The sequence below is a fragment of the Thermus sediminis genome, from assembly GCF_003426945.1.
Taxonomy (GTDB): domain Bacteria; phylum Deinococcota; class Deinococci; order Deinococcales; family Thermaceae; genus Thermus; species Thermus sediminis.
In genome coordinates, this window is sequence record NZ_QURO01000004.1 from 1,473,969 (window position 1) to 1,527,981 (window position 54,013).

The 54,013-nt window shown below is 68.0% G+C and carries 56 protein-coding genes, 2 tRNA genes and 1 pseudogene (2 of these 59 only partly in view); 42 read left to right on the forward strand and 17 right to left on the reverse strand.

Going from position 1 to position 54,013, the window contains the following annotated elements; genetic code table 11:
- Positions 1-277, forward strand: partial view of a hypothetical protein gene (locus ATI37_RS08570; protein ID WP_117237983.1) — the 3' portion only. The gene continues 218 nt to the left of window position 1, outside the view; 277 of the gene's 495 nt are visible here — the last part of the coding sequence; its start codon lies off the left edge, out of view; the stop codon is at positions 275-277.
- Positions 278-360: 83 nt separating this feature from the next.
- Here the strand turns inward: ATI37_RS08570 and ruvA are convergent, their stop codons facing one another.
- Together ruvA and ATI37_RS08580 are read right to left on the reverse strand one after the other, a co-directional pair.
- Positions 361-936 (reverse strand): Holliday junction branch migration protein RuvA, encoded by a 576-nt coding sequence (ruvA, locus tag ATI37_RS08575; RefSeq protein WP_117237984.1) that lies wholly within the window; start codon positions 934-936, stop codon positions 361-363.
- The gene (locus ATI37_RS08580; RefSeq protein ID WP_117238573.1) at positions 933-1,697 is read right to left on the reverse strand and encodes an enoyl-CoA hydratase/isomerase family protein; all 765 of its coding nucleotides are present in this window, start codon (positions 1,695-1,697) and stop codon (positions 933-935) included. The genes ruvA and ATI37_RS08580 overlap by 4 nt, the downstream gene beginning before the upstream one ends.
- Before the next feature lie 78 nt (positions 1,698-1,775).
- On the opposite strand from ATI37_RS08580, the gene ATI37_RS08585 reads away from it, so the two are divergent.
- From ATI37_RS08585 to lpdA, 3 genes are read left to right on the forward strand one after another with little or no spacing between them, the layout of a single operon-like run.
- Positions 1,776-4,454, forward strand: a complete 2,679-nt coding sequence (locus ATI37_RS08585) for a 2-oxoglutarate dehydrogenase E1 component (RefSeq protein ID WP_117237985.1) — start codon at positions 1,776-1,778, stop codon at positions 4,452-4,454.
- An 11-nt stretch (positions 4,455-4,465) separates the two neighbouring features.
- Positions 4,466-5,662 carry a 2-oxoglutarate dehydrogenase complex dihydrolipoyllysine-residue succinyltransferase gene (gene odhB / locus ATI37_RS08590; protein WP_117237986.1) on the forward strand — a complete coding sequence of 399 codons (1,197 nt, stop codon included), beginning with the start codon at positions 4,466-4,468 and terminating at the stop codon, positions 5,660-5,662.
- A 1-nt stretch (position 5,663) separates the two neighbouring features.
- Positions 5,664-7,031: a dihydrolipoyl dehydrogenase gene (gene lpdA, locus ATI37_RS08595; RefSeq protein WP_117237987.1), complete on the forward strand. Its 1,368-nt coding sequence runs from the start codon at positions 5,664-5,666 to the stop codon at positions 7,029-7,031.
- Between the two features lie 137 nt (positions 7,032-7,168).
- Here lpdA and ATI37_RS08600 read toward each other — a convergent pair whose 3' ends face one another.
- Both ATI37_RS08600 and ATI37_RS08605 read right to left on the reverse strand, forming a co-directional pair.
- Positions 7,169-8,824 (reverse strand): S8 family serine peptidase, encoded by a 1,656-nt coding sequence (locus ATI37_RS08600; RefSeq protein ID WP_117237988.1) that lies wholly within the window; start codon positions 8,822-8,824, stop codon positions 7,169-7,171.
- A 1-nt stretch (position 8,825) separates the two neighbouring features.
- A complete protein-coding gene (locus ATI37_RS08605; RefSeq protein WP_117237989.1) occupies positions 8,826-10,853 on the reverse strand; it encodes a carboxypeptidase-like regulatory domain-containing protein in 2,028 nt (675 codons plus the stop codon).
- A gap of 200 nt (positions 10,854-11,053) precedes the next feature.
- Between ATI37_RS08605 and ATI37_RS08610 the strand changes: the two genes are divergently transcribed.
- From ATI37_RS08610 to carA, 4 genes are read left to right on the forward strand one after another with little or no spacing between them, the layout of a single operon-like run.
- Positions 11,054-12,244 carry an argininosuccinate synthase gene (locus tag ATI37_RS08610; protein ID WP_117237990.1) on the forward strand — a complete coding sequence of 397 codons (1,191 nt, stop codon included), beginning with the start codon at positions 11,054-11,056 and terminating at the stop codon, positions 12,242-12,244.
- The gene (argH, locus tag ATI37_RS08615) at positions 12,241-13,629 is read left to right on the forward strand and encodes an argininosuccinate lyase (protein WP_117237991.1); all 1,389 of its coding nucleotides are present in this window, start codon (positions 12,241-12,243) and stop codon (positions 13,627-13,629) included. The genes ATI37_RS08610 and argH overlap by 4 nt, the downstream gene beginning before the upstream one ends.
- Positions 13,622-14,164, forward strand: coding sequence for an N-acetyltransferase (locus tag ATI37_RS08620; RefSeq protein WP_198665533.1), 543 nt, complete (start codon positions 13,622-13,624; stop codon positions 14,162-14,164). Before argH ends, ATI37_RS08620 begins: the two co-directional genes overlap by 8 nt.
- A 46-nt stretch (positions 14,165-14,210) precedes the next feature.
- Positions 14,211-15,386, forward strand: a complete 1,176-nt coding sequence (gene carA, locus ATI37_RS08625) for a glutamine-hydrolyzing carbamoyl-phosphate synthase small subunit (protein ID WP_117237993.1) — start codon at positions 14,211-14,213, stop codon at positions 15,384-15,386.
- 36 nt (positions 15,387-15,422) lie between these two features.
- On the opposite strand, the gene ATI37_RS08630 is transcribed toward carA, so the two are convergent.
- On the reverse strand, positions 15,423-17,054 hold the full coding sequence (locus tag ATI37_RS08630) for a formate--tetrahydrofolate ligase (protein WP_117237994.1): 1,632 nt from the start codon (positions 17,052-17,054) through the stop codon (positions 15,423-15,425).
- Positions 17,055-17,075: 21 nt separating this feature from the next.
- A complete protein-coding gene (locus ATI37_RS08635; RefSeq protein WP_117237995.1) occupies positions 17,076-18,008 on the reverse strand; it encodes a threonine/serine dehydratase in 933 nt (310 codons plus the stop codon).
- A 51-nt stretch (positions 18,009-18,059) separates the two neighbouring features.
- Here ATI37_RS08635 and secG point away from each other — a divergent pair, with 51 nt between their 5' ends.
- The 9 genes from secG to rsfS all read left to right on the forward strand — a co-directional run bounded on the left by secG (position 18,060) and on the right by rsfS (position 22,853).
- A complete protein-coding gene (gene secG / locus ATI37_RS08640; protein WP_117237996.1) occupies positions 18,060-18,287 on the forward strand; it encodes a preprotein translocase subunit SecG in 228 nt (75 codons plus the stop codon).
- Between the two features lie 36 nt (positions 18,288-18,323).
- Positions 18,324-18,399: transfer RNA gene (locus ATI37_RS08645), tRNA-Ala, on the forward strand.
- A gap of 97 nt (positions 18,400-18,496) precedes the next feature.
- Positions 18,497-18,802, forward strand: a complete 306-nt coding sequence (rplU, locus tag ATI37_RS08650) for a 50S ribosomal protein L21 (RefSeq protein ID WP_117237997.1) — start codon at positions 18,497-18,499, stop codon at positions 18,800-18,802.
- A gap of 3 nt (positions 18,803-18,805) precedes the next feature.
- Positions 18,806-19,063: a 50S ribosomal protein L27 gene (rpmA, locus tag ATI37_RS08655; protein ID WP_117237998.1), complete on the forward strand. Its 258-nt coding sequence runs from the start codon at positions 18,806-18,808 to the stop codon at positions 19,061-19,063.
- Between the two features lie 7 nt (positions 19,064-19,070).
- Positions 19,071-20,324 carry a GTPase ObgE gene (obgE, locus tag ATI37_RS08660; RefSeq protein ID WP_117237999.1) on the forward strand — a complete coding sequence of 418 codons (1,254 nt, stop codon included), beginning with the start codon at positions 19,071-19,073 and terminating at the stop codon, positions 20,322-20,324.
- Positions 20,325-20,885, forward strand: coding sequence for a nicotinate-nucleotide adenylyltransferase (nadD, locus tag ATI37_RS08665; protein ID WP_117238000.1), 561 nt, complete (start codon positions 20,325-20,327; stop codon positions 20,883-20,885). It abuts the gene before it with no gap.
- Complete coding sequence (gene yqeK / locus ATI37_RS08670) at positions 20,860-21,417, forward strand: bis(5'-nucleosyl)-tetraphosphatase (symmetrical) YqeK (RefSeq protein ID WP_117238001.1); 558 nt, start codon at positions 20,860-20,862, stop codon at positions 21,415-21,417. Before nadD ends, yqeK begins: the two co-directional genes overlap by 26 nt.
- The gene (locus tag ATI37_RS08675; RefSeq protein WP_117238002.1) at positions 21,407-22,504 is read left to right on the forward strand and encodes an LCP family protein; all 1,098 of its coding nucleotides are present in this window, start codon (positions 21,407-21,409) and stop codon (positions 22,502-22,504) included. Before yqeK ends, ATI37_RS08675 begins: the two co-directional genes overlap by 11 nt.
- Positions 22,505-22,511: 7 nt before the next feature.
- Complete coding sequence (rsfS, locus tag ATI37_RS08680) at positions 22,512-22,853, forward strand: ribosome silencing factor (protein ID WP_117238003.1); 342 nt, start codon at positions 22,512-22,514, stop codon at positions 22,851-22,853.
- 144 nt (positions 22,854-22,997) lie between these two features.
- Here rsfS and ATI37_RS08685 read toward each other — a convergent pair whose 3' ends face one another.
- Positions 22,998-23,279: a hypothetical protein gene (locus ATI37_RS08685; protein ID WP_117238004.1), complete on the reverse strand. Its 282-nt coding sequence runs from the start codon at positions 23,277-23,279 to the stop codon at positions 22,998-23,000.
- A gap of 21 nt (positions 23,280-23,300) precedes the next feature.
- Between ATI37_RS08685 and panC the strand changes: the two genes are divergently transcribed.
- From panC to fba, 3 genes are all read left to right on the forward strand, one after another.
- Positions 23,301-24,131: a pantoate--beta-alanine ligase gene (panC, locus tag ATI37_RS08690; RefSeq protein WP_117238005.1), complete on the forward strand. Its 831-nt coding sequence runs from the start codon at positions 23,301-23,303 to the stop codon at positions 24,129-24,131.
- Positions 24,128-25,237 carry a type IV pilus twitching motility protein PilT gene (locus ATI37_RS08695; protein WP_117238006.1) on the forward strand — a complete coding sequence of 370 codons (1,110 nt, stop codon included), beginning with the start codon at positions 24,128-24,130 and terminating at the stop codon, positions 25,235-25,237. Before panC ends, ATI37_RS08695 begins: the two co-directional genes overlap by 4 nt.
- A gap of 162 nt (positions 25,238-25,399) precedes the next feature.
- The gene (gene fba, locus ATI37_RS08700) at positions 25,400-26,317 is read left to right on the forward strand and encodes a class II fructose-1,6-bisphosphate aldolase (protein ID WP_117238007.1); all 918 of its coding nucleotides are present in this window, start codon (positions 25,400-25,402) and stop codon (positions 26,315-26,317) included.
- 52 nt (positions 26,318-26,369) lie between these two features.
- Here fba and ATI37_RS12650 read toward each other — a convergent pair.
- Positions 26,370-26,861 (reverse strand): annotated as a pseudogene (locus ATI37_RS12650) (Uma2 family endonuclease).
- Between the two features lie 22 nt (positions 26,862-26,883).
- On the opposite strand from ATI37_RS12650, the gene ATI37_RS08710 reads away from it, so the two are divergent.
- From ATI37_RS08710 to ATI37_RS08735, 6 genes are all read left to right on the forward strand, one after another.
- Entirely contained in the window at positions 26,884-28,155 is a 1,272-nt protein-coding gene (locus ATI37_RS08710; RefSeq protein ID WP_117238008.1) for a thymidine phosphorylase, read from the forward strand.
- Positions 28,156-28,177: 22 nt separating this feature from the next.
- Complete coding sequence (locus tag ATI37_RS08715) at positions 28,178-29,074, forward strand: M23 family metallopeptidase (protein WP_117238009.1); 897 nt, start codon at positions 28,178-28,180, stop codon at positions 29,072-29,074.
- 1 nt (position 29,075) lies between these two features.
- A complete protein-coding gene (locus tag ATI37_RS08720; RefSeq protein ID WP_117238010.1) occupies positions 29,076-29,447 on the forward strand; it encodes a bactofilin family protein in 372 nt (123 codons plus the stop codon).
- Positions 29,448-30,305, forward strand: coding sequence for an acetyl-CoA carboxylase, carboxyltransferase subunit beta (accD, locus tag ATI37_RS08725; protein ID WP_117238011.1), 858 nt, complete (start codon positions 29,448-29,450; stop codon positions 30,303-30,305).
- Positions 30,289-31,239, forward strand: coding sequence for an acetyl-CoA carboxylase carboxyltransferase subunit alpha (locus ATI37_RS08730; RefSeq protein ID WP_117238012.1), 951 nt, complete (start codon positions 30,289-30,291; stop codon positions 31,237-31,239). The genes accD and ATI37_RS08730 overlap by 17 nt, the downstream gene beginning before the upstream one ends.
- Before the next feature lie 68 nt (positions 31,240-31,307).
- Entirely contained in the window at positions 31,308-32,924 is a 1,617-nt protein-coding gene (locus tag ATI37_RS08735) for a PEGA domain-containing protein (protein ID WP_117238013.1), read from the forward strand.
- A gap of 95 nt (positions 32,925-33,019) precedes the next feature.
- Here the strand turns inward: ATI37_RS08735 and ATI37_RS11695 are convergent, their stop codons facing one another.
- Entirely contained in the window at positions 33,020-36,040 is a 3,021-nt protein-coding gene (locus ATI37_RS11695) for a choice-of-anchor U domain-containing protein (RefSeq protein WP_198665535.1), read from the reverse strand.
- Positions 36,041-36,264: 224 nt separating this feature from the next.
- On the opposite strand from ATI37_RS11695, the gene ATI37_RS08745 reads away from it, so the two are divergent.
- The 3 genes from ATI37_RS08745 to ATI37_RS08755 all read left to right on the forward strand — a co-directional run bounded on the left by ATI37_RS08745 (position 36,265) and on the right by ATI37_RS08755 (position 37,802).
- Positions 36,265-36,957 (forward strand): NTP transferase domain-containing protein, encoded by a 693-nt coding sequence (locus ATI37_RS08745; protein WP_117238014.1) that lies wholly within the window; start codon positions 36,265-36,267, stop codon positions 36,955-36,957.
- Between the two features lie 4 nt (positions 36,958-36,961).
- Positions 36,962-37,501 carry a hypothetical protein gene (locus tag ATI37_RS08750; RefSeq protein WP_117238015.1) on the forward strand — a complete coding sequence of 180 codons (540 nt, stop codon included), beginning with the start codon at positions 36,962-36,964 and terminating at the stop codon, positions 37,499-37,501.
- Between the two features lie 61 nt (positions 37,502-37,562).
- A complete protein-coding gene (locus ATI37_RS08755) occupies positions 37,563-37,802 on the forward strand; it encodes a ferredoxin (RefSeq protein WP_117238016.1) in 240 nt (79 codons plus the stop codon).
- Positions 37,803-37,805: 3 nt separating this feature from the next.
- Here ATI37_RS08755 and ATI37_RS08760 read toward each other — a convergent pair whose 3' ends face one another.
- From ATI37_RS08760 to ATI37_RS08770, 3 genes are all read right to left on the reverse strand, one after another.
- The gene (locus ATI37_RS08760; RefSeq protein WP_117238017.1) at positions 37,806-38,294 is read right to left on the reverse strand and encodes a GNAT family N-acetyltransferase; all 489 of its coding nucleotides are present in this window, start codon (positions 38,292-38,294) and stop codon (positions 37,806-37,808) included.
- Between the two features lie 74 nt (positions 38,295-38,368).
- Positions 38,369-38,590 (reverse strand): cold-shock protein, encoded by a 222-nt coding sequence (locus tag ATI37_RS08765; protein ID WP_014516375.1) that lies wholly within the window; start codon positions 38,588-38,590, stop codon positions 38,369-38,371.
- Between the two features lie 112 nt (positions 38,591-38,702).
- Positions 38,703-39,746 carry a DnaJ C-terminal domain-containing protein gene (locus tag ATI37_RS08770; RefSeq protein ID WP_117238018.1) on the reverse strand — a complete coding sequence of 348 codons (1,044 nt, stop codon included), beginning with the start codon at positions 39,744-39,746 and terminating at the stop codon, positions 38,703-38,705.
- Between the two features lie 145 nt (positions 39,747-39,891).
- Here ATI37_RS08770 and ATI37_RS08775 point away from each other — a divergent pair, with 145 nt between their 5' ends.
- Complete coding sequence (locus tag ATI37_RS08775; RefSeq protein ID WP_117238019.1) at positions 39,892-40,953, forward strand: aminotransferase class V-fold PLP-dependent enzyme; 1,062 nt, start codon at positions 39,892-39,894, stop codon at positions 40,951-40,953.
- On the opposite strand, the gene ATI37_RS08780 is transcribed toward ATI37_RS08775, so the two are convergent.
- The gene (locus ATI37_RS08780; protein ID WP_117238020.1) at positions 40,945-41,730 is read right to left on the reverse strand and encodes an undecaprenyl-diphosphate phosphatase; all 786 of its coding nucleotides are present in this window, start codon (positions 41,728-41,730) and stop codon (positions 40,945-40,947) included. The genes ATI37_RS08775 and ATI37_RS08780 overlap by 9 nt on opposite strands.
- 6 nt (positions 41,731-41,736) lie before the next feature.
- On the opposite strand from ATI37_RS08780, the gene ispD reads away from it, so the two are divergent.
- The 3 genes from ispD to ATI37_RS08795 are packed head-to-tail and all read left to right on the forward strand — an operon-like array spanning position 41,737 to position 43,749.
- Entirely contained in the window at positions 41,737-42,402 is a 666-nt protein-coding gene (gene ispD / locus ATI37_RS08785) for a 2-C-methyl-D-erythritol 4-phosphate cytidylyltransferase (protein ID WP_198665536.1), read from the forward strand.
- Positions 42,375-43,235: a 4-(cytidine 5'-diphospho)-2-C-methyl-D-erythritol kinase gene (gene ispE / locus ATI37_RS08790; RefSeq protein WP_117238021.1), complete on the forward strand. Its 861-nt coding sequence runs from the start codon at positions 42,375-42,377 to the stop codon at positions 43,233-43,235. Before ispD ends, ispE begins: the two co-directional genes overlap by 28 nt.
- Positions 43,180-43,749 (forward strand): hypothetical protein, encoded by a 570-nt coding sequence (locus ATI37_RS08795; RefSeq protein ID WP_117238022.1) that lies wholly within the window; start codon positions 43,180-43,182, stop codon positions 43,747-43,749. Before ispE ends, ATI37_RS08795 begins: the two co-directional genes overlap by 56 nt.
- Positions 43,750-43,884: 135 nt before the next feature.
- Here ATI37_RS08795 and ATI37_RS08800 read toward each other — a convergent pair whose 3' ends face one another.
- Positions 43,885-44,379 (reverse strand): CarD family transcriptional regulator, encoded by a 495-nt coding sequence (locus ATI37_RS08800; RefSeq protein ID WP_117238023.1) that lies wholly within the window; start codon positions 44,377-44,379, stop codon positions 43,885-43,887.
- Complete coding sequence (locus tag ATI37_RS08805) at positions 44,376-44,936, reverse strand: TetR/AcrR family transcriptional regulator (RefSeq protein ID WP_117238024.1); 561 nt, start codon at positions 44,934-44,936, stop codon at positions 44,376-44,378. The genes ATI37_RS08800 and ATI37_RS08805 overlap by 4 nt, the downstream gene beginning before the upstream one ends.
- An 81-nt stretch (positions 44,937-45,017) precedes the next feature.
- Between ATI37_RS08805 and ATI37_RS08810 the strand changes: the two genes are divergently transcribed.
- The 3 genes from ATI37_RS08810 to ATI37_RS08820 are packed head-to-tail and all read left to right on the forward strand — an operon-like array spanning position 45,018 to position 46,771.
- Positions 45,018-45,731, forward strand: coding sequence for a type 1 glutamine amidotransferase family protein (locus tag ATI37_RS08810; protein ID WP_117238025.1), 714 nt, complete (start codon positions 45,018-45,020; stop codon positions 45,729-45,731).
- A gap of 9 nt (positions 45,732-45,740) precedes the next feature.
- Entirely contained in the window at positions 45,741-46,241 is a 501-nt protein-coding gene (locus ATI37_RS08815) for a metal-binding protein (RefSeq protein WP_117238026.1), read from the forward strand.
- A gap of 44 nt (positions 46,242-46,285) precedes the next feature.
- Positions 46,286-46,771 (forward strand): TlpA family protein disulfide reductase, encoded by a 486-nt coding sequence (locus ATI37_RS08820; RefSeq protein WP_117238027.1) that lies wholly within the window; start codon positions 46,286-46,288, stop codon positions 46,769-46,771.
- Here the strand turns inward: ATI37_RS08820 and tsaE are convergent.
- Positions 46,733-47,170, reverse strand: coding sequence for a tRNA (adenosine(37)-N6)-threonylcarbamoyltransferase complex ATPase subunit type 1 TsaE (tsaE, locus tag ATI37_RS08825; RefSeq protein WP_117238028.1), 438 nt, complete (start codon positions 47,168-47,170; stop codon positions 46,733-46,735). The two genes, ATI37_RS08820 and tsaE, sit on opposite strands and share 39 nt — an antisense overlap.
- Positions 47,171-47,196: 26 nt before the next feature.
- Positions 47,197-47,283: transfer RNA gene (locus tag ATI37_RS08830), tRNA-Leu, on the reverse strand.
- Between the two features lie 226 nt (positions 47,284-47,509).
- On the opposite strand from ATI37_RS08830, the gene ATI37_RS08835 reads away from it, so the two are divergent.
- The 6 genes in view from ATI37_RS08835 to ATI37_RS08860 are tightly spaced (at most 9 nt apart) and all read left to right on the forward strand, a layout consistent with a single transcriptional unit that may run on beyond the window.
- Positions 47,510-48,145 carry a cytochrome c3 family protein gene (locus tag ATI37_RS08835; protein ID WP_117238029.1) on the forward strand — a complete coding sequence of 212 codons (636 nt, stop codon included), beginning with the start codon at positions 47,510-47,512 and terminating at the stop codon, positions 48,143-48,145.
- Between the two features lie 8 nt (positions 48,146-48,153).
- A complete protein-coding gene (locus tag ATI37_RS08840; protein ID WP_117238030.1) occupies positions 48,154-50,787 on the forward strand; it encodes a 4Fe-4S dicluster domain-containing protein in 2,634 nt (877 codons plus the stop codon).
- Complete coding sequence (gene nrfD, locus ATI37_RS08845; RefSeq protein ID WP_117238031.1) at positions 50,777-52,126, forward strand: NrfD/PsrC family molybdoenzyme membrane anchor subunit; 1,350 nt, start codon at positions 50,777-50,779, stop codon at positions 52,124-52,126. The genes ATI37_RS08840 and nrfD overlap by 11 nt, the downstream gene beginning before the upstream one ends.
- Before the next feature lie 9 nt (positions 52,127-52,135).
- Entirely contained in the window at positions 52,136-52,654 is a 519-nt protein-coding gene (locus tag ATI37_RS08850) for a DUF3341 domain-containing protein (RefSeq protein WP_117238032.1), read from the forward strand.
- Positions 52,647-53,153, forward strand: coding sequence for a c-type cytochrome (locus ATI37_RS08855; RefSeq protein WP_117238033.1), 507 nt, complete (start codon positions 52,647-52,649; stop codon positions 53,151-53,153). Before ATI37_RS08850 ends, ATI37_RS08855 begins: the two co-directional genes overlap by 8 nt.
- Positions 53,137-54,013, forward strand: partial view of a hypothetical protein gene (locus ATI37_RS08860; protein ID WP_117238034.1) — the 5' portion only. Its footprint extends 125 nt past the window's final position; 877 of the gene's 1,002 nt are visible here — the first part of the coding sequence; its start codon is at positions 53,137-53,139; its stop codon lies beyond the right edge, outside the window. Before ATI37_RS08855 ends, ATI37_RS08860 begins: the two co-directional genes overlap by 17 nt.

The window sequence follows — 54,013 nt, forward strand, 5'->3', positions numbered from 1 at the left end:
CCTGAGGCGGGAGGCCCACCGCACCCGGCTCATGGGCTACCTGGTCCCCGTGGCCCTCTTCCTGGACCGGGGGATGGGGGAGCCGGAGGCGGGGGCCTTGGCCCTCTTTCCCTTTGGCCTCGAGGCCCCGCCTCCCCAGGGGGTGAGGCTCCTCAAGGGGCGGCAGGTGGTCCTCCTGGAAGGGCCTCTGGAGGCCCTCTTCCCCCTGGCCCTGGCCGAGGGGGGGTATTTGGCCCTTCCCCGGGGCTTCCGGGAGGCCCTGGACGACCTGGGCTAATACCACCCCATGCTGGCTTGCGCCAGCATGGGGGCCCCAGGGCTTTGGCCTGGGCCCCGTGGCGAAACCCGGGCGCAAGGCCCCTAGCGCAGGCGCCTCAGGGCCTCCTTGATGAGCTCCTGGGCCTTGGCCCCCGGGTTTTGGGCCAGGAGGTCCAGGACCACCCCCCGGGCCTGCCCCTCCTTGAAGCCCAAAGCGGCCAGGGCCTGGATGGCCGCCTCGGCCTCCTGGCTTTCTACCCTCTCCCCGGCAAGGAGGTCCTTAGGCACCTTGTCCCTGAGCTCCAGGGCCAGGCGCTCGGCGAGCCTTCTGCCCACCCCGCTCGCCGAGGTGAGGAGCCTCATGTCCCCCTCGGCCAGGGCCTGGGCCAGGAGGCCGGGGCCCAGGGCGGAGAGGAGGGCCAGGGCCACCTTGGGCCCCACCCCGTTCACGGAGAGGAGCAGCTCAAAGAGCCTTAGGCTTGCCTCCTCGGGGAAGCCGTAGAGGGCGAGCCCCTCCTCCTTGAGGAGGAGGTGGGTGTGGACCCCCACCTCCTCCCCCTCCTTCAAGGCCTTTAGGAAGGGCGCGGGGGCCTGGAGGAAGAAGCCCACCCCGCCCACCAGGAGGAGGAAACCCTCCCCCTCCTTCCTCAGGACCACGCCCTGGAGGTAGCGGATCATCGCCCTTGGAAGCGGGGCGGACGCTTCTCCCGGAAGGCCCTCACCCCCTCCTCGTGGTCCAGGGTGCGCCCCGCCTCCCCCTGGAGGATGGCCTCGAGGGCCAAGGCCTCGGTGAGGGAGAGGCGGTAGGTCTCCAGGAGGAGCTTCCTGGTGAGGGCGTGGGCCCGGGTGGGGCCTTGGGCCAGCTCCTGGGCCTGCCTTAGGGCCTCCTCCACGAGCCTTTCCCCGGGCACCACCCGGTGCACCAGGCCCAGGGCCAGGGCCTCCTCTGCCGAGAGGCGGGGGGATAGGTGGAGGAGCTCTTGGGCCTTGGCCAGGCCCACCAGCCGAGGCAGGAGGAAGCTCATCCCCGAATCCGGCACCAGGCCGATGCGGAGAAAGGCGGTGGTGAAGCTGGCCTCCGTGGCGGCCAGGCGGTAGTCCCCCCAGAGGGCCAGGCTCATCCCCGCCCCCGCCGCCGCCCCGTTCACGGCCACCACCAGGGGCTTCTCCAGGGCGCTCAAGGCCTCCACCACCCGGTTGTAGCGGCGGAGGTGGGCCTCGTAGTCGGGCTTGGCCTCGCCGAACTCCATGAGGTCCTGGCCCGCGGAGAAGGCCTTCCCCGCCCCGGTGAGGAGGAGAGCCCGCACCCCCTGGTCCCGGTTCGCCTCCTCTAGGGCGGCGAAGAGGGCTTCCAGGAGCTCTCCCGTGAGGGCGTTGAGCCTTTCGGGCCGGTTGAGCGTGAGGACCAGCACGCCTTCTTGACGCTCCTTGAGGACCATGGCCCCATTGTAAGGCTTGGGCACTACACCGCTTTTTGGTGTAGCGTAGTGAAGGGGGTATGCCCCCTAGGAGGCAGGATGGAGCTCACGCTGGAAAGCCAAGGCTACCTGGAAGCCCTGTACCAGGCCTACCTGGAGGACCCCTTTTCCCTTCCCGAGGAGTGGCGGCGCTACTTCTCCGCCCTGGCCTTGGAGGGCGGCCGACGAGAACCCCTGGCCCCCCCGGTGGGGGAGGCTTTGGACCCGGCCTTCTTCCTCAGGGTGGAAAGGCTGGTCCAGGCCTATCGGGAGCTGGGCCACCTGGCGGCCCGGATCGACCCCCTGGGCCGGGAAAGGCCCTGGCCCAAGGGGCTTGCCCTCGAGGCCCACGGCCTCTCCTCGGGGGACCTCAGTAGACCCTTACCCCCCCTCTTCGGGGCCCCCACCCTGGAGGCCCTTTTGGAGAGGCTGAAGGCCACCTACCTGGGCCCCGTGGGCTTTGAGCTCGCCCACGTGGACCCCGAGGAACGGGCCTGGCTCCTGGCCCAAATCGAAGCCCCCTGGCCCAAGCCCCCCCGGGAGGTGCGGAGGCGGCTTTTCAAGGGGCTTCTGGAGGCAGGCCTCTTTGAGGCCTTCCTGCAGCGGAAGTACCTGGGGGCCAAGACCTTCAGCGTGGAGGGCCTGGAAAGCCTCATTCCCCTCCTAGGGGAGACCCTGGAGGAGGCGGCCCGGCACGGGGTGCGGGAGGTGGTCATCGGCATGGCCCACCGGGGGCGCCTGAACGTCCTGGCCCACGTGGCGGACAAGCCCTTTGAGCGCATCTTCCGCGAGTTTGAGGAGATCTTCCCCGAGGGCTATTCCGGGGACGTCAAGTACCACCTGGGCTTCTCCACGGACCGCATGACCGCCTTCGGCCCTGTCCACGTCTCCTTGAACTTCAACCCCAGCCACCTGGAGTTCGTGAACCCCGTGACCTTGGGAAGGCTTCGCGCCAAGCAGGACCGCTTCGGGGACCGGGAGAGGCGGCGGGGCCTGGCGGTTTTGGTCCACGGGGACGCCGCCTTCATCGGGGAGGGGATTGTCCAGGAGACCTTGAACCTCTCCGGGCTTCCGGGCTACCGGGTGGGGGGAACCCTCCACGTGGTGGCCAACAACCAGCTGGGCTTCACCACCCTGCCCTCGGAGTACACCTCCTGCCGCTACCCCACGGACATCGCCAAGATGGTGGGGGCCCCCATCTTCCACGTGAACGCCGAGGCCTTGGACGAGCTCTGGTTCGTCCTGAGGTTGGCCCTGGACTACCGCGGGCGCTATGGCAAGGACGTGGTCATAGACCTTGTGGGCTACCGCCGCCGGGGGCACAACGAGACCGACGAGCCCACCTTCACCCAGCCGGGGATGTACGCCCAGATCGCCAGGCGCCCCGAGCCCTGGAAGGTCTACGCCGAGCGCCTCCTGGCCGAAGGGGTCCTCTCCGGGGAGGAGGTCCAGGCCTGGCAGGAGGCCTACCTGGAGCGCCTGGAGAGCGAGTTCGCCCGGGTCAAGGCCGAGCCCGGCCCCGTGGTGCCCCACGGGCTTTCCGGCATCTGGCAGGGGTACGTGGGGGGGGAGGACCGCCTGGTGCCGGAGGTGGACACCGGGGTGCCCAAGGAGACCCTAAGGAACCTCCTCCTCCGCCTGACCTCGGTCCCCGAGGGCTTCCAGGTCCACCCCAAGCTCAAGCGCTTTCTGGAGGCCCGCCGGGAGATGGCCGAGGGGAAGCGCCCCCTAGACTGGGCCACGGCCGAGGCCCTGGCCTTCGCCTCCTTGGCGGTGGAGGGCCACCGGGTCCGCCTTACGGGCCAGGACGCCTTGAGGGGCACCTTCACCCAGCGCCACGCTGCCCTCTACGACTACGAGACGGGCGAGCCCTACATCCCCCTCCAGCACCTGGCCGAGGGCCAGGCGGAGGTGGAGATATGGAACTCCCCCCTCTCCGAGGCCGGGGTCCTGGGGTTTGAGTACGGCTACAGCCTGGACTACCCCGAGGGCCTCGTCCTCTGGGAGGCCCAGTTCGGGGACTTCGTCAACGTGGCCCAGGTCTACATCGACCAGTTCCTGGCCAGCGCCGAGGACAAGTGGAACCGGCTTTCGGGGCTGGTGCTCCTCCTCCCCCACGGCCTCGAGGGCCAGGGCCCCGAGCACTCCTCCGCCAGGCTGGAGCGCTTCCTGCAGCTTGGGGCCCGGGACAACCTCCAGGTGGCCTACCCCACCACCCCGGCCCAGTTCTTCCACCTGCTCCGCCGCCAGGTGAAGCGCCCTATCCGCAAGCCCCTCGTCGTCATGACCCCGAAAAGCCTCCTCCGCCACCCCGAGGTGGTCTCCGCCCTGGAGGAGGTGGCTCAAGGGCGCTTCCAAAAGGTCCTCCCCGAGCGGGTCAAGGGGGCGAGGAAGGTCCTCCTCACCTCGGGCAAGGTCTACTACGACCTCCTGGCCAAAAGGCGGGAGCTTGGGGCGGAGGACGTGGCCTTGATCCGGCTGGAACTCCTCTACCCCTTCCCCGAGGAGGAGCTAAGGGAGGCCCTAGGCCTTTACCCCAAGGAGACCCCGGTGGTCTACGTCCAGGAGGAGCCCGTGAACCAGGGGGCCTGGTGGTACCTCTCGGCCCGCTTCTGCGGGGAGATCTACGGCCACCCCTTCAGCGTGGTGGCCCGGCCCGAGTCCCCGAGCCCCGCCGTGGGCTCCTCCAAGGTGCACAGGCTGGAGCAGGAAAGGCTTCTTGAGGAAGCCTTCCAGTGAGGAGGTAAACGGTGCAGGAGCTTAAGGTCCCCTCCGTGGGCGAGTCCATCGTGGAAGTGGAGATCGGCGCTTGGCTGAAGGGGGAGGGCGAGCCCTTCCAGGCCGACGAGCCCCTGGTGGAGCTCATCACCGACAAGGCCACCCTGGAGCTCCCCGCCCCCTTCGCCGGGACCCTGAAGCAGATCCTCAAGGCCCAAGGGGAGACGGCCCGGGTGGGGGAGGCCATCGCCCTCCTGGAAGAGGGGGTGGCCCAAGCCGAGGCCCGGCCAGAGCCCCGGGCCCCCGCCCAGGAGCCCCCCCTGGCCATGCCCGCGGCGGAAAGGGTCATGCGGGAGGCCGGAGTCGCCCCCGGGGAGGTGAGGGGTACCGGCCTAGGGGGGCGGATCCTCAAGGAGGACGTGGAGCGCTACCTGGAGGAGCGGCCTGCCGCCCCCCCGCCTGCCCCTGAGCCCATCCCCGCCCCCCGTCCTCCTGCGCCTCCCGTCCAGGCCCCTACGGATAGGCCCTGGCGGGTGGACGAGGTGGTGCCCATGACCCCCCTGCGCCGCCGCATCGCCGAGAGGCTCCTCCTGGCCCGGCAGACCACGGCCATGCTCACCACCTTCAACGAGGCGGACATGTCCCAGGTCATCGCCCTGAGGCGGGAGCTAGGGGAGGCCTTCCAGAAGAAATATGGGGTCAAGCTGGGCTTCATGAGCTTCTTCGTCAAGGCGGTGGTCCAGGCCCTGAAGGAGATCCCCGAGCTCAACGCCGAGATCCGGGACCAAGCCATCGTCTACCACCGCTACTACGACATCGGCATCGCCGTGGGGGGAGGGGAGGGGCTGGTGGTGCCCGTCCTCCGGGATGCGGACCGCCTCTCCTTCGCCGAGATTGAGAAGCAGATCGCCGACTTCGCCGAAAGGGCCCGCACCAAGAGGCTCAGGCCCGAGGAGCTCATGGGGGGCACCTTCACCATCACCAACGGGGGGATCTACGGCTCCTTGAACTCCACCCCCCTCCTCAACCCGCCCCAGGTGGGGATCCTGGGCATGCACGCCATCCAGGAGAGGCCCGTGGCCCGGGAGGGGCAGGTGGTGGTCCGGCCCATGATGTACCTGGCCCTCTCCTACGACCACCGCATCGTGGACGGTCGCGAGGCGGTCACCTTCCTCCGCCGGGTGAAGGAGCTCATAGAGAACCCCGTGAGGCTCCTCCTGGAGGTGTGAGGTGTACGACCTCCTCGTTGTTGGAGCGGGCCCAGGGGGGTACGTGGCCGCCATAAGGGCGGCCCAGCTGGGGATGCGGGTGGGGGTGGTGGAGAAGGAGCGGGCCCTGGGGGGGACCTGCCTCAGGGTGGGGTGCATCCCCTCCAAGGCCCTCCTGGAGACCAGCGAGCGCATCTACGAGGTGAGGAAGGGCCTCCTTGGGGCCAGGGTCCAGGGGCTGGAGGTGGACCTTCCTGCCCTCCTCGCCCACAAGGACAAGGTGGTCCAGGCCAACACCCAGGGGATTGAGTTCCTCTTCAAGAAAAACGGCATCGCCCGCCACCTGGGCAGGGCCCGCTTCCTCTCGGAGAGGAAGGTCCTGGTGGAGGAAACGGGGGAGGAGCTTTCCGCCCGCTACATCCTCATCGCCACCGGCTCCGCCCCCCTCCTCCCCCCCTGGGCCCAGGTGGACGGGGAAAGGGTGGTGACCTCCACCGAGGCCCTAAGCTTCCCCGAGGTGCCGGAAAGGCTCCTCGTGGTGGGGGGCGGGGTCATCGGCCTCGAGCTCGGCGTGGTCTGGCACCGCCTGGGGGCGGAGGTCATCGTCCTGGAGTACACGGACCGCATCCTGCCCACCATGGACGCAGAGCTTTCCCGGGCGGCGGCGAAGGTCTTCGGGAAGGAGGGCCTGAAGATCCGGACCGGGGTGCGGGTGAAGGCGGTCTTTCCGGAGGCCAAGGGGGCCCGGGTGGAGCTCGAGGGGGGGGAGGTCTTGGAGGCAGACCGGGTCCTCCTAGCTGTGGGAAGGAGACCCTACACCGAGGGGCTCGGGCTAGAGAATGCGGGGCTCGCCGCCGACGAGGGGGGCCGGATCCCCGTGGACGGGCACCTGAGGACCCGCATCCCCCACATCTACGCCGTGGGGGACGTGGTCCGGGGCCCCATGCTGGCCCACAAGGCCAGCGAGGAAGGCATCGCCGCGGTGGAGCACATGGCGAAGGGCTTCGGCCACGTGGACTACCAGGCCATCCCCAGCGTGGTCTACACCCACCCGGAGGTGGCCGGCGTAGGGTATACGGAGGAGGAGCTCAAAGCCCAGGGCATCCCCTACAAGGTGGGGAGGTTCCCCTACTCGGCCAGTGGCCGCGCCCGGGCCATGGGGGAGACGGAAGGGTTTATTAAGGTCCTGGCCCACTCCAAGACCGACCGCATCCTGGGGGTCCACGGGATCGGGGCCCGGGTGGGGGACGTCCTAGCGGAGGCTGCTTTGGCCATCTTCTTCAAGGCAAGCGCCGAGGACGTGGCCCGCGCTCCCCACCACCACCCCTCCCTCTCGGAGATCCTCAAGGAGGCCGCCCTGGCGGCGTGGGAGAGGCCCATCCACCTCTAGGCGCCGCGAGGGGTTTCCCCAGGTAATACCTGGCCTCTAGCCCTGGGCGGACTTGCCCTAGGGCCGCTGCCGCGGGGTACCTGTCCCAAAGCTTCCCCCCCGGGGGTGGCCCGGGGGGATGGATGGGGAGGGGTGGCCTAGGGTTGGGTGGCCAGGAGGCGCACCCACTTAAAGTCTGGTTGGGCTAGGCTGGAACCAGGCCTGGCCACCAGGGTGCCCACGAAGGTGCCCCGCTCCTCGGGAAGGCCACCGGTTACGGCGAGGTCCGCCCCGGCCACGTAGATGTCGTAGGTGCCCGGGGCGATCTCGTAGAACCAGGCCTCCCCGTTCCCATCCGTCTTGGCCCAGTAGATGGGGGTGGGGTCGGTGGGGTCTCCGGGGCGAAGGCCCCTGCCCCGAAGGATCACGTCCGCCAGGAGGCCGGGGAAGATGCCATCGGGGTTCTGGTACTCCACCTTGATCCTCACCACCGAGCCCTTGTCGGGCAGGGCAGAGCACCCTCGAGCCAGGATCTCCACGGCCAGGTTGCCGGCGTTCAGGTGGCCCCAGCCCTTCTCCCGGGTAAAGGTCCTCTCCCAGGTGGTGGTTTCCAGCGCTCGGCGCACCTGGAAGGGGGTGGCATCGGGGCAGGCTCCCTTCACCAAGGCGGCAGCGGCAGCGGTGTAGGGGCCGGAGAAGGAGGTGCCGGAGATGAGGCCGTACCCGCCCCCAAGCCAGGTGGGGTTGGCCAGGAGAACGTCAAGGCCAGGGGCGGCGCTGGACACGTGGCGGCCGTAGGTGGAGAAGTTCGTCTTGTTGCGGTTGCCGTCGGCGGCCACGGAGGCGATGATGCCTGGATAGCCCGCGGGGGTGCGCACCTCGTCCTTGTAGGAGTTGCCGGCGCTGGCCACCACCACCACCCCGTTGGCCAGGGCGTAGTCAAAGGCCTCTTTGACCAGGTTCCCGTAGCCCAGCCCGCCCCAGGAGTTGTTGAGGATCTGGGCCCCGTGGTTCACTGCCCAAACGACACCCCGTGCGGTGAAGAAATCCCCCACGTAGTTGGGTTGGAAGATGGCCACCGGGAGGAACTTGGCCCTGGGGGCGAGGCCCACGATGCCCTGGCCGTCCTTGGCAGCGCTCACCGCGGAGGCCACGAAAGTGCCGTGGTAGATGCTAGCGGCGCCGAGCTCCTGGATGAAGGCCGTCCAGTCGGAGGCCCGGGTGTAGGTGGTGCCCGTGACCGGATCGTAGGCCAGGCCTGCCCAGTTGGCGGCCAGGTCGGGGTGGGTGACGTCAGCGGGGTCGTCAATGATGGCCACAATCACCCCTTCCCCGAAGAAGCCCAAGTCCCAAGCAGGCCTGGCGTTGAGGTGGCGGGGGTCTAGGGCGTACTGGGGCAGTTGGTCAAAGATCTGGTCGGGAGGGTTGCCCAGAGGGGCTAGCCCCTCTCCGGAAGCCCGCCTCTGCACCACGGGATCGTCCTTGGGCGCCAGGACCATGGCCAGGTGGGGCTCGGCGTAGCGGACTCCAGGGATCCCTCTCAGGGCCCGGCTGGCCTCGAGGGCATCCCCGGGCACCCGAAGGAGGGCAGCGCGAAGCTCGGGGATGCGGGCGATCTCCCTGGCCGCCAGCCTGCGGATGGCCTCCTGCAGGGCGGACTCGTCCTGGTAGGCCACCACCACCTCGTTCTGGATGTAGGTGAGGTTCTCGCTCGAGGCCAGCGTGGGGTTAGGGGTTTGGGGAGGCCGGAGGGCGTTTTGGTTGCACGCCCCCAAAAGGCCTAGAAGGGCCAGGGTCCAGAGATACCTCCTCATTTCACTCCTCCGTGGTGAAGTCAAAGACCTGGGTTCCAGGGCGGGATATGCGAATGAAGGAGGTGGAGCTGGGCCAGGTCTGGACACTGTAAGCCGAAACCCGATAGCCCTCGTCGGGGTTGTACCTGTAGGCGTAGCTCACAAAGAGTTGCCAAGCGTAGGTGCGAAGGCTCTGGAGCTGAGGAAGCTGGGCGTAGCCATCAAAGTTGTAGGGCAGGGTGAAGGTGCCCTGGGCAAGGTCCACGGGCACCGTGTTGGGCCCATTGGGATCTGTGGTGTCCGTGAAGACCGTAAAGCTCCCTCCCGGGAAGCCATATACCAGGGCCTCTCCTTGAGGCACCTCGTTTCCTTCGTCTCCGGTGCCGAACTCCACGAAGAGGAGGGAGCCCGCTAGGGTTTGCCAGGTCACGCCATCCCCGGTCAGGGTGTCCCAGAGGACCAGGTTGTAGGCGGCGCCGTCGGCCCCCACGCTCAGCTGGGGGTGGCCGATGGTGAAGTCCGGCGTTTTGGAAACGCCCTTGGCCTCGTCGGCGGGGCTGAGGAGAGGGGCGAAGAAGGGAGGCAGGGGCGTGGTGGAGCTGGGCGCGCTTTCCTCTCGGTTGGCGCCCCGGGCCACCACCCGGTAGTAGTAGGTCTCGCCGGGGGTGAGGTCGGGGGAGACATCCCGGAAGAAGAAGGGCCGGTTGAAGGGGTTGGCGGGGCAGCTTGCGCTCTGAGCGCCGCCCACAAGGCCCACCCGGGTCCAGTTCTGGCCATCTTGGGAGCGCTCAATCTCAAAGGCGAAGGGAACGGCTGTGGCCGTGTAGCACCAGCGCACCTCCACATAGAGGTTGCTGCCCTCGGGCACGGCGTTGGGGTCCAGGCGCATCTCCCCCACCTGCCCCCTGGCCAGGGGCACGGTCAGGCTGAGTGGAGCCCCCACCTGGAAAAAGCCCACGGCCTCGGTGAGGGTAATGGCTGTGGCCGCCACGTCCGTGGGGGCGGAAACCGTGTTGTTTTGGGCGACAGAGGTGTTCACAAAGGTGAGGGGCAGAATGTAGTGGCGACGGTTCCTGTTGAAATCGTAGGCCACTACCTCTAGGAACACCTCCTCGCCGCTAGCGCTTCCCAGACCGGCCACGGCCGTACCCGAAAGGCTCTGATTACCTGTGTCCTCCAATTCGGCAAAGATCGCACGGGAGGAGGTGGGCGTGTTGCTGATGAAGGCCGCGCCCGGGGTGCGGCCCAAGGCCACGTAGATGAGGCGCATGGGCCTAACCAAGCCTTTGGTGGTGTCCACCTGGACGCGGAAGGGGATGGTGTTGGTGTAGGTGCCCCCTTCCAAGGGCTGGTTACCGTCCCGGGTGATGATGAGGGTAGGTGGGGTGGTGCTAGCGCTGGCGTCAAAGGCGGGCATCTGGATGATGCGCACAAAGCTCATCCCCGGCACCCTTACCCCCTCCACGGCACTGCCGGCCATGCCGGGTTTGCGGACCTCCAACCGGTAGGTGCCGGGCACGATGTTGGCAAAGGTGAAGGCGCCCTGGGCGTCCGTGGTGGTGGAGGCCACCAGGGTAGTTCCCCGGAAGAGCTGGACCCGGCTGCCGGCCACTGGGCCACCGGCGTTCTCACTGACCACCATCCCGGAGAGGGTTTCCGTGCCTATAGGACCGGTGACCGTAAGGGTGAGGCCCGCTGTCCTGGCGATGTTTCCCGAGCTGGCCCGGACCCGTAGGTTATACGTGTCAGCATCTACATTCGTAGCCACGTTAATTGTGAGGGTCTGGGTCACGGGGCTGGTGCCGGTTACGTTCAGGCTGGTGGGGGAGAGGGTGATTCCGGAGACTGGGTTCCCGTTTCTGTCCACCAGGCTCAGGTTCACTGGGCCGGTGAAGCCGCCCTGGGGGGTGAGGGTCAGGGTGGTTTGGTTGCTGCCGCCCTGCTGCACGGTGAGGCTTGTGGGGGAGAGGGAGAGGGTGAAGTCAGGGGGACGGGAGCAAGCTGCGAGGACCGCAAGGGCCAGTGGCGCCAAGATCCAGGCTCTCCTCATAGATTGACCTCCCTTTTGCGAAACCGAAAACCTATGGGCATGGCTCGCCTCCTTTTAGCCACAGGGGTTCTTGACCCAACTGGTTTCGAATGGACGAGGCGCCTCCCTGTCAAGGGCCTAAGGTATTAAGGCGAGGGCTGCCATCGCGGTTCTGCGTATACTTATGCATGCCCCCCTCGAGGGGGTAGACTGGGAGGGACATGAGGATCGTCTTGGCGTACTCCGGCGGGCTGGACACCAGCATCATCCTCAAGTGGCTTAAGGAGACCTATCAGGCCGAGGTCATCGCCTTCACTGCGGACATCGGCCAAGGGGAGGAGGTGGAGGAGGCCCGGGAAAAGGCCCTAAGGACCGGGGCCTCCAAGGCCATCGCCCTGGACCTAAAGGAGGAGTTCGTCCAGGACTTCGTCTTCCCCATGATGCGGGCTGGGGCCCTCTACGAGGGCTACTACCTCCTGGGCACCGCCATCGCCCGGCCCCTCATCGCCAAGTACCTGGTGAGGATCGCCGAGGAGGAGGAGGCGGAGGCCATCGCCCACGGGGCCACGGGCAAGGGCAACGACCAGGTGCGCTTTGAGCTCACCGCCTACGCCCTGAAGCCCAACATCCGGGTCATCGCCCCCTGGCGGGAGTGGGGCTTCAGGGGAAGGCAGGAGATGATCGCCTACGCCGAGGCCCACGGCATCCCCGTGCCCGTGACCCAGGAGAAGCCCTACTCCATGGACGCCAACCTCCTGCATATTTCCTACGAAGGCGGGGTCCTCGAGGACCCCTGGGCCGAGCCGCCAAAGGGGATGTTCCGCATGACCCTAGACCCCGAGGAGGCCCCCGACACCCCCGAGTACGTGGAGGTGGCGTTCCATGAGGGGGACCCGGTGGCGGTGAACGGGGAGAGGCTTTCCCCGGCGGCTCTGTTGCAAAGGCTCAACGAGATCGGGGGGCGGCACGCGGTGGGCCGGGTGGACCTGGTGGAGAACCGCTTCGTGGGCATGAAGTCCCGGGGGGTTTACGAGACCCCGGGGGGGACGATCCTCTACCACGCCCGGCGGGCGGTGGAGAGCCTCACCCTGGACCGGGAGGTCCTCCACCAGCGGGACATCCTCTCCCCCAGGTACGCGGAGCTCGTCTACTACGGCTTCTGGTATGCCCCGGAAAGGGAGGCCCTCCAGGCCTACATGGACCACGTGGCCAAAGGGGTCACCGGCGTGGCCCGGCTCAAGCTCTACAAGGGGAACGTCTACGTGGTGGGGAGGAGGGCGGAGCGAAGCCTCTACCAGAGGGACCTGGTCTCCTTCGACGAGCTTGGGACCTACGACCAGAAGGACGCCGAGGGCTTCATCCGGATCCAGGCCCTGCGCCTCAGGGTCCGGGCCCTGGTGGAGGGGCGATGAGCCAGAGGACCTGGGGCGGCCGCTTCGGGGAGGGGCCCGATGCCTTGGCGGCCCAGTTCAACGCCTCCCTCCCCTTTGACGGGGCCCTTTGGCGGGAGGAACTCTGGCAGAACCGGGTCCACGCCCGGATGCTCCACCGGGTGGGCCTCCTCGCGGAGGAGGAGCTTGCAGCCATCTTGAAGGGCCTGGACCAGATCGAGGGGGAGATAGAGGCGGGCACCTTCCCCTGGCGGGAGGAGCTGGAGGACGTGCACATGAACCTCGAGGCCCGCCTCATAGAGCTCATCGGCCCCCCAGGGGGGAAGCTCCACACCGCCCGGAGCCGCAACGACCAGGTGGCTACCGACCTGAGGCTTTTCCTCCGGGCCGCCTTGGACGAGCTTCTGGACCTCCTCCTTGCCCTGCGCCGGGTCCTGGTAGGGGAGGCGGAGAGGCACCTGGAGCCCCTCCACGTCCTCCCCGGCTACACCCACCTGCAGCGGGCCCAGCCCGTCCTCCTTTCCCACTGGTTTTTGGCCTACTACGAGATGCTAGGGCGGGATGCGGAAAGGCTAGGGGACGCCCGGGAACGCCTGAACGAGAGCCCCCTGGGGGCGGCCGCCCTCGCGGGGACGGGCTTCCCCATTGACCGCCACTTCACCGCCCGGGAGCTAGGCTTCAGGGCCCCCATGCGGAACTCCCTGGACGCGGTGGCCTCCCGGGACTTCGCCCTCGAGGTCCTTTCCGCCCTCAACATCGGCCAGCTGCACCTAAGCCGCCTCGCCGAGGAGCTCATCCTCTATAGCACCGAGGAGTTCGGCTTCGTGGAGGTGCCGGACGCCTTCGCCACCGGGTCTTCCATCATGCCCCAGAAGAAGAACCCGGACATCCTGGAGCTCATCCGGGCCAAGGCGGGGAGGGTTTTGGGGGCCTTGGTGGCCCTCTCCACCGTGGTCAAGGGGCTTCCCCTGGCCTACAACAAGGACCTGCAGGAGGACAAGGAGCCCCTCCTGGACGCCCTGGCCACCTACCGGGATAGCCTCAGGCTCCTCATCGCCCTGCTCCCAGGGCTTAAGTGGAACCGGGAGGGGATGTGGCGGGCGGCGGAGGGGGGGTTTGCCCTGGCCACGGAGCTCGCCGACTACCTTGCGGAGAAGGGCCTTCCCTTCCGGGAGGCCCACCATGTGGTGGGGCGGCTGGTGAGGAGGCTTTCCCAGGAAGGGCGGGTGCTGAAGGACCTCACCCTGGAGGAGCTTAGGGCCCACCACCCCCTCTTCGCCGAGGACGCCCTTCCCCTCCTCCGCCTGGAAACAGCCATTGGCAGGCGGCGCTCCTTTGGGGGCACGGCCCCGGAGGCGGTGCGGGAAAGGCTTTTGGAGGCCAAGAAGGAGGTGGGCCTTGGTTGAACCCGTGAACCTTTCCCTTTCCCCCGTGGTCCTGCCCGAGGTGCGGCGGGAGGCGGGGGTGGAGCTCCGAAAGGCGAGGCTTAGCGATGTGGACGCCATCTACTGGCTCATCCGCTACTGGGCGGAAAAGGGCCTCATGCTGGTGCGGAGCCACAGCCACCTCTACGAGAACATCCGGGACTTCCAGGTCCTGGAGGACGAGGACGGAAAGATCGTGGGCACCGTGGCCCTCCACGTCCTCTGGCGGGACCTGGCGGAGATAAGGGGCCTGGCCGTCCACCCCATGCGCCAGGGCCAGGGGCTGGGGCGGTGGCTGGTCCTAGGGGCCGAAAGGGAGGCCCGGGACCTGGGCCTCCCCCGGGTCTTCGCCTGGACCCTGCAGGTGAACTTCTTCCGGGCCCTGGGCTACCGGGTGACCACCCGGGAGGCCCTGCCCCCCAAGGTGTGGAGCGAGTGCAACGCCTGCCCCTTCTACGAGAACTGCCGGGAGATCGCCGTCATCAAGGGGCTTTCCCCGGGGGCCTTTGGGGGCTAGAATGGGCGGAATGGGTACCCTCACCCGCGGGGATTGAGGAGGAGGAATGGCCTTCTTGAAGGAAAAAGCGGTTTTGGTCCTCGAGGACGGCACCCTTTACCACGGCTACGCCTTCGGGGCCCGGGGGAAGACGGTGGGGGAGGTGGTCTTCAACACCGCCCAGACGGGCTACCAGGAGATCCTGACCGATCCCAGCTACCACGGTCAGATCGTGGTCATGACCTACCCCCACCAGGGCAACTACGGGGTGAACGTCTACGATATGCAGAGTAACCGCCCCTGGGTCCGGGGCTTCGTGGCCAAGGAGTTTAGCCGGATCGCCTCCAACCCCAGGGCCCAGCAGACCCTGGGGGAGTTCATGGAGTTCTACGGGGTGGTGGGGATCGAGGGGATAGACACCCGGGCCCTGGTGCGCAAGATCCGGGAAGGGGGGGTGCTGAAGGGGGCCATCGCCCACGCCACCCTCTACGGGAGCCCCGACCACGCCTTCACCGAGGAGGAGCTAGAGGCCCTACGGGAAGAGGCCAAGGCCTGGACGGACATTGACGGCCGGGACATGACCCCCGAGGTCTCCACCCCCCTGCCCTACGCCTGGCCCACCCTGAAAAGCGGCCGGCGCATCGTGGTCATGGACTTCGGCATCAAGCACGCCATCGTGGAGAACCTGGCCCAGATGGGCTTTGAGATCCTGGTGGTGCCGGGCAAGACCCCGGCCAGCCAGATCATGGCCCTGGAGCCCCACGGCCTCCTCATCAGCAACGGCCCCGGGGACCCCTCCATGCCCCGGTACGCCCACGAGACCATCTGGAAGCTCATGGGGCTTCTCCCCACCTTCGGCATCTGCCTGGGGCACCAGCTTTTGGCCCTGGCCGCCGGGGGGCGGACCTACAAGATGAAGTTCGGCCACCGGGGGGCCAACCACCCGGTGAAGAACCTAAAGACGGGGAAGGTGGAGATCACGAGCCAGAACCACGGCTACGCGGTGGACATAGACTCCTTAAAGGACTTCCGCCCCACCCACATCAACCTCAACGACGGCACCCTCGAGGGCATGGCCCACGCCCGCTACCCTGTCTTCTCCGTCCAGTACCACCCCGAGGCCGCTCCCGGGCCCCACGACGCCCTCTACCTCTTCCGCCGCTTTTTGGAGGAAGTGGAGGCCTTCCACGGGGCCACGGGCCTCCCGGTGGAGAAACAGCGGGCGGACCAGCACGGGATTTAAACCCCGCCGTGGCTTTTGCCACGGTGGGGGCCCCAGTTAGTAATCCATGCCCCGGATGTTTCCCTCCTCGTCCACGTCTATCCCCAGGGCCTGGGGGAGTTTGGGCAGGCCAGGGAGGGTTTCAATCCCCCCCATGTAGACCACCACGAACCCCGCCCCCAGGCGGCACCGGAGGTCCGTGACCCGCACGGTGAAGCCCGTGGGGCGGCCCCGGAACCTGGGGTTGTCGGAGAGGGAGGTGGCCGCCTTGGCCACGACCACGGGCAGGGCCTCGCACCCCTCCTTCTTGGCGGCCTTGAGGGCCTTCCTGGCCTCCTCGCTCCACTCCACGCCTTGGGCGCCGTAGACCCGCTTGGCGATGGTCTCCACCTTGGCCTCCAGGGGGGCCTCGAAGGGGTAGAGGGGGCGGTAGCTGTGGGGAAGCTCCAGGGCCTCCAGCACCCTCTCCGCCAGCTCCAGCCCCCCTTCACCTCCCTTGGCGTAGACCTCGCTTAAGGCGAAGGGTAACCCCCGCTCCTCGGCGAAGGCCCGCACCAGGGCGATCTCCTCTTTCGTGTCCGAGGGGAAACGGTTTAGGGCCAGGACGGGCTTGTAGCCAAAAAGCTCCACGTTCTCCACGTGCTTGGCCAGGTTGGCGAGGCCCCTCTCCACCGCCTTGGGGTCGGGCATCCCGTAGGCGTCCTGCCCCCCGTGGTAGCGGAGGGCCCTTAGGGTGGCCACCAGGACCACAGCCTCGGGGATGAGGCCCGTGGAGCGGGCCACCACGTTCATGAACTTCTCCAGGCCTAAATCGGTGGCGAAGCCCGCCTCCTGGACCACGTAGTCCCCAAGGCCTAGGGCGAAGCGGCTCGCCCGCACGGAGTTGGTGCCGTGGGCGATGTTGCCAAAGGGGCCCATGTGCACGAAGGCGGGGTTCCCCTCCGCCGTCTGCACCAGGTTGGGGAGGAAGGCCTGCCGGAGAAGGGCGGCCATGGCCCCCACCGCCCCCAGGTCCCCGGCGTAGACGGGCTTGCCCTCGTGGGTGAAGCCCACCCGGATCCTCCCCAGGCGGCGCTTCAGGTCGGGGAAGTCCTGGGCCAGGCTCATGAGGGCCATGACCTCGCTGGCCGCGGTGAGCTCAAACCCCCCCTCCCGAGGCACCCCGTGGGCCCTGCCCCCAAGGCCTAAGACGATGCGCCTTAAGGCCCGGTCGTTCACGTCCACGGCCCGCTTGAGCTCAATGCGCCTGGGGTCCAGGCCTAGCTCGTTCCCCTGGTGCAGGTGGTTGTCCAAAAGGGCGTTTAAGAGGTTCACGGCGCTGGTCACCGCGTGGAAGTCCCCGGTGAAGTGGAGGTTGATCTCGTGCCGGGGCTCGAGGCGGGCCCTCCCACCCCCCGTGCCCCCTCCCTTAACCCCGAAGACCGGGCCCAGGGAGGGCTCCCTTAGGGCCAAAGCCGCCCTTTTCCCCAGCCGCCAAAGGGCGTCCACCAGGCCGATGGCCGTGGTGGTCTTCCCCTCCCCCGCCGGGGTGGGGGTGAGGGCGGTGACCAGGATCAGCCTCCCCTTGGCCTTGGGGGGCTCGCCCTGGACCTTGGCCATATGGGGGCCGTAGGGGTAAAGCCGCTCCCGGCCTAGGCCCAGCTTTTCCGCCACCTCCTCTATGGGTAAAAGGGCTTCCCTGACGGTCACGCCCCAAGCCTACACCAGGGCCTAGGGAGAGAAGTCCCGGTTGCCCCCGGAGAGGAGGAGGGCGAGGGTGTAGGGAAGCCTCTCCCCGTGCTCCAGGACCGCCGCCAGGGGCAGGGCCCCGGTGGGCTCCACCACCTGCTTGGTGCGGGTGAAAAGGAGGCGCTCGGCCTCGAGGAGGGCCTCCTCGCTCACCGCGAGGACGCCGTCCACCCTTTCCCGCATGACCCGGAAAGGAAGTTCCCCCACGGCCAGGGTCCTAACCCCATCGGCCCGGGTCCTGGGGGCTTCTTCCAGCCGGACGATCCTCCCTTCCAGGAGGCTCCTCCTGGCGTCGTCCGCCCCCTTGGGCTCTACCCCCAGGACCAGGGTGGTGGGGGAGAGGGCCTTCACCGCCGTGGCGATGCCGGCGATGAGCCCCCCGCCCCCCACGGGCACCAGAACGGCCTCGGGGAAGACGCCCCTCTTGCCCGCCTGGGCCAGGAGCTCTAGCCCAGCCGTCCCCTGCCCGGCCATGACCAGGGGGTCGTCAAAGGGGTGGATGAGGGCGTAGCCCGTCTCCTCCTGGAGGGCCTTGGCCACCTCCTCCCGGTTCCTGGCCGTGACCCCCTGGTCCACCACCTCGGCCCCGTAGGCCCGGGCTGCGGCCTTCTTGAAGGGGCTCGCCTCCTCCGGGACCACGAGGAGGGCCTTCACCCCGAGGACCCGGGCGGCGTAGGCCACGCCTAGGGCGTGGTTGCCGCTGGAGACAGCCAGGAGGCCCTTGGGGTTTTCCAGGGCGAGGGCCTTGGAGAGGGCCCCCCGGGCCTTGAAGCTCCCCGTCTTTTGCAGGTGCTCGGCCTTGAGGAGGAGGCGCTTTCCCATAAGCTCGTCCAGGAGGCGGGAGGTGAGGAGGGGGGTGCGGTGAGTGTAGGGGGCGATGCGCCCAAGGGCGGCGTAGAGGCTTGCGAGCTCCATGCCCCCATCATGCTGGACACCGGGGCCAACCGGCGCTAGAGTGGTAGGGGTATGGACTTCCTCTACACCTTGGTCATCCTCTTCTACCTCGGCGTGGCGGGGCTTCTGGTCTACCTGGTCCTGGTGCAGGAACCCAGGCAAGGGGCCGGGGACCTCATGGGGGGGTTTGCCGACCTCTTCTCTGCCCGGGGCGTCACGGGGGGGCTTTACCGCCTTACCCTCCTCCTGGGGGTGGTCTTCGCCGCCCTGGCCCTCCTCATCGGCCTCTGGCCCCGTTGACAAGAGGGCCCTACCCCGGTACCATAGGCGTTGCCTGGGGCCGTGGCGCAGTTGGGAGCGCGCCTCAATGGCATTGAGGAGGTCAGGGGTTCAAATCCCCTCGGCTCCACCAGGGAAGCCCCCCGCAAGGGGGGCTTTGGCTTGCGGGAAGGCCCAAGCTTGGGTATAGTGGAAGACCGGTAGGCCCATAGGGCCCAAAAGGGGCGGCCATGTTCGCGATCGTCAAGACAGGCGGAAAGCAGTACCGGGTGGAACCCGGCCTCAGGCTCCGGGTGGAGAAGCTGGACCTGGAGCCTGGGAGCCAGGTGGAGCTTCCCGTCCTCCTCCTCGGCGGGGAGAGGACGGTGATGGGGGCCCCGTTGGTGGAGGGGGCCAAGGTGGTGGCCGAGGTTCTGGGCCACGGCAGGGGCAAGAAGATCACCATCTCCAAGTTCAAGGCCAAGGTGCAGTACCGCAGGAAGCGGGGGCACCGCCAGCCCTACACGGAGATCCTCATCAAGGAGATCCAGGGGTGAGCCATGGCGCACAAGAAGGGACTCGGTTCCACGAAGAACGGCCGCGACTCCCAGGCCAAGCGCCTAGGGGTGAAGCGCTACGGCGGCCAGATGGTGAAGGCGGGCCACATCCTGGTGCGGCAACGGGGCACCCGGTTCAAGCCGGGGAAGAACGTGGGCATGGGCCGGGACTTCACCCTCTTCGCCCTGGTGGACGGGGTGGTGGAGTTCCAGGACAAGGGGCGGCTAGGCCGCTTTGTGAGCGTCCGCCCGCTGGGCTAAAGACCCCTTGACCTTCCAGGACGTTCTCCACATCACCGTCGCCGCCGGTAAGGGTGGCGACGGCGCCGTCTCCTTCCGCCGCGAGAAGTTCGTCCCCAAGGGGGGGCCGGACGGGGGGGATGGGGGGCGGGGGGGAAACGTCTACCTGCGGGCCAAGGGGAGCGTGGACTCCCTCTCCGAGCTCTCCAAGCGCACCTACAAGGCCGAGGACGGGGAGCACGGCAAGGGAAGCGGCCGGCACGGCCGGGCGGGGCGGGACCTCTTCATTGAGGTTCCCCGGGGCACCCGGGTCTACGACGCCGACACGGGGGAGCTTCTGGCGGACCTCACCGAGGAGGGGGAGACCGTCTTGGTGGCCCCGGGCGGAGAGGGGGGGCGGGGGAACGCCCACTTCGCAACCCCTACCCGCCAGGCCCCCCGCTTCGCCGAGGCCGGGGAGGAGGGGGAGAGGAGGAGGCTCCGCCTCGAGCTCATGCTCATCGCTGACGTGGGCCTCGTGGGCTACCCCAACGCGGGGAAGTCCAGCCTCCTCCGGGCCGCCACCCGGGCCCAGCCCAAGGTGGCCCCCTACCCCTTCACCACCCTGAGCCCCCACCTGGGGGTGGCGGAGGTTTCGGAGGGGAGGCGCTTCACCCTGGCGGACATCCCGGGGATCATCGAGGGGGCGAGCCAAGGGAAGGGCCTGGGCCTGGAGTTCCTGCGCCACATCGCCCGCACCCGGGTCCTCCTCTATGTTCTGGACGCAAAGGAAGCCCCTCTGGAGGCCTTTCGTACCCTGCGGAAAGAGGTGGGAGCTTACGATCCTGGCCTCCTCCGGCGGCCGAGCCTCGTGGCCCTCAACAAGGTGGACCTCCTCACCCTGGAGGAGGTGGCCGCCAGGGTGGCGGAGCTTTCCCCGGAAGGGCTTCCCGTCCTCCCGGTGAGCGCCCTCACCGGGGAGGGGGTGCCGGAGCTCCTCGAGGCCCTTCACGCCCTGGTCCAGGCCGCGCCCGCCCCGGAGCTTCCCAAGCCCACCCCCCGCCAGGAGGTCCAGGCGGGGGTGGAGGTGGTGCCCCTCGAGGAGGGGGTGTACGAGGTTCGGGCCCCGGAAGTGGAGCGCTACCTTAGGCGCCTCAAGGGGGACCTCGCCGAGGCCGCGGGCTACCTGCAGGAGGTCTTCCGGCGCCACGGAGTGGAGGCCGCCCTTAGGGCCAAGGGGGTGCGGGCCGGGGACGTGGTGCGCATGGGCGGCCTGGAGTTTGAGTACATCCCGGAGGTGTAGGTGCGTCTGGGCCTTTTCGGCGGCAGCTTTGACCCCATCCACCTGGGCCACCTCATCGCCGCGGAGGAGGCGGCGGATGCCTTGGGCCTAGACCGGGTCCTCTTCGTGGTGGCCGCCCGCCCGCCCCACAAGACCCCCGTGGCCCCTCCCGAGGCCCGCTACGAGATGGTCCTCCTGGCCACCGCCGAGGAAGGGCGGTTTTTCGCCTCCAGGCTGGAGCTGGACCGCCCCGGGGCCAGTTACACCGTGGACACCCTCCTGGAGGCCCGCAGGCTCTTCCCCGAGGCCGAGCTCTTCTTCATCACCGGGGCCGACGCCTATCGGGATGTCCTCGCCTGGAAGGAGGGGCACCGCCTTGTGGAACTCGCCACCCTGGTGGCCGTGGCCCGGCCCGGCTATTCCCTGGAGGGTGTGCCGGTGCCGGTGGTGCCCCTTCCGGTGCCCGAGGTGGGCATCTCCAGCACCGAGATCAGGAGGAGGATCGCCCAGGGGAGGAGCGTGCGCTTTTGGGTGCCGCGGCCCGTGGAGGTATACCTTGAAAAGCACGGTCTCTACCGCTAGCCTGGCCGAGAAAGTGAAGGCCTTGGTCAAGCCCGAGCGCTTCGCCCACATCCTGCGGGTGGCCCACCTGGCCCGGGAGATCGCCGAGAGGAACGGCCTGGACGGGGAGAAGGCCTACCTAGCCGGCCTCCTCCACGATGCCGCCCGGGATCTGCCCGAGGGGGCGCTTCTGGCCCTGGCCCCCCCGGAGAACGAGGTGGAAAGGGCCCACCCTCTCTCCCTCCACGGTCGGGCGGCCCGTCGCCTAGCGGAGAGCTGGGGGGTGGAGGACGGGGAGGTCTTGGAGGCCATAGAGGGCCACGTCTACGGGGTGGACCCCGGGAACGCCTTGGGGATGGCCCTCTACATTGCCGACATCTCCGAGCCCGGACGGGGGGTCAATGGGGAGATCCGGGACCTGGCCCTTTCGGGGAGGCTAGGGGAGGCCTACCGCCTGGCGGTGGTCAACAAGGTGAACCATCTCCGGCGGAAGGGTATCCCCATCCATCCTCGGACCCTAGAGGTGTACCATGGCCTCGGGAATGCGTCCTAGGCCTTCCCTCCTCCTCTTGAGCCTGGTCCTCTTCGCCTTGGGTGCGGTCCTTTCCCTTCCCCGAAGCCAGGCGGAGGAGGCGATCCGCCCCAAGCGGATGGGGGTTCTGCCCCAGATGGGGGTGGTGGTGGCGGGCCGGGACATCGAGTACTGCGGCCACCACACCCCTTGCGGCCCGGGAAGCCGTACGGACACCATCTTCTACCTGCGCCTCATAGGGAGCGAGGTCAGGGGGGTGGCCATCCCCCGGGACCTCTTCAGCCCCGTGGCCCGGGGTAGGATCAACGCCGCCTACGCCCGGGGCGGGGCGGAGCTTCTGAAGCGGGCGGTGGAGGAGGCCACGGGCCTGGTGGCGGAAAGGCACCTCGTCCTCACCCTGGAGAGCGTGGCCCGGGTGGTGGACGCCCTGGGGGGCGTGGAGGTGGTCCTGGAGAGGCCCATGCGTTACACGGACCGGGCCGCCCGGCTCTTCATCGACTTCCCCGCAGGCCGCCTCCACCTCACGGGGGAGGAGGCGGTCAAGTACATGCGCTTCCGCCACGACGCCCTAGGGGACTACGCCCGCCTGGACCGGATCAAGGGGGTGATGGGCCAGGCCCTGAGGAGGGCGCAGAACCCCGCCACCTGGCCCGCTCTGGTCCTGGCTTTGGGGGAGGCCTGGCGGGAGCTGGACACGGACCTGACCCTGGAGGAACTCCTCCCCTACCTGCCCTCGGTGCGAAGCCTGAGGCTTTCCCTCGCCACCCTGCCTACCCGGGAGGGACCGAGCGGTTTCCTCTACGTAGACCAAGCGGCCATGGCGGCCTTCCTGGAGGGATTTTTCGGGGCCGTCCCCCCTTCCTCCCCCCCCCGGGTGGCCGTGCGCCTCAGGGGGGTTCCGGAGCTTTTGGCCTGGGCCCAGACCTTCTTGGCCCACGAGGGGATCCTGGCCGAGCTAGAGGTGGCGGAGGTGGCGCAAAGCGGGGTGTACACCAAGGACCCCGAGGCCGGGGCCTACTTCGCCGACCTCTTTCACCTGCCCCTCCTTTTCCCCCACCGGCCCGTGGCGGGGGTGGTGGTGGAGTTGGGCCAAGACCTGCTACAATAAGCCTTGGATGGTGAAGACCAAGGAGGCGTTGGATCTGGTCGGGCGCATCAAGGATCTCCTTTGGGAAAAGAAGGCGGAAGGCGTGGTGGCCCTGGACCTGCGCAGGGTATCGGAGAGCCTGGACTACTTCGTCCTGGCCAGCGCCGCCAGCACCCCCCACCTGGAGGCCCTGGAGCGCCACCTGGAGGAGAAGCTCAAGGAGGAGGGCCTCCGCCCCCGCCCCACGGAGGGGCAGAGCCCCCGCTGGGTGGTCCTGGACTACGGGGAGGTGGTGGTCCACCTCATGACCGAGGAGGCCCGGGACTACTACGACCTCGAGGGCTTCTGGGCCGACGCCGATAGGATCTAGAGGAGCTCGCAAAGGGCTCCCAGGTGGGGATTCAAGCAGGGGAGGGGTGTGGGGCCGCTCCACGCCGCTTGCGTCCAAGCCCCTTCTTCCCGAAAACCGTGCTCCTAAGCGGAGGGGGCGCAGGGTTTTCCCCGGTTCGGCCGTTTATTTTATGCGCGGCGGGGCCAAAGGCCCCATGATGAAGCGCTGGAAGATCAGGTAGAAGCCCAGGTAGACCAGAAGCTGGAACCAGAAGCTCTCGGCGAAGGGTACCTGCAGGGCGGTCGCGAGCAGGATGAGGCTCAACGCCGCCATCATGACCAAGGCGGTCCGCAGGAAGATCCCGGGGAAGTACTTTAGGGCCTCGCGAAAGGTCTTGGGGCGCCTTTCCTGCCACTCCCTAAGGGCCTTTTTCTTAAGCTTGTCCTCGCGCCTCTTCTTGCCCACGGGAAAAGTATACTGAGGCCCGTGAAGGTGGTGCGTGCCGTGGCCGACCTGTGGGGGGCCCTGCCCCAGGGAGGGGTGGGCTTTGTTCCCACCATGGGCTACCTTCACCGGGGGCACCTGGCCCTAGTGGAAAGGGCCCGCCGGGAAAACCCCTTCGTGGTGGTGTCCATCTTCGTCAACCCCTTGCAGTTTGGCCCTGGGGAGGACTACCACCGCTACCCCCGGGACCTCTCCCGGGACTGGGCCCTCTTGGAGGAGGCGGGGGTGGATCTCCTGTTCGCCCCGGGGGTGGAGGAGATCTACCCCCGGGGTTTCGCCACCCGGGTCCAAGTGGAGGGTTCCCTCACCGCCCTTTGGGAGGGGGAGGTCCGCCCCGGGCACTTCCAGGGGGTGGCCACGGTGGTGGCCCGGCTCTTTCTCTTGGTGAGGCCCGAGCGGGCCTACTTTGGCGAAAAGGACTACCAGCAGCTTCTTGTTATCCGCAAGATGGTCAAGGATCTGGGCTTCCCCCTCGAGGTGGTGGGGGTGCCCACGGTGCGGGAGGAGGATGGCCTGGCCCTCTCCAGCCGCAACGTCTACCTCTCCCCGGAGACCAGGCAGAAGGCTTCTGTCCTGTACCAGGCCCTTCTGGCCATGCGGGAGGTGGCCCTCTCGGGGGGTGGCGTGGCCGAGGCCCTGGAAGCAGGGGAGAGGGTCCTAGAGGGGGTGCCCCAGTTCCGCCCCGACTACCTGGCCATCGTCCACCCCGAAACCCTCCTGCCCCTTTCCCGCATCCTTCCCGGAGCCCGGGGCCTCGTGGCGGGGCGGTTCCCCGAGGTCAGGCTCATCGACAACCTGGAGGTGTACCCGTGAGCGAGGCCTTCCCGCAAGAGGGCAGGCAAAGCCTCTTGGAGATGCTCAAGGCCATGGTCCAGGCCCGGGCCTCGGACATCCACCTGCAGGCGGGGGCCCCACCCATGGTCCGGGTGGACGGCAAGCTCAGGCCCCTCACGGGCCGCCCCCTCACCCCCAAGGACACCGAGGCCATCGCCAAGGCCCTCCTCACCCCGGAGCAACAGGAGGAGCTGGAGTACCGCAAGGAGATGGACTTCGCCTACACCATCCCCGGGGTGGCCCGCTTCCGCTGCAACCTCATGAGGCAGCGGGGAAGCTTCGGCCTGGTCATGCGCGTGGTCTCCGAGGTCATCCCCAGCTTTGAGGCCTTGGGCCTGCCCCGGGAGACCCTGGAGGGCTTGGCAGCCAGGGAAAGGGGCCTCATCCTGGTCACGGGGCCCACGGGAAGCGGCAAGAGCACCACATTGGCCGCCATCATTGACCACATCAACCTGCACTATGCCAAGAACATCATCACCATTGAGGACCCCATAGAGTTCCTGCACCGGCACAAGAAGAGCTTGGTGGTCCAGCGGGAGGTGGGCCTGGACACGGACAGCTTCTACTCCGGGATCAAGTACGCCATGCGCCAGGACCCGGACGTAATCCTGATCGGGGAGATGCGGGACAAGGAAACGGTGGAGGCCGCCCTCATGGCCGCCCAGACGGGCCACCTGGTCCTCTCCACCCTGCACACCCTGGACGCTTGGCGCACCATCAACCGGGTCATTGACTTTTTCCCCTTGCACGAGCACGGGCAGGTGCGGATCCTCCTGGCCGAGTCCCTTCTCGGCATCCTCTCCCAGAGGCTCCTGCCCCGGGCGGACGGGACGGGGCGGGTCCTGGCCCTCGAGGTCCTCATCGCCACCCCCTACGTGCGGGAGCTCATCAAGGACGAGGACAAGACCCCCCAGATCAAAGAAGCCATGATGGAGGGCTCCATCCACGGGATGCGCACCTTTGACCAGCACCTGGTGGAGCTCTACAAGGAGGGCCTCATCTCCCTGGAGGACGCCCTTTCCGCCGCCACCAGCCCCCACGAGTTCCGGCTCCTCCTCACCAAGGCCACGGGGCAGGCCTACTGAGTATCCCGCCTTGGCCCTCGCCGTATCCCGCCTTGGCCCTCGCCACGGCGGGGGCCCCGGAAAGCGCCCAGGCGGGCTCCGCGCGTTGGGCAGCCTGGGCGCGGGCACTTGGATTTCCACGCTTCCATGGGGGTCCGGGTATAATCCGGGCCGGAGGTGCCTATGCTGGTCACGGGTTTGGAGATCCTGAAGCGGGCGCGGGAAGGGGGCTATGGGGTGGGGGCCTTCAACGTGAACAACATGGAGTTCCTCCAGGCGGTCCTCGAGGCCGCCGAGGAGGGAAGAAGCCCGGTGATCCTGGCCCTCTCCGAGGGGGCCATGAAGTACGGGGGCCGGGCCCTGACCCTCATGGCCATAGAGCTGGCCAAAGAGGCCCGGGTGCCGGTGGCCGTCCACCTGGACCACGGGTCTAGCTACGAGGGCGTGCTGAAGGCCCTCCGGGCGGGCTTCACCAGCGTCATGATCGACAAGTCCCACGAGGACTTTGAGACCAACGTAAAGGAGACCAAGCGGGTGGTGGAGGTGGCCCACGCCGTGGGGGTCACGGTGGAGGCGGAGCTGGGGCGGCTTGCCGGCATTGAGGAACACGTGGCCGTGGACGAGAAGGACGCCCTCCTCACCAACCCCGAGGAGGCCCGCCTCTTCATGGAGCGGACGGGGGCCGACTACCTGGCGGTGGCCATCGGCACCAGCCACGGGGCCTACAAGGGGAAGGGGAGGCCCTTCATCGACCATCCCCGGCTGGAGAGGATCGCCAAGCTGGTCCCCGCCCCCCTGGTCCTCCACGGGGCGAGCGCCGTGCCCCCGGAGCTGGTGGAGCGCTTCCGCGCCTCGGGAGGGGAGATCGGGGAGGCTGCGGGCATCCACCCCGAGGACATCCAGAAGGCCATCTCCCTAGGGATCGCCAAGATCAACACCGACACCGACCTGCGCCTAGCCTTCGCCGCCCTCATTCGGGAGACCCTCCATAAGAACCCCAAGGAGTTTGACCCCAGGAAGTACCTGGGCCCGGCCCGGGAGGCGGTGAAGGAGGTGGTGAAGAGCCGCATGGAGCTCTTCGGCTCCGTGGGCCGGGCCTAGGGGGCTTTTCCAAAAACCCCTCTGCGCTTTGGGCGGGCCTTTTGGGGGGTATTTAGTCCCAGGCGATCCTCACCCCGGGGAAGGCTAGGGGTTCCGCCCCCTCCCCGGGGAGGGAAATCCCATGCTCCGTGTACACCCCCTCCTTGGGGTGGCGGAAGGCGGGGAGGAGGTTCCGTTCCAGGTCCAGGGGCCAGACCTAGGGAATGCCCGCTCTGGCGTAGATGGGAAGCTTTCTTCCTTGGTCGTGGTCCGCCCCCTCCACGAGGAGGAGGACATCCTCCGGGGTGGGGAGGGCCTCTCCGGAGTCCCTGGGCCTTAGGAGGGCCAGGTCCGGCCGGGGTTCCGAGTGGGGAGGGATGCGGACGGGGTTTTGGGGCTAGACCCCCCTGGTCTCCCAGGGCCTCCAGGAAGGCCCGGAGGGGCTTTGCCACCTTCCGGGCGTGCTTGGCATCTCGTAGACCTCCCCCTCCAGGAGCTCCACGTTCTTGACCCCCTGGAAAAGCCTTTCCTAGGTCTCCAAACCGAAGCGGTACCAGGTGGCCATGCCCTCGGCGTAGCATGGGGCCATGAACCCCGTGCGCTTCATCCAGGCCAAACGGGACGGCCTGGCCCACACCCGGGAGGAGATGGCGGCCTTCCTCCTGGGCTACCTGAAGGAGGAGGTCCCCGACTACCAGGTCTCCGCCTGGCTCATGGCCGTCTTCTTCCGGGGGCTTTCCCCTGAGGAGACCCTCTGGCTCACGGAGATCATGGCCCATTCCGGTAAGGTCCTGGACCTCTCCCACCTCCCCCATCCCGTGGACAAGCACTCCTCCGGGGGGGTGGGGGACAAGACCACCTTAGTGGTGGGGCCCATCCTGGCCGCGAGCGGGTGCACCTTCGCCAAGATGTCGGGCCGGGGCCTGGCCCACACCGGGGGGACCATTGACAAGCTGGAGTCCGTCCCGGGCTGGCGGGGGGAGATGACGGAAGGGGAGTTCTTGGAAAGGGCGAGGAGGGTGGGCCTGGTCATCGCCGCCCAAAGCGGGGACCTGGCCCCCCTGGACGGGAGGCTTTACGCCCTACGCGACGTGACCGCCACCGTGGAGGGCCTCCCCTTGATCGCGAGCTCCATCATGAGCAAAAAGCTCGCCGCCGGGGCCAGGAGCATCGTCTTGGACGTGAAGGTGGGCAAAGGGGCCTTCATGAAGACCCTCGAGGCCGCCCGCGCCCTGGCCGAGGCCATGGTGGCCATCGGGCAGGGGGCCGGGCGCCGGGTGCGGGCCCTCCTCACGGGCATGGAAGCCCCCTTGGGGAGGGCGGTGGGAAACGCCCTGGAGGTGCGGGAGGCCATCCTCGCCCTCAAGGGGGAGGGCCCTGAGGACCTCCTGGAGGTGGCCCTCGCCCTGGCGGAGGAGGCCCTGAGGCTGGAGGGGCTAGACCCTGGCCTTGCCCGGAAGGCCCTGGAGGAGGGGCGGGCCCTGGAGAAGTTCCAGGCCTTCCTCGAGGCCCAGGGCGGGGACCCAAGGGTGGTGGAGGACCCCTCCCTCCTTCCCCTCGGGGAAGAGCTTCCCCTCCTCTCCCCGGAAGAGGGGGTGGTCCAGGAGGTGGACGCCCTCAAGGTGGGCTTCGCCGTCCTGGCCCTGGGCGGGGGGCGGCTTAGGAAGGGGGAGGCCGTCGACCACGGGGTGGGGGTCCAGCTCCTGAAGAGGCCCGGGGACCGGGTGGAAAGGGGGGAGGCCCTGGCCCTCCTCTACCACCGGAACCGGGGCTTGGAGGAGGCCCTGGCCCACCTCCGGGAGGCCTTCCGCCTGGGGGAGGCCGCCAGGCCCCTGCCCCTGGTCCTGGACAGGGTCTAGGCCTGGGGTATACTCCTTGGGGATGAAAAGGCGGCCTGCCCGCTACACCCTCCTCCTCACCCGAAGCGGCGGGGGGAGCCGGGCTCTGAGCCTGCCCGGCTGGACCTTGGTCCTCCTCCTAGGCCTACTCGTCCTTTGGAGTGGGGCCAACCTCTACTTCTGGCACCGGGCCCGGGAGGCCAGGGCCCTGGAGGCCCGCATCCAGGCCCTCTCCCAGGAGGCCCGGCGGCTCTCCCTGGCCCTCGAGGCGGAAAAGGCCAAGAACCGGGCCCTTGCCCAAGAGGCGGAGCGCACCAAGCAGGACCTGGAGGCCCTGAAGAAGGCCATTGAGGAGCTCCGCCGCCGGGCGGGGCTTTCCCCCATCAACGCCCTTCCCGTGCGCTACGGGGGAGGGCAGGGGGGTGGGGTCATGGAGGGGTGGGCCGAGGTGCGGGCTTGGGTCCTGGACCTGGAGCGCCAGCTTTGGGAGCTCACCCCTGCCCTGGAACGCACCCTGGAGGTGGAGCGAAGCCTGCCCCGGGGTCTCCCCCTCCAGGGCCATCAGGGGATCACCTCCCCCTTTGGCACCCGGAGAAACCCCTTCGGCCCCGGCTTGGAGTTCCACGACGGCCTGGACTTCGCCGCCCCCTACGGCACCCCCGTCCACGCCACCGGGGCGGGGGTGGTGGCCCGGGCGGGCTGGATGGGCCCCTACGGCCTCGCCGTCCTCCTGGACCACGGGACTGGTTACCAGACCCTCTACGGCCACCTCTCCCGCCTCCGGGTGCGCCCTGGGGAGCGGGTGGATAGGGGGCAGGTCCTGGGGTATGTGGGCTCCACGGGCCGCTCCACGGGACCCCACCTCCACTACGGCGTCTACCGCCAGGGCGTGGCCGTAGACCCCAGGCCCTACCTGGACCCTGCTTGGGCCGCTCGGTAGAATGGGGCGGATGCTGGGCAGAAAGGAGCGCGTCCTCACCTATCTGGGCCCGGAGACCGAGGTCCTGGGGGACCTCAAGGCCAGGGGCCAGGTGCGCATAGACGGCCTGGTGCGGGGCTCCCTCCGGGTGGAGGGGGAGCTGGAGGTGGGGCGCACGGGCCGGGTGGAAGGGGAAAGGATTGAGGCCAAGGCGGTGCAGGTCCACGGGGAGGTGAGGGCGGACCTGGTGGCGGACAAGGTCTTCCTGGCCAAGACCGCCCGCCTCACCGGCAACGTCCGGACCCAGGCCCTGGAGGTGGAGGCGGGGGCGGTTTTCATCGGCCAGAGCCTCGCCGGGGAGGCCCGGGCCCTCGAGGCCCCCAAGGAGGCGTGAATGGCCCTGGAAAGGCTTTTCCGGAGGAGGCGCCCCAGCGGGGAAAACCGCGATGTCCCTGAGCTTTGGACCAAGTGCGAGGCCTGCGGGGCTCAGCTTTACAAAAAGGAGCTTCGGGAGAACCTGGGGGTCTGCCCCAAGTGCGGCCACCACCACCGCATGCCTGCGGGGGAACGCGTGGACATGCTGGCCGACCCTGGCACCTTCCAGGAGACCACCCACCTAAGGCCCCTGGACCCCCTGGGCTTCGTGGACACCAAGCCCTACGGGGAAAGGCTTAGGGCCTACCAGGAGGAGACGGGGCGGCCCGACGCCATCCTGGGGGGGATCTGCACCATCGGAGGGGTGCCTGCGGTCCTCCTGGTCATGGACTACGCCTTCGCCGGGGGGTCCATGGGCAGCGTGGTGGGGGAGGAGATCGCCCGGGGGGCGGAGCGGGCGGCGGAGGAGGGGCGGGCCCTGGTCATCGTGGCCGCCTCCGGGGGGGCCAGGATGCAGGAGGCCGCCCTCTCCCTCATGCAGATGGCCAAGACGGTGATGAGCCTGGATCTCCTCTGGAAAAGGCGCCTCCCCTACGTGTCCGTCCTCACCGACCCCACCACCGGGGGGGTCACGGCCAGCTTCGCCGCCCTGGCCGACGTCATCCTCGCCGAGCCCGGGGCCCTGATCGGCTTCGCCGGGCCTAGGGTCATCCGGCAGACCATCCGCCAGGAGCTTCCCGAGGGCTTCCAACGCTCGGAGTTCCTCCTCAAGCACGGGATGGTGGACCGGGTCACGGACCGCAGGAAGCTGAAGGGGGAAGTGGCCCTGGTCCTCCGCCACCTGCACCCTGGAGTCCCCTATGGCGCTGGAGTTTGAAAGGCCCATCCTGGAGCTGGAGAAGCGCATCCAGGAGCTAAGGGAAACCGCCAGGACCACAGGGGTGGACCTGGAGCGGGAGGTCCGCCTCCTGGAGGAGCGCCTGGCCCGCCTCAAAAGGGAGACCTACGCCAACCTCACCCCCTGGCAGCGGGTCCAGCTGGCGCGGGCCCCTGGGCGGCCCACCACTTTGGACGTCCTGGAGAGGGCCTTCCAGGACTTCCTGGAACTCCACGGGGACCGGGCCTTCGCCGATGACCCCGCCGTCGTGGGGGGGCTGGCCTACCTGGAGGGCCATAAGGTGGTGGTGGTGGGGCACCAGAAGGGGCGGGACACCAAGGAGAACCTCCTCCGCAACTTCGGCATGCCCCACCCCGAGGGGTACCGCAAGGCCATGCGCCTCATGGATCTGGCGGACCGCTTCGGCTACCCCTTCTTGAGCTTTATCGACACCCCGGGGGCCTACCCGGGGGTTTCCGCCGAGGAGCGGGGCCAGGCCTGGGTCATCGCCCAGAGCCTCCAGCGGATGAGCCGCCTAAGGGTGCCGGCCATCGCCCTCATCCTGGGGGAGGGGGGCAGCGGGGGGGCCTTGGCCATCGCGGTGGCCAACCGGGTCCTCATCATGGAAAACGCCTGGTACTCCGTGATCAGCCCCGAGTCCTGCGCCGCCATCCTCTGGAGGGACGCCAAGGAGGCCCCCAAGGCTGCCGAGGCCCTGAGGCTCACCGCCAAGGACCTCCTGGCCTTTGGGGTGGTGGATGGCATCGTCCCCGAGCCCGAGGGTGGGGCCCACAAGGACCCGGAGGCCGCCATCAAGAACATCAAGGAGGCCCTCCTCAAGGCCCTGGAGGAGCTTAGGGGCCTCTCCCCTGAGGCCCTCCTCCAGGACCGCTACCGCCGCTTCCGCTCCTTGGGGGTCTTCGCCGAGCCTTAAGGGGCCTTGGCCTTCTTCCCTCAGGGCTTTCACACCCGGGCTTTAGCCTGGGGGTGGAGGTGAGGGATATGCGGAAGCTCCTTTTGGCGGCGCTGGGCCTGGGCATGGCCCTAGCCCAGCAACTGAGCCCCCAGGGCATCATCGTCAACCCGGTGCCCACGGACCTGGAGGTAAGGGTGTGGGTGGACAGGGACCCCGGCAAGCGGGGGAACGCCCTTTACCGGATCGGCGAGCCCATCCAGATCTACGTCAACGTCAACCAGGACGCCTACGTCTACCTCTTCAACATCAGCGCCGACGGGCGCATTGACCCCATTCTGCCCAACGCCTACGAGCGGGAGAACTTCCTAAGGGCGGGGGAGACCCGGCGGTATCCCCCCGAGGGGGCCCGCTACCGCTACACGGTGACCGGTCCCGAAGGAGAGGACCGCATCCTGGCGGTGGCCAGCAGGCGCCCCCTCTCCATCCAGCAGATCCTGGATGTGGAGAGGAACCAGGTGCGGGTCCAGGGGCCTGAGGGTCTGGCCCGGGCCCTCTCCATCGTCATTGAGCCCCTGCCTCCCAGGGACTGGGTCACGGACGTGGCCCGCTACTTCGTGGGCCGGGTGGCTGCCCCCCCTTCCACCCCAGCCACGGCTACCCTGGTGGTGGACTCGAGGCCAGGGGGGGCCGAGGTCTACCTGAACGGCCGCTTCCAAGGCCGCACCCCCCTCTCCCTCGCCGTGAACCCCGGACGGCAGGAGGTGGAGGTCCGGCTTCCCGGCCACCAGCCCTACCGGGCCACGGTGAACCCCAGGCCCGGGGAGAGGGTCCAGATCTTCGCCCAGCTGGTTCCGGAAGCCAGGCAGGGGACCCTGAGCGTGGCCTCTATCCCCGCGGGGGCCGAGGTCTACGTGGACGGGGCCTTTAGGGGCCGAACGCCCCTTTCCCTGGCCCTTCCCGAGGGGCGGTACGCGGTGGAGCTCCGCCTCGCCGACCATGAGCCCCATAGGGCCACGGTCCAGGTGCGGCGGGGAGGGGCCACCCGGCTCGAGGTCCGCCTGAACCCCCTTCCCCGGACGGGCACCCTCTTCCTGGAGTCCAGCCCGTTGGGGGCCGAGGTCTACCTGGAAGGGCGCCTCCAGGGCCGCACCCCCTTGCGCCTCACCCTGAACGAGGGGACCTACCGGGTGGAGCTCCGCCTCCCCGGCCACGAGCCCTACAGCGCCGCGGTCCGGGTGGAGCGGGGCCGGGAGACCCGGCTTGCTGCCAACCTGAGGCCCCTTCGCACGGGAGAGCTCATCCTGGAGGCCAGGCCTGAGGGGGCCGAGGTCTACGTGGACGGCCGCCTGGTGGGCCGGGCGCCCCTTCGGGTGAGCCTCGAGGCGGGCCTGCACGAGGTTAGGGTGGTGGCCCCTGGGTACGGGGAGTACCGGGCCATGGTGGAGGTGCGGCCCGGGGAGAGCGTGCGCCTTCTGGTGGAGCTCGTCCCCGTCCGGGCCATCCTGGAGCTCTACCTGAACGTGGAGGCCCGGGTCTTCCTGGATGGGGAGGAGGTGGGGGTGGCCAAGGGCGGGTACCTGCGCCTGGAGGCCCCCTTTGGGGAGCACGAGCTCACCCTGGTGGCCCCTGGCTACCGCACCCTCGTCCAGGCCATCCGGGTCACGGGCAACCAGGTGCTGCGGCTAGAGCTTAGGCCCCTTTAGGCTCTCTTCGGTTTGAGCCCATCCCTCGGAGGGCCTTGGAGGACCAAAAGAACCCCCGGGCCAGGACCTCCCAGCCCGGGGGCGAAGCCTTTGGGTTAGGGGATTATCCGAAGGATGCCAGTTGGTCCGCTCTCCCCCCCAACGTTACCCACATAGAGTAGGTTCCCGTGGGGCAAGATGATGTAGGGGCCACCACGAGGGTACGACAGGCGCATCACCCAGAGGGCGCTATCTAAATCCAGATTGGTGCGGGAGAGCTTGTAAAGGGCACCGACCTGGCCCCCAAGCTCCAGGTACATGTAATTCCCGTCCGGGGAGAAAGCAATGCTCTTTATATCGTCATACCCCGGACTGCCGTAGAGCCGAACCTCGAGCCTCTGGCCCGTGGCGGCACTGTAGCGGACAAGCAGGCCATCGTTGTAGCCCTGATGTGTGTAAGGCGGGTGGTCCCTGTTGGTGGTGCCTCCCAGGTAGACCTCTTGCCCGTCGGGGGTGATCGCCAGGGTGAGGGGTATGACAGTGTTGGCGTTGAAAGCAACGGGAGCAGAAGAGGGATCCCCCACAAACTGGTCCCCCCAGACCACGCTCCCATCCGCCGGGTTCAGCTTGGCTACCCAGGCGGAGGTGGGGAGGCCATCCGTGTTCCAGGCGCGGCCATAGAGAGTGCGGAAGAGGTTGCCCATGGCGGTCCCCGCCACGTAGATGTGGCCATCGGGACCCACGGCGAGGCCTCCGTGGTGCTCCGTCAACACGGGGTAAGTCCGGGGGTTCTCTTCGGGCGTTTGCAGGTAAGCCTGGAAGCGCCGGCTCCAAAGCGGGTTCCCTTGGGAGTCGTAGGCGTAAACGGATACGCCTACGGGGTTGCATCGGCTATAGACGCAGTCCTCTTCCGGCCCGTACTGGGTCACGGCCACATAGACCCGCCCCTCCGGGGTCACCACCAAGCTCTCGGGCTTCGCAAAGCCCTCAAGACCACCTATGGTCCTTTCCCAGAGCATCTCACCCTGGGGCGTGTACTTGCGGAGGCGGAGGAGAGAATTACTGAAGGTGAAGGCTGCATAGATGTTTCCGTCCCCGTCCACGCCGATGCCCTCTGCTGAATCCCTGTCCGGGTTGCAGTTCAGGTCCCATTGGATGAAGACGAACCGCTCCCCGTTGGGCCGGAAAGCCACCACATGGCAGTAGCCCTGACCCACGAAGCCAGCGGACACAAGTATCGCTCCGTAGACGTTGCCTTGGGCATCCACCGCAAGAATAATGGGGCCATTAATGTGCCACAGGATCCCTGGGGGATCTGCTCGCACCGTGAGCGTGAAGTCGGCGGTGTGGACGGTGCTCCCCTGACGGGCCTCCAGACGCAGGGCGTTGGGACCTAAGTCCCAGAAACGGAAGGGCTGGGAAGCATAGTAATAGTCGTAATCTGCGAACACATTCAAGGTCACGGAGTACTGCCTGACTCCGTCGCTTGGGGAGTAGTAGAGGGGACCATCCGTAAGCCGGATGCTGATGCCCTTGATGGCCTGACCGTTAGCGTTCAGGACACTAAGATCCACATAGCCATTGAACCCCGAGCTGGGGGTCAGGGTGAGGGTTAGGGTTACTGTTCCGGAGAGGTGTTGGTAGTAGCCTGTGCCTTGCAGAGTCACCTCGGGATCTACCGGGGAGAGGCTCATGGGGGGGAGGGGCTCCACCGTGAGGCTCAGGCCCGCCGTCTTGGTGAGGTTCCCTGAGGTAGCCCGGACCTGGAGGCTGTAGTTCCCCGCGGCCACGCTGCTGTCCACGTTGACGTTGAGGGCCAAGATCACGGGGTTGTTGGGGTCAGACACGCTCACCGTGGTGGGGGAGAGGCTAATCCCGGAGACCGGGTTCCCGTTCCCGTCCACCAGGCTCAGGTTCACCGGCCCTGTGAAGCCCCCCTGCGGGGTGAGGGTGAGCTGGGTGGTGCCGCTGCCCCCCTGCTGGATGGTGAGGCTATCGGGGTTGAGGCTGAGGGTGAAGCCGGGGGAGGGGGTGAGCAAGGCCACCGGGTCCACAATCTGGCCGTTGGCCTGCCCGTCGGCGTCCAAATCTCCGCCGTCCCGCACCTGATAGGTGGCCGTGTTCCCCGAGAACTGGGCCCCGGGAACCTCACGCCAGCCGTTGTTGACGAACTTCCTCAGGACCGCCCCTTGGGGAATGGCCTGGGGGAAGGTGAGGGTCACGGTGAGGGTCCCGCCCTGGGGAACCTGGGCGGTGAAGGCGATGGCCCCGTAGGGAGCCTGGAAGCCCTCGGGTGGGGTCACGCTCTGGTAGGTGGGGCCCTGGGTGAAGGTGCCCCCCTGCAGGCCCATCCCCACCTGGCCCCCGGGAGTGTTCACCGTGCCGCTGTTGGAGCCGCCGCCACCGCCCGAGGAGGCGCTCACCGTGACGGTGAGCTCCGCGTCCTTGGTGACGTTCCCTCCCGTGGCCCGCACCTTCAGCCGGTAGATGCCCGTGGGCGTGGTGGCCCCCGCGGTGAGGGTCAGGTCCCGGGTCAAGGGGTTGGATCCGGAAACGGTGAGGCTGGTGGGGGAGAGGGAAAGCCCCTGGGGTACCGGGTCCTGCCCCGCCACCAGGGACAGGTTCACCGTCCCCGTGAAGCCGTTCTGGGGGGTGAGGGTGAGCTGAACCGTGCCGCTACTCCCCTGCTGCACGGTGAGGCTATCGGGGTTGAGGGCGATGGCGAAGTCGGGGGGCGGGGTCACGTTGAGGGTGAGGCTCCGCTCTGCCGACCTCTCCCCGTAAGTGGCCCGGAGGCTCAAGCTGTGCGGCCCCGTGGGGGCGTTCCTCGCCACCTGGACCTGGAGGGTCACCTGGGCCTGGCCTCCCCTGGGCACGTTCAGGCTGGCGCTGGTGGGGGAGAAGGTGAGCCAGGGGGGGGCCTGGCCGTTCTCTGTCACGCTCAGGGAAACCTGCCCCTGGAAGCCGTTCTGAGAGGTGAAGGTGAGGGTGAGGGGGAGGCTGCTTCCCTGGGCCACGGTGGGGTTGTTCGGGCTCACCCCGGCGAGGGTGAGGTCCGGAGGGGGTGCCCCCCCGCTGCAGGCGGCGAGGAGGAGGGCTAGACCCGTCAAGAACCCATACCAAGCACCTATACGCATCCTTGCCTCCTTTCCGGGACCCCCAGGGTCCATACCTCCATCCTCCTCAGGGGGGCTTACAAAACCCTTAAACGGGAGTCCTAGGACCTAGACTTTAGCCTAGGGTAGGCAAAATCTGGCGAATCCTTCGGGATACCTTTCGCTCCCAAGACCAAAGGGGTTGTCATTGGCTTAACCTTAGGACTGTGCTAAGGATAGGTTAGGGCAAGGCGTACCATAGGGGCATGGAGGCCATCGTCTTAGGAGGTGGGGAGGAGGCCTGGGCGAGGAAATACGGGGTGGGGAGCAAGGCCCTCGTCCCCTACCAGGGAAGGCCTATGACCGAGTGGGTGCTGGAGGCCCTGAAGGGGGCGGGCCTTTCCGCGGTTTACGTGGGGGAGAACCCGGGGCTTTCCCCCCCTCCCCGGCTCACCCTCCCCGATCAGGGGAGCCTCCTCGCCAACCTCGAGGCCGCCTTGGCCCACGTGGAGGGCCGGGTGCTGGTGGCCACCGCGGACCTCCCCCACCTGACCCCAGAGGCGGTGCGCTTCGTGTTGGAGAAGGCCCCGGAGGCGGCCCTGGTCTACCCCATCGTGCCCAAGGAGGCGGTGGAGGCCCGCTTCCCCGGAAACCGCCGCACCTACGCCAGGCTTCGGGAGGGCACCTTCACCGGGGGAAACCTCCTCCTCCTGGACAAGGCCCTCTTCTTCCAGGCCCTCCCCCTGGCCAAAAGGGTGGTGGCCCTCAGGAAAAAGCCCCTCTCCCTGGCCCGCCTCATCGGGCTGGATGTGCTCCTAAAGCTCCTTTTGGGCAGGCTCTCCCTAGGGGAGTTGGAGGCCCGGGCGAGGCGGATCCTGGGGGTGGAGGCCCGGGCCCTCCTCACCCCCTACCCCGAGGTAGGGGTGGACGTGGACCGGGAGGAGGACCTGGTAAGCTAGGCCCATGCGCACGGTGAAGGAACTCCGCCTGGCGGGGCTTTTCGCCTACCTGGGGGCCTTGGTCCTGGCCCTTCTCTTCTCCCTCCTGGTGCACTACCTCCTAGGGGGGGAGGGGAGGCTCGGTTGGGGGAGCTTCAACTTTTACGGCCTGGTGGAGGGCCTGGCCTTCCTCTTGGTCTTCACCTTCTCCCTCTACGTGGCCAAGAAGGCGGTGCGGGTCCCCTGCACCACCCTCCTCACCGCCGGGCTCCTCGGACCCCTGCCCGCCCACCGCCTGGCCCGGCCCCTGCCCCGGGTGGAGGCCCCGGAGGCCTACGAGGGCCGGGGGGTGGTCCTCCTGGTGCAGGAGGGGAGGCCCGTGGGGCTCCTGGGGCTTTCCGACGGGGTCCTGCCCCTGGAGGAGGTCCAGAGCGTGGAGGCGGAGGTGGCGGCCAGCGAGCTCTACCCCCTTTTCTTCCGCCAGCCCCTGGTGCTGGTGGTGCGGGGAGAGGGGGTGGTGGGGGCCATTCCCCGGGAGGCCTTTTTCCGCCAATGGGGAATCTAGGGTCTTGACAGGAGGGCGGGTAGCCTAAAATAGGGGCGAGCGGTGGCTCGGGAGGTGAGGGATGCCGCACGTGATCTGTGAGCCCTGTATCGGCGTAAAGGACCAGTCCTGCGTGGAGGTCTGCCCCGTGGAGTGCATCTACGATGGGGGGGATCAGTTCTACATCCACCCCGAGGAGTGCATCGACTGCGGAGCCTGCGTGCCCGCCTGCCCGGTGAACGCCATCTTCCCCGAGGAGGACGTTCCCGAGCGGTGGAAGTCCTACATTGAGAAAAACCGCAAGCTGTCCGGTCTAGGATAGGGCCTAGGCTGGCCCCGCACCCAGTTGGCGCACATACCAGCTCACGGCGGGGCCGCCGTCCCTGGCGTGGCGGAAGCCCTCCTTGCGGAAGAAGTCCTTGGCCCGGGGGTTCTGGCCGTAGACCACGGCGTAAAGCCGTTCTACGCCTGCCAGGTGCTCCATGAGGTGGCGGAGGGCCTTCTGCCCGATGCCCTGACCCTGGCGGTCCTCGCGGATGAGGAGGAGGCTTAGGGTGGCCTCCCCTTCCTCGGGGTAGTGGAGCTTGTAGTCCAGGTAGCCCACGGCCTCCCTTTCCAAGAAGAGGAGAAAGGCCCGCCGCCGGGGGTCCCTTTCCAGGGTGTGGAGGTCCTGGACCACGTCCTCGAGGCTGGGCGGCTCCATGCCGATCAGGGCAAAGTACCCGGGGCTTCGCGAGAAGAGCCCATGGAGAAGGGGGGCGTCCTCGAGGCGCACCGGGCGCAGGCTGAGGCTTAGGGTCCGCATCGCCTCCATGCTACCCCCCCTTGCCTGAGAAGGGGGTGAAGAAAGACCGCCCCGGGTCCTCCCGGGGCGGTATCCTTAGCCCTTTACCTGCGGGCCGGCTCCACCACGGTGACGTTCACCGCCTGGGGGCCCTTGCCGTTCTTGCCCGGCTCCACGTCAAAGGTGACGATGTCGCCCTCATTCAGGGTGCGGAACCCCTTGGCGTTGATGGCGCTGAAGTGGACGAACACGTCGGTGTCCCCCTCGCGCTCAATGAAGCCGTAGCCCTTCTCCGCGTTGAACCACTTGACCCGACCCTTCTGCATACCGCTCCTTCTTCTTCCGAGCCCCTGCTCGTGTCCGGGGTTCTAGGGGTTGCTTTGGGCCTGCGGGGCCACCCTAAAGCCACCCGGAACGCCTCACTATACCACGAAGGGGCTATTTGTGGAAGAACCCTTTGAGCCGGTCCCAGAGGCCCTCGGGGGCCACGGCCTCCCCCACCTCTTCCGCGTAGGCCCTAAGGAGCTCCCTGGCCCTCTTGGAGAGCTTTTTGGGCACGGCGAGCTCCACCTCCACCCGCAAAGCCCCCCGCCCCCCAGGATGGGGAAGCCCCTCGCCGGGTAGAACGAACACCTCCCCGTGCCCCGTCCCCGGGGGGATGTCCAGGGGAATGGGGCCGGAGAGCCCCGGCACCTCCACCCGGGTGCCCAGGGCGGCCTGGGCCAGGCCTAGCTTCAAGCGGTAGACCAGGTCTGCCCCCCGCCGCTCCAAATGGGGATGGGGCTTCACCCTGAGGCGCAGGTAGAGGTCCCCAGGGCCTCCGGGCCCCAGGTTGCCGTAGCCCGGCACCCGGAGGAGCTGGCCCTCGTCCATGCCCGGGGGGATCCGCACCCGCACCCTTTCTTCCCGGGGTACCCGGCCCCGGCCCTGGCAGGTGGGGCAGGCCTCCTTCAGGAGGAAGCCTTGGCCCTTGCAGTGGGGGCAGGCGGTGCGGTTTACCAGGGTGCCGAAGAAGCCCCTCTGGTAACTCTCCACCACCCCCCTGCCCCCGCAGGTGGGGCAGACCACCCGCCTGCCCCCTTGGCCCGAGCAGGCCTCACAGGGCCCCAGGCGGCTAAAGGGGACCTCCACCTCCTTGCCTTCCAGGAGGTCTCCTAGCGCCACCTCCACCAGGGCCTCCAGGTCCTCCCCTCTTGGGGCCACCCGGCTAGGGCGAAAGCCGAAGACCTGGGCGAAGAGGTCAAAGAGGTCCTGGGCGGAGAACTCTGGCGCCCCCAGAAGCCCCCGGTCGTACTGGGCCCGCTTCTCGGGATCGGAGAGGACGGCGTAAGCCTCGTTGATCTCCTTGAACCGCTCCTCCATGGCCTTGTCCCCGGGGTGGCGGTCGGGGTGGTACTCCAGGGCCAGCTTGCGGTAGGCCCGCTTGATCTCCTCCTGGGTGGCCTCCCGGCTCACCCCCAGGATGGCGTAGTAGTCCTTCATCCACCTAGCACTTTACAAGGGATGCCCCTTTTGCTAAAGTGGCGGGCAATGAGGCTCCTGCGAGCTATCCGGTAGGGGGCACCTTCCTTCGGGAAGGGCCCCCCGGGTTTGCCCGCGGGGGCCTCGGCTTTTAGGGAGGCTTAGGATGCTCCTGCTGACCCCTGGACCCACCCCTATCCCCGAACGGGTGCAGAAGGCCCTCCTCCGTCCCATGCGGGGACACCTGGACCCCGAGGTTCTGGCGGTGAACCGGGCCATCCAAGCGCGACTTGGGGCCCTCTTTGACCCTGGGGAAGGGGCCCTGTTGGCCGCCTTGGCGGGCTCGGGAAGCTTAGGCATGGAGGCGGGGCTGGCCAACCTGGACCGGGGGCCGGTTCTGGTACCCGTGAACGGGGCCTTTTCCCAAAGGGTGGCGAAGATGGCCGCCCTCTACGGCCTGGAGCCTACGGTCTTGGAGTTCTCCCCGGAGGAGGCCGTGGATCCCGAGGCGGTGGAAAAGGAGCTCCGGCGAAGGCGCTACCGCATGGTGGCCCTGGTCCACGGGGAGACCTCCACCGGGGTCCTGAACCCCGCCGAGGCCGTGGGGGCCCTGGCCAAGGAGGCCGGGGCCCTCTTCTTTCTGGACGCGGTGACCACCTTGGGGATGCTCCCCTTCTCCATGCGGCGGATGGGGGTGGACTACGCCTTCACCGGAAGCCAGAAGTGCCTCTCCGCCCCCCCGGGCCTGGCCCCCATCGCCCTGAGCCGGGAGGGGCGGCGGGCCTTCACGGGCAGGCGGGGCTGGTACCTGGACCTCGCCCGGGTGGCGGAGCACTGGGAGGGGGGCGGGTACCACCACACTACCCCGGTCCTCCTGCACTACGCCCTCCTCGAGGCCCTGGACCTGGCCCTGGAGGAGGGAATAGAGGCCCGGGAGAGGCGGGCCAGGGAGACCCACGCCTGGCTTCTGGAGGAGCTCCTCGCCCGGGGCTTCCGCCCCTACCCCAAGGGAAGCTTCCTCCCCACCGTCTTGGTGGTGCGTCCTCCCGAGGGGGTAGAGGCAGACCGTCTGGTCAAGGCCCTTTACCGCGAGGGTGTAGCCGTGGCTGGGGGGATCGGCCCCACCCAGGGGCGGGTGCTCCGCCTGGGCCTCATGGGGGAGGAAGCCAGGAAGGAGCCCTATCGGGTCTTTCTACAGGCCCTGGACCGGGTCCTGGCCCTAGCGTAGGAAGAAGTGGGCGTAGACCAAGGCCAAGGCCATGCGGTAGTAAGCGAAGGGCCGGAAGCCATAGCGCTCCACGAAGGAGAGCATCCAGCGTACGGTGAGGAAGGCGGTGATGAGGGCAGCGGAAAACCCCAGGAGGAGGAGCTCCCACCCTCCTTCTGGTACGGTCTCGGCGCTCTGTAAAAGGTCGTAGCCCACCGCCGCTAGCATCGTGGGCAGGGCCAGGAGGAAGCTGAACTCCGCTGCCCCCTTGCGGCCAAGGCCCATGAGCAGCCCCCCTAGGATGGTGGCCCCGCTCCGGCTGGTGCCGGGGAAGAGGGCAGCCAGGCCCTGGAAGAAGCCGATCCAGGCCACCTGCCAAAGGGGAAGCTCCCTCACGTCCCGGTAGCGGGCCCGCTCCGCTAGGCGGTCGGCGAGGAGGAGGACCAGGCCCACGAAGAAAAGGAAGAAGACCACGATCCCGTCGTTGCCCAGGATCTCCCCCTTGATAAGGGGGTAGAAGAGGAACCCCATGAGGCCCGTGGGCAGGAGGGCTACCCCGATGCGGAGCCAAAGCGCCCGGTCCACCAAAAACCGCCTGCCGTAGAGGAGGAGGATGGCCAGGATGGCCCCCAGCTGGATGGCGATGAGGAAGGTTTTCAGAAAGTCGTCCTCCGCGATGGGGAGGCCCAGGAGGTGAAAGAGCAGGGTCAGGTGGCCGGTGGAAGAGACGGGCAGGAACTCCGTGAGCCCCTCCACCACCCCAAGGAGAAGGGCTTCCCAAGCGCTCATGCGGACCATGCTACCATGGGAGGGGTGGAGGTTTCCGTCCTGATCCCCGCCGCTGGCAACGGAAAGAGGCTGGGCCTGGGGCCCAAGGCCTTCCTCCGGGTGGCCGGGAGGACCCTTTTGGAGTGGGCCCTCCTGCCCTTCGGGGAGGCGGCCGAGGTCCTGGTGGCCCTGCCCCCTGGGACGGAGCCCCCCGGCGCCTTCCGGGCTACCTTTCTAGAGGGGGGAAGGACCAGGCAGGAGTCCGTGGCCCGCCTCCTCGAGGCGGCGAGCCTCCCCGTGGTCCTGGTCCACGACGTGGCCCGCCCCTTCGTGAGCCGGAGCTTGGTCCACAGGGTCTGGGAGGCCGCCCGTCTCCAGGGGGCGGTGGCACCCGTGTTGCCGGTGCCCGACACCCTGGTCCGCCCCGAGGGGGCCCAGTACGGGGAGGTGGTGCCCCGGGAGGACTTCCGCCTGGTCCAGACCCCCCAGGGCTTCTTCACCGCTCTGTTGCGCGAAGCCCACGCCTACGCCGGGAAGCGGGGCCTCTCCGCCACCGACGACGCCCAGCTGGTGCGGGCCCTAGGCTACCCCGTGGCCCTGGTGGAGGGGGAGCGGACGGCCTTCAAGGTCACCTACCGGGAGGACCTCCTCCTGGCGGAGGCGGTGGCGAGGGTATGGAACGCCTGGCCCCGGCCAAGGTGAACCTGGGCCTCTCCCTCTTGGGGAGGCGGCCCGACGGCTACCACGAGCTCCACACCCTCTTCGCCGCCCTCTCCTTCGGGGACCGGGTGGTGGTGGAGCCCATCCCCGAGGGCATAGAGTTCCGCGGCCGCTACGGGCGGAGGAACCTGGCCTACCGGGCGGCGGAGGCCTACCTGGAAAGGGCGGGCTGGCCCGGGGGGGTGAGGATCCTCCTGGAGAAGGAGCTTCCCGAGGGGGCGGGCCTCGGTGGGGGGAGCTCGGACGCGGCCCAGGTGCTCCTGGTCCTGAAGGAGCTCTACCCGGCGGAGGTGGACCTCCCTGCCCTGGCTCTCTCCTTGGGGGCGGACGTGCCCTTCTTCCTCCAGGGAGGGGTGGCCGAGGCCCGGGGGGTAGGGGAGCGCCTGGAGCCCAGGGCCCTCCCCCCTTTGCCGGTGGTCGTCTTCGGCCCTGGCCTCCGCCTACCCACGCCCTTGGTGTACCGGGAGGTGAAGCCCCATGACTTCGCCCCCGAGCTTCCGGTGGTGGAAATCCTGGGGGCTTTGGCCCGGGAGGAGGAGCCCCCCTACTGGAATAGCCTGGAGGGGCCCGCCTTCCGCCTCCACCCCGAGCTTAAGGAGGTCAAGTCCAGGCTAAAGGCCCTCGGGCTTTACGGGGTCTTGATGTCGGGCTCCGGGAGCGCCTTCTACGGTTTTGCCCGGGACCTGGAACACGCCAAGCGGGCGGTGGAGGCCCTGAAGCGCACAGGCTACGCCCGCTATGGGACCCTAGGAGGTGGTAATGGGGCTTATCGACACCTTGGAAGGGTGCTTTCCGGAGGCCTTAGAGGCGCTTAGGGCCCTGCCCATCCGCTGGGACTGGGAGCGCTTTAGCTTTTGGCTCCGGCAGGATTACCCCTTCGTGGAGGCCCTCTACCGTTACCAGGTGGGGCTCCTGCGGGAGGCCCCCCAGGCCCACCGCGCTCCCCTGGCCCAGGCCCTAATGGTCACGGTGGAGGAGCTGGACTGGCTCCTTTCCCAGGGGGCCGACCCTCGGGCCGAGGTTCACCCGGTGCGCCGGGAGTATATCTGCCTTCTGGAGCAAATGGAGCGGCTTTCCTACCCCTATCGCCTGGTTTTCTTCTACTTCCTGAACCGCTTCTTCCTGGAAGCTTGGAACGCCCACGTGGAGGGGGAGGGCCCCTGGCAGGAACTGGCCGAGCATTGGTCCGCCCCGGAGTTCCAGGCAGTCCTCTTCGACCTGGAGGTCATGGCCCAAGGGGCTGCAGAGGAGCTGGACCAGGGGGTGGTGGTCCACTACCTGGGCCGTATCCTAGAGATGGAGGGGAAGACTTGGAGCCTCCTCCTTTGAGGCCACCCCATCCTGGCCGGGGCAAGGATGGGCGCCCCGGCGGCTTTCTGAACCGGGCCTTTCTTGTGTGAAAGAGTTCCAGAGAAAGGATATGCCAAGGGCGGGGCCTGGGCCCCGCCCTTGGCTCTGGGGCAATCAGTTTAGCTCCTCTCCCCAGGCCTCCTCAAAGAGGCACTTGGCCTCCTGCACCGTGATTTCCAGGGTCTGGGACACCTCCTCCGCCAAGAGGTAGATGGCCCGCCTCAGGGCCTGCCGGTCTAGGTCGGGCAGGCCCCGCTCCAGTTCCCAAGCCCGAAGCTGCCCCGCCATCTGGGCGATGCGGTAAGGGTTTCCGTCCGCCAGGATCTCGCTGGTCTTGCGGTGCCGGGCGGCCCACTGCCTGGGCAGGGGCATGCGCCCGTTTTTTAGGAGGTCCAGGATCACCGGGACCTCCTCGGGAGCCAGGGCCTTGCGCATGCCCACGCTCTGAGGAGCCTCCACGGGGACGTAAGCCTTGGAGCGGGAGCCGGGGAAGTCCACTTGGTAGTAGGCCCGGCTTATGCCGCTTACGCTCCTTTGGGCTATGCCCGCCACCACGCCCACCCCGTAAGGGGGCAGGACCACCTTGTCGCCGGGACGGAACTCTTTCACGGCGCGACTCCTTTCTGGAACACCAGGAGCAGGTGCTCCAAATACGCTTCCACCTCCAGATGGGGGTTGCACCCCAAGGCGGCGATCACCGCAGCCGTGGCCTTGGGGGAAAGCTCCCTTCGGACCGTACCCTCCTCCTGGCCGCTTGCCACGAGCTCCTCCAGGAGGTCCAGGTAGTTCTGGTGGAGCCCCCTAAGCCAGGGGGTAGGGTCCGCCACGGCCTCCCTAGCCACCGCCGCCCACAGGCCCCTCCACTCCGCGATCCAGGCCAGCCGCCTTTCCAAAAGGCGCGCAAGCCGTACAAAAAAGGGCGCTTCCAGGCGCACAATCCCCTCCACCTCCCGGTAGAAGGCCCAGGTCCGCTCTTCCACCAGGCTCTTGAGGAGGTCCTTCTTGTCGCGGAAGTAGAGGTAGATGGTTCCCTTCCCCACCTCGGCCTTGCGGGCCACGTCCTCCATCTTTAGGCCGGAAAGCCCCTTTTCCCGGAGGACTTCCAGAGTGGCCTGGAGGATGGCTTCCCGCTTGCCCTTGGTCAAGATTCCCGGAAGGGACACCATCGCGGCCACAAACCCAAGTCTACCACACCGCCCTTTTCCTTTCATGAGGAAGCGGCTACCCTAGAGGTATTAGGAGGGGATATGCGCCAGGGCTTCTTCGCCTTTCTCACCGCTGACCCCTTGCGCGGGGCCTTGCGCGCCGTGGAGGCTAGGCTCCTGGAGGAGGCCCGCGGAGAGGCCCTCTTCCTGGTGCCTTACTCCTTGCGGGATCTGGCCGAGGCCTGGAGGCTGGCCTACCGGGACCTGGGCCTCAAGCGGGGCCGGGTGCGCTACCTCAGGCGGCGGGAGGAGGCCTTTGACCCCGACATAGCCCAGGAAGTGGCGGAAAGCCGTCTGGTCCTTATGGCCACGGAGGGCTTGCCGGAGTTTTTGGAACTTGTCCGGGGAAGCTTGGTCCTGCAGGCTCTCCTGGAGGCACACCGCCAGGGGGGTGGGGTGCTGGCCCTGGGGGAGGCTGGGGGTCTCCTTGGGGAGGCGGCCTTCTATCCCCTCGAGGGAGAGGTGCGGGCGGCCTTGGGCCTGGCCCTCCTCCGGGGGTTGGCCCTCCTGCCCCGGGTGGAGGAGCGGGGGCGCTTCCTGGCCCTTTCCCAATTGGTGGCCGACAACCCCGACCTGGTGGGCCTGGGGCTTTTGGAGAACACGGCGCTGCGCCTCCTGAGGGGCCTGGGGGAGGTCTGGGCGGGTGGGGTGACCCTGGTGGATGCGGGCGGGGCGGAGTTCACGGGCCGGGGGGTCCGGGGGCTTCGGGTGGACGTCCTCTCGGCGGGGGAGCGCTTCCCCCTCCCAGTCCTGTAGCATGGGGTCATGCCCGCGGGACGGGTGCACGAGGCCATCAACCTGACGGCCTTGGGCCTGGGGGGGATCGCCTACTTGGCCTACGGGGGCCCGCTGGAAGACCCTCGGGCTCTGGCCTTCGCCTTGAGCTACCTTACAGGTACCTTCCTCCTTTCCCCCGACCTGGACCTGGCGGAGAAGGGGGTGCGGGCCAAAAGGCGGTGGGGGGTGCTGGGCTTTCTCTGGCGGCCCTACGGGTGGCTGTTCCGCCACCGGGGCCTTTCCCACACCTGGATCCTGGGCCCCTTGACCCGCTTGGGCTATCTGTTTTTTCTCCTTTTCCTCCTCTACGGCTTCTTCAGCGGGATGGCTGCCCTCTTGGGGGCCTCCTTTGCCCTGGTTCTCCCCCCTCTGCCCTCAGGGGTTCTTTGGTGGGGGCTTCTTGGGTACTACCTTTCCCAGTGGCTCCACCTCCTGGCGGACGGAATCTATCCCGACCATGACCTGAAGCGGCTTAGGCGGCCAAGGTAAAGCGGTTTACACACAGGCCCCCAGTGGGGTATTAAAATGCTACCATGGGCAGAATCTGGCTTTTGGCCCTTTTTACCCTTTGGGGGGCGGCCTTGGCGGTGAGGCCAGGGGAGCCCATCCCTAGCTTCTCCCTTCTGGACCCGGCTGGGAACCCGGTTACCTGGGAGACCATGAAGAAACCGGCGGTGATCGTCTTCTGGGCCAGCTGGTGCCCGGTGTGCCGGGCGGAGTTCCCCGGCCTCCACCAGGTGGCCCAGGAGACCAAGGTGCCCTTCTACGTCATTAGCGCCGAACCTAGGGACACCAGGCAGGTGGTCCTCAGCTACATGAGGGCCTACCCCCGGTTCATCCCCCTCCTGGCCTCGGCCAAGGACCGGCCCCACGAGGTGGCGGCCCGCTTCCGGGTCCTGGGCCATCCCTGGACCTTCGTGGTGGACGGGGAGGGGAAAGTGGTGGCCCTCTTCGCGGGGCGCGCTGGGCGCGAAGCCCTTCTAGACGCCCTCCTCCTCGCTGGGGCGGACCTGCCATAGCTCCGCCCGCCGGGCCTCCCCTTCTGGGATGAGGCGGAGCAGGAAGTCCGCCTCTAGGGTTTCTGGCTCTCCCCACTCCACCAAGGTGAGCCGGGCCTCCTCTTCCGCAGCCAGGAGCTGGGGAAGGAGGGGTTTGGGGTCCTCTAGGCGGTAGAGGTCTGCGTGGACCAGAAGGCCCTCTGGGGTGGGGTAGGCGTGGATGAGGGTGTAGCTGGGGCTGGTGACCCGGCCCCTAAAGCCTAGGGCCTCGGCCAAGAAACGGACGAAGGTGGTCTTGCCCGCCCCCAGGGGGCCCGTTAGGGCCACCACCCCCCCTGGGGGCATAAGGGGGAGGACCTCCTGGGCCAGGGCCCGGGTGTCCTCGAGGGTGTGGAGGGTTCGCGAGAGGAGAAGCCGCATAAAGGAAAAGGCCCCGCAGGGCCTTTTGGTGCCGGGAGCGGGACTTGAACCCGCACGCCCTTACGGGCACCACCCCCTCAAGATGGCGTGTCTACCAGTTCCACCATCCCGGCAGGGCACGCCTTAGGCGCAAGCCTCAGTTTAGCAAAAGCCCTTCCCTTGTCAAGGTGGGCGGATAGCGGGACAAATGTCCCGGCCCTTTTGCCGTAACGTACCCCTGAGAAGGCCCTGCTAAGGGGTAGGCGCGGGAACAGCCAGGCGGCTTATGGATCCTTCCCGGCTCTCTATTGACCCCTTGGGGCCAGGCCCGCAGCCTTGGCCCCTAGGACCGGAGGTGATATGCGGCGGAGGAACCGTTGGGTCAGAACCCTGTTTTGGGGAACGGTGGTAGGGATATTCGCTCTCCTGGGGGTGGTCTTATCCGGGGTGGCGGTGGGGGCCTTTGAACAGAGGACCCTGCCCGTGGAGCAGCCCGTCCCCTTCAGCCACGCCTTCCACGCGGGGGGGCTTGGCCTTTCTTGCCGCTACTGCCACGCCGCCGTGGAGCATGCCGCCTATGCAGGCCTTCCCCCCACGGAGACCTGCATGGCCTGCCACACCTTTATCAAGCCGGATAGCCCCAACCTGGCCCCTGTACGCCGGAGCTGGGAGACCGGGGAGCCCGTCCGCTGGAACCGGGTCATCAACCTCCCCGACTTCGTCTACTTCCACCACGGGGCGCACGTGGCCAAGGGGGTGGGGTGCGCGGAGTGCCACGGCCGGGTGGACCGGATGCCCGTGACCTACCAGCCCCAGGCCTTCACCATGAAGTTCTGCCTGGACTGCCACCGAAACCCCGAGGCCTACCTCCGCCCCAGGGAGCAGGTCTTCAACATGGCCTACCAGCCGGACCCAGAGCTGGGGAGGGAGCTCGTGGAGGCCTACGCCATCCGTTCGCCCGAGGCCCTCATCAGCTGCAACACCTGCCACCGCTAGGAGGGGAGATGCCAGAGCGCGGATACCAGGAATCCTTGGAGAGGGAGCTTTTCCGGGAAGAGTTTCCCTTTGGCCCCGTGAGCCGGCGGGGGTTTCTGGCCCTAGGGCTCCTGGCCCTGGCCGCCTGCACCCCGGTGGTGCGGCGCAAGGGAATCCCCTACGTGCGCCAGCCGGAGTGGGTGGTGGAGGGGGGGAGGACGGCGTTCGTCACCGCCATCCCGCACGCCGGCGTCGCCGAGCCCGTCCTGGTGCGCCACTACCAGGAAAGGCCCCTCTTCCTGACCCCCCTCGAGGCCGCCATGGGCCCCTACCCCCTGGCGGGCCTCTACGCCCTCTACGACCCGGCCCGCAAGGGGAAGGCCCCGGACTGGGAGGGCTTCTTCGCCGCCTGGCGTAGGGCCCTTGAGGAGGGGGAGACCCTCCTCGTCCTTCCCCGCGCCACCTCCCCCCGCCTCGAGGGCCTCCTGGATAAGGCCCAGGCCCGCTACCCCAACCTGAGGGTGGCCCGGTTTGAGGCCTGGAGCCTGGAGAACGTCTACCAAGGGGCGGAGCTCCTCTTTGGCCAGAGGGCCTGGCCCGTCTACGCCCCCGAAAAGGCGGAGGTGGTCCTCCTCCTGGACGTGGACCTCCACGAGCACCCCGCGGGCTACCTCTGGTGGGCCGCCCTGAGCAAAAAGCGTATCCCTCCCATGAACCGCCTCTACGCCGTGGAGAGCGGGGTGGGCCTCCTCGGGGCCATGGCCGACCACCGCCTTCCCTTGAAGCCCAGCGGGGTGGAGGCCTTCCTGAAAGACCTGGCCCGGGCCCTAGGGGTCCTCCCGGGAAGCCCCGCCTCGGACTACGGGGGCTTCCTCACTGCTCTGGTGGAGGACCTCCTCCGGGGCGGGGTGGTCCTCCCTGGGGTCCACCTCACCCCTGCGGCCCAGGCCCTGGCCATGGCGGTGAACGCCAGGCTTCAGGCTCCGGTGGCCTACGTCCCCCCCTTGGAGAGGGAGGCGGCCACGCCCAAGGCCTTCCTGGAGGCGGAAAGGGCGGAGCGCCTGGTCTTTGCCGCGGAGGGCCCCTTGCCGGACCTAAGGGGCAAGCGCTTCGCCGCTCTCCTCTCCCTCTACCCCCAGGAGGCTCCCTTTAGCCTCCCCCTGGCCCACCCCCTGGAGGCGGGCGGCCAGCACCGGGACGCCCTGGGCCGCCTCTGGCCCGCCCAGGCCCTGGTGAAGCCCCTCTATGACGGGAGAAGCCTGGAGGAGGTCCTGGGGGGGCTCCTCGGGGAGGACCTCCCCGCCCTCACCCCTGAGGAGAGGCGGGCCCTGGCCGAGGGCCGCCCCCTGGAGGAGGCCAGCCCCCTCGCCCTCTCCCCCCGCCCCGGCCTCGAGGGCCGCCTTCCCCCTTTGCGCCAGGAGGCCCCCCTGGAGCTCACCTTGAGGCCGGACGCCAGCCTCTACGATGGCCGCTACCGCAAAAACCCCTACCTGGAGGAGCTTCCCCGGCCCCTTTCCCGCCTGGTCTGGGATGGGGCCCTGCTTGCGGGGGAGGAGGAAGTGGAGGCCTTGGGCCTCCTTCGGGGCATCCGGGCCCGGGAGCGGAGGGGGGACCCTAGGCGGCCCCTCCTGCGGGTCCGGGCCGGGGGCAAGGAGGCCCTCCTCCCCCTCTGGCCCCTTCCCCTCCTGGCCAAAGGAAGCCTGGTGGCCCCCCTTTCCCACTTCTTCCACCCCGAGGAGGTGGCCTTCCCCGCGGAGGTGGCCCCCACGGGCCGGGACTACCCCCTGGTCTCCACCCAGTACCACGGCTACCTGGGGGAGGTGGAGGCGGTGAGGGTCCTAACCGAGGGCGAGGCCCTGGAGGCCGAGCCCAAGGAGGAGAAGCGCCTCTCCTTCTACCCCCCTTGGCCCCAGGGGGAGCACGCCTGGGCCATGAGCGTGGACCTCTCCCGCTGCCTGGGGTGCGGCCTCTGCGTCCTCGCCTGTCAGATTGAAAACAACATCCCCGCCGTGGGCAAGGAGGAGGTGGCTAAGGGGCGGGAGATGCACTGGATTCGCGTGGACCGCTACTTCGCCGAGGAAGGGGTCCTGCACCAGCCGGTGATGTGCCAGCACTGCGAGAAGGCCCCCTGCGAACCGGTCTGCCCCGTGGCGGCCACGGTGCACTCCGACGAGGGCCTGAACCTCATGGTCTACAACCGTTGTGTGGGCACCAAGTACTGCTCCGCCAACTGCCCCTACAAGGCCCGGCGCTTCAACTTCTTCTCCTACGCCGAGGCCTTCGTGGGCAAGGGGGACCCGAGGAGGGCCAAGGAGAGCCCCCTCGCCCTCCTCATGAACCCCGAGGTGACCGTGCGGAGCCGGGGGGTGATGGAGAAGTGCACCTACTGTGTGCAGCGCATTGAGCTCGCCCGGGCCCAGGCGGCGGTGGAGGGGCGGAGGATCCGCACAGGGGAGGTCAAGACCGCCTGCCAGGAGGTCTGCCCCGGCAAAGCCATCCACTTTGGCGACCTCCTGGACCTCGAGGACCCCATCCAGGCCCACCGCAAGGACGGGCGCCACTACACCCTCCTGGAGGAGGTCAACACCTGGCCCAGGACCACGTACCTGGCCCACCTGAAAAACCCCAACCCCAAGCTCAAGGAGGTGCCCAATGGCGGATAGGCCCCATCCCGACCGCGACCTGATCCAGGGGGAGTGGACGGAGAAGACCCTGGTGGAAAAGCTTCTGGAACCCGTAGAGAAGCCTCCCCCCAGGCCCTGGAGGGTGATCGTGGCCGTGGGCTTCGCCCTGACCCTGGCCTGGCTCTACGCCATCTTCGTCACCTTCGTCCAGGGCCTCGGCACCTGGGGCATCAACCAGCCCGTGGCCTGGGGGCTGGACATTGTCCACTTCGTCTGGTGGATCGGCATCGGCCATGCGGGGACCCTGATTAGCGCCATCCTGGTCCTCATGCGCCAGAACTGGCGGGACTCCCTGAACCGGCTCACGGAGGCGATGACCTTTTTTGCCATCCTCTGTGCCGCCACCTACCCCCTCATCCACATGGGCCGGCCCCAGAACTTCTACTGGGTTTTCCCCTACCCCAGCTCCCTAGCCATGTGGCCCCAGTACAAGAGCCCCCTCTCCTGGGACGTCCTGGCCATCATGACCTACATCACCATCTCCATCCTCTTCCTCTACCTAGGCCTCATCCCCGACCTGGCCCTCCTCCGGGAGCGGAGCCAGGGCTGGCGGAGGAAGCTCTATGGTTGGCTCTCCCTGGGCTGGACGGGAAGCGCGGTGCACTGGCAGCGCTACCGGGCGGTCTACGTCCTTCTGGCGGGCCTGGCCACGCCCGTGGTCATCTCCGTGCACTCCGTGGTCAGCCTGGACTTCGCCTACGCCCTGGTGCCGGGTTGGCACGTCACGATCTTCCCGCCCTTCTTCGCCGCCGGGGCCATCTACTCGGGCTTCGCCATGGCCCTGACCCTCATCATCCCGTTGCGGAGGTGGTACCGCCTCGAGGGAGTCATCACGGAAAGGCACCTGGACTGGATGGCCAAGGTGACCCTGGCCGCTGGCCTCGGGGTGGCCTACATCTACCTCCTGGAGATCTTCATCGCCTGGTACTCGGCTGAGCCTGCGGAGTGGGCCCAGCAGGTGTGGCGCATGACCGGGCCCTACGCCCCCTACTACTGGGCCATGATGCTCATCAACGTGGTCCTCCTCCAGACCCTCTGGTTCCCCCGCTTCCGCAAAAACCTCACCTGGCTTTTCATCTTCTCCATTCTGGCCAACGTGGGCATGTGGTTGGAGCGGTTCGTGATCGTGGTCATCAGCCTCTCCCACGATTTCCTGCCGGGCAACTTCCGCCTCTACTTCCCCACCTGGGTGGACTGGACCCTTTTCCTGGGAACCCTTGGCTTCTTCCTCTTCGGTCTGGCCCTCTTCATCCGCCTCTTCCCCCCCATCGCTGTGGCGGAGATGGTCCACCTCTTCCACAAGCTGAGGAAGCACTAGGAGGGCGGTATGCTCTACGGACTCATGGCCTACTTTGACTCGCCAGAGAGGCTCCTTGAGGCCCTAAGGGCCCTGAGAGGGGCGGGGTACCGCCACCTCGAGGCCTTCACCCCCAACCCGGTGGAAGGGATAGAGGAGGTCCTGGGAGGGGACGGGCGCATCCCTTGGGTGGCCTTCGCCTTGGGGGTTGTTGGGGCGGGCCTTGGCCTCTTCCTCCAGATCTACACCAGCCTGGACTACCCCCTGAACGCCGGGGGCAAGCCCCTTCTGGGCTGGCCTGCCTTTATACCGGTAACCTTTGAGCTCACCATCCTGACCATCGCCGTGGGCATCTTCCTCTACCTCCTCTACGTAAACGGCCTGCCCCTGGCCGATCACCCCGCGGTCCGGGCGAGGAGCTACGTGCGGGTCCTCCTGGATGAGTACGGGGTCCTCGTCTACGCCTCCGATCCCCGGTTTGACCTGGAAGGTACCAAGGCCCTTTTGGAAACCCTGGGGGCGGAGGTGGAGGAGGTGCGCCGTGCGTAGGCTCATCCTCCTCTTACCTCTGCTTTCCGCCTGCGGCTGGATGTGGGACCAGCCCAAGGTGAAGCCCTTCAGCGAGGCGCCTTTGCAGGTTTCCGTTCCCGAGGAGCGCGTCCGCTTCGGGGACGACCTGAACCTCATCGCCCGCACCGGCCTCAGTCCCGAGGGCGGGTTCGCTGAGAGCCCCTACGCCTTCGCCGAGGAGGAGCTCCTTCGGGGAAAGGTCCTCTACCAAAGCTTCTGCGCCATCTGCCACGGGCCGGCCGGGGAGGGGGATGGCCGGGTGGTTCCCCTAGGGATGCCCCGGCCCCGCCCCTTCCAAGAGGTGCAGGACCAGCCCGAGGGCTACCTCTACTTCGCCGCCACCAACGGCTTTGGCCGCATGCTCTCCTATAGAAGCCGCATTCCAGAAAGGGAGCGCTGGCTCATCGCCCACTACATCAAAAGGTGCCTGATAGAGGAGGCCTGCCCTCCGGAGGTGGTCCATGCAGAGGTCTATTGAGTTAAGCCCTTCCTGGGCCCTTTTCCTAGGCCTTGGCCTCTATGCCCTAGCCTTTTTCTTCGGCGCCCCATCCGCCTACTTCCCCTTCGCCTTCTTCCTCCTCCTCTCCCTAGGGGCGCTTCTCATTCTCCTCCTGCACAACGCCCTCTCCAGCCGCTGGGGGGTGCCCCTGGAGCCCTACCTCTACCCCCTGGCCCGCCTCCTCCCCCTGATGGGCCTCCTGGGCCTTCCCTTCTTCCTCTTCCTGCCGGAACTCTTCCCTTGGGCCCGCCCCGAGGCCCCCTCGGACGCCATCCTGGCCCACCGCGCCCCTTACCTGAATCCTCCCTTCATGCTCCTCCGCTACGCCCTCTTCTTCACCCTCTTCGCCTGGGTCCTCCTGAAGCTTAGGCCTGGGGAGCACCGGGCGGAGGTGGGGGCCTTTGGGCTTCCCTTGGTCTTTGCGGCGGGTACTTTTTTGGTCTACGACCTCTTTAAGAGCCTCGAGGCCCACTTCACCTCCGCCTCCTACGGGGCCATCCTCCTCCTCACCGCCGTCATCCTGGCCCTTTCCGTGGCCGTGGCCCTGGCGGCGAGCCGGGGCACCCCCGCCCTCATGGGCCAGGCCCAGAACCACACCAACCTCCTCCTGGCCTTCTCCATCATCTGGATCTACCTGGAGGCCACCACCCTGGTCATCATCTGGGGAGCGGACCTATCCCATGGGGCGGAGTTCTACCTGAAGCGCCTCGAAGGACCCTGGGACGGGGTGGCCGCCCTCTGGGTGGTGGGGGGGTTCTTCCTGCCCTTCCTTTACCTCCTCACCAACCTGCCCAAGCGGGAGGCCCGCTACCTCCTCCCCGTGGCCCTCTGGATCCTCG

Coding starts and splice junctions, on each gene's coding strand:
- ATI37_RS08730 (WP_117238012.1), top strand. CDS start 30,289: ATGGCGCTGGAGTTTGAAAGGCCCATCCTGGAGCTGGAGAAGCGCATC.
- ATI37_RS08820 (WP_117238027.1), top strand. CDS start 46,286: ATGGGCAGAATCTGGCTTTTGGCCCTTTTTACCCTTTGGGGGGCGGCC.
- ATI37_RS08795 (WP_117238022.1), top strand. CDS start 43,180: ATGGGGCTTATCGACACCTTGGAAGGGTGCTTTCCGGAGGCCTTAGAG.
- ATI37_RS08720 (WP_117238010.1), top strand. CDS start 29,076: ATGGGGCGGATGCTGGGCAGAAAGGAGCGCGTCCTCACCTATCTGGGC.
- secG (WP_117237996.1), top strand. CDS start 18,060: ATGGACTTCCTCTACACCTTGGTCATCCTCTTCTACCTCGGCGTGGCG.
- tsaE (WP_117238028.1), bottom strand. CDS start 47,170: ATGCGGCTTCTCCTCTCGCGAACCCTCCACACCCTCGAGGACACCCGG.
- ATI37_RS08755 (WP_117238016.1), top strand. CDS start 37,563: ATGCCGCACGTGATCTGTGAGCCCTGTATCGGCGTAAAGGACCAGTCC.
- ATI37_RS08810 (WP_117238025.1), top strand. CDS start 45,018: ATGCGCCAGGGCTTCTTCGCCTTTCTCACCGCTGACCCCTTGCGCGGG.
- ATI37_RS08805 (WP_117238024.1), bottom strand. CDS start 44,936: ATGGTGTCCCTTCCGGGAATCTTGACCAAGGGCAAGCGGGAAGCCATC.
- ATI37_RS08585 (WP_117237985.1), top strand. CDS start 1,776: ATGGAGCTCACGCTGGAAAGCCAAGGCTACCTGGAAGCCCTGTACCAG.
- ATI37_RS08765 (WP_014516375.1), bottom strand. CDS start 38,590: ATGCAGAAGGGTCGGGTCAAGTGGTTCAACGCGGAGAAGGGCTACGGC.
- argH (WP_117237991.1), top strand. CDS start 12,241: ATGAGCCAGAGGACCTGGGGCGGCCGCTTCGGGGAGGGGCCCGATGCC.
- carA (WP_117237993.1), top strand. CDS start 14,211: ATGGCCTTCTTGAAGGAAAAAGCGGTTTTGGTCCTCGAGGACGGCACC.
- nrfD (WP_117238031.1), top strand. CDS start 50,777: ATGGCGGATAGGCCCCATCCCGACCGCGACCTGATCCAGGGGGAGTGG.
- ATI37_RS08770 (WP_117238018.1), bottom strand. CDS start 39,746: ATGAAGGACTACTACGCCATCCTGGGGGTGAGCCGGGAGGCCACCCAG.
- ATI37_RS08850 (WP_117238032.1), top strand. CDS start 52,136: ATGCTCTACGGACTCATGGCCTACTTTGACTCGCCAGAGAGGCTCCTT.
- rpmA (WP_117237998.1), top strand. CDS start 18,806: ATGGCGCACAAGAAGGGACTCGGTTCCACGAAGAACGGCCGCGACTCC.
- ATI37_RS08780 (WP_117238020.1), bottom strand. CDS start 41,730: ATGGTCCGCATGAGCGCTTGGGAAGCCCTTCTCCTTGGGGTGGTGGAG.
- ATI37_RS08815 (WP_117238026.1), top strand. CDS start 45,741: ATGCCCGCGGGACGGGTGCACGAGGCCATCAACCTGACGGCCTTGGGC.
- ATI37_RS08600 (WP_117237988.1), bottom strand. CDS start 8,824: ATGAGGAGGTATCTCTGGACCCTGGCCCTTCTAGGCCTTTTGGGGGCG.
- ATI37_RS08750 (WP_117238015.1), top strand. CDS start 36,962: ATGCGCACGGTGAAGGAACTCCGCCTGGCGGGGCTTTTCGCCTACCTG.
- ATI37_RS08675 (WP_117238002.1), top strand. CDS start 21,407: ATGCGTCCTAGGCCTTCCCTCCTCCTCTTGAGCCTGGTCCTCTTCGCC.
- ATI37_RS08635 (WP_117237995.1), bottom strand. CDS start 18,008: ATGGAGCTCGCAAGCCTCTACGCCGCCCTTGGGCGCATCGCCCCCTAC.
- ATI37_RS08745 (WP_117238014.1), top strand. CDS start 36,265: ATGGAGGCCATCGTCTTAGGAGGTGGGGAGGAGGCCTGGGCGAGGAAA.
- ATI37_RS11695 (WP_198665535.1), bottom strand. CDS start 36,040: ATGCGTATAGGTGCTTGGTATGGGTTCTTGACGGGTCTAGCCCTCCTC.
- ATI37_RS08605 (WP_117237989.1), bottom strand. CDS start 10,853: ATGAGGAGAGCCTGGATCTTGGCGCCACTGGCCCTTGCGGTCCTCGCA.
- ATI37_RS08580 (WP_117238573.1), bottom strand. CDS start 1,697: ATGGTCCTCAAGGAGCGTCAAGAAGGCGTGCTGGTCCTCACGCTCAAC.
- ATI37_RS08775 (WP_117238019.1), top strand. CDS start 39,892: ATGCTCCTGCTGACCCCTGGACCCACCCCTATCCCCGAACGGGTGCAG.
- fba (WP_117238007.1), top strand. CDS start 25,400: ATGCTGGTCACGGGTTTGGAGATCCTGAAGCGGGCGCGGGAAGGGGGC.
- ATI37_RS08835 (WP_117238029.1), top strand. CDS start 47,510: ATGCGGCGGAGGAACCGTTGGGTCAGAACCCTGTTTTGGGGAACGGTG.
- ATI37_RS08760 (WP_117238017.1), bottom strand. CDS start 38,294: ATGGAGGCGATGCGGACCCTAAGCCTCAGCCTGCGCCCGGTGCGCCTC.
- rsfS (WP_117238003.1), top strand. CDS start 22,512: ATGGTGAAGACCAAGGAGGCGTTGGATCTGGTCGGGCGCATCAAGGAT.
- ispD (WP_198665536.1), top strand. CDS start 41,737: ATGGGAGGGGTGGAGGTTTCCGTCCTGATCCCCGCCGCTGGCAACGGA.
- ATI37_RS08715 (WP_117238009.1), top strand. CDS start 28,178: ATGAAAAGGCGGCCTGCCCGCTACACCCTCCTCCTCACCCGAAGCGGC.
- accD (WP_117238011.1), top strand. CDS start 29,448: ATGGCCCTGGAAAGGCTTTTCCGGAGGAGGCGCCCCAGCGGGGAAAAC.
- ruvA (WP_117237984.1), bottom strand. CDS start 936: ATGATCCGCTACCTCCAGGGCGTGGTCCTGAGGAAGGAGGGGGAGGGT.
- ATI37_RS08610 (WP_117237990.1), top strand. CDS start 11,054: ATGAGGATCGTCTTGGCGTACTCCGGCGGGCTGGACACCAGCATCATC.
- ispE (WP_117238021.1), top strand. CDS start 42,375: ATGGAACGCCTGGCCCCGGCCAAGGTGAACCTGGGCCTCTCCCTCTTG.
- ATI37_RS08840 (WP_117238030.1), top strand. CDS start 48,154: ATGCCAGAGCGCGGATACCAGGAATCCTTGGAGAGGGAGCTTTTCCGG.
- rplU (WP_117237997.1), top strand. CDS start 18,497: ATGTTCGCGATCGTCAAGACAGGCGGAAAGCAGTACCGGGTGGAACCC.
- ATI37_RS08735 (WP_117238013.1), top strand. CDS start 31,308: ATGCGGAAGCTCCTTTTGGCGGCGCTGGGCCTGGGCATGGCCCTAGCC.
- ATI37_RS08710 (WP_117238008.1), top strand. CDS start 26,884: ATGAACCCCGTGCGCTTCATCCAGGCCAAACGGGACGGCCTGGCCCAC.